General features: G+C 73.1%; 53 protein-coding genes (2 of these 53 only partly in view). 32 read left to right on the top strand and 21 right to left on the bottom strand.

Annotated elements, in window-relative coordinates:
* The 3 genes in view from ACWCSU_RS36325 to ACWCSU_RS36315 are tightly spaced (at most 33 nt apart) and all read left to right on the top strand, a layout consistent with a single transcriptional unit that may run on beyond the window.
* Nucleotides 1-337, top strand: the 3' end of a protein-coding gene (locus tag ACWCSU_RS36325; protein WP_357706947.1) for an FKBP-type peptidyl-prolyl cis-trans isomerase. Its footprint begins 566 nt before the window's first position; the window shows 337 of its 903 coding nt (coding positions 567-903); its start codon lies off the left edge, out of view; it ends in the stop codon at nt 335-337.
* 19 nt (nt 338-356) lie between these two features.
* Complete coding sequence (locus tag ACWCSU_RS36320) at nt 357-1,004, top strand: helix-turn-helix transcriptional regulator (RefSeq protein ID WP_357706946.1); 648 nt, start codon at nt 357-359, stop codon at nt 1,002-1,004.
* 33 nt (nt 1,005-1,037) lie between these two features.
* Nucleotides 1,038-1,517, top strand: coding sequence for a DUF3291 domain-containing protein (locus ACWCSU_RS36315; protein WP_357706945.1), 480 nt, complete (start codon nt 1,038-1,040; stop codon nt 1,515-1,517).
* On the opposite strand, the gene ACWCSU_RS36310 is transcribed toward ACWCSU_RS36315, so the two are convergent.
* Nucleotides 1,463-2,530 (bottom strand): DUF3866 family protein, encoded by a 1,068-nt coding sequence (locus ACWCSU_RS36310; RefSeq protein WP_449941212.1) that lies wholly within the window; start codon nt 2,528-2,530, stop codon nt 1,463-1,465. The two genes, ACWCSU_RS36315 and ACWCSU_RS36310, sit on opposite strands and share 55 nt — an antisense overlap.
* Nucleotides 2,531-2,568: 38 nt before the next feature.
* Between ACWCSU_RS36310 and ACWCSU_RS36305 the strand changes: the two genes are divergently transcribed.
* From ACWCSU_RS36305 to ACWCSU_RS36260, 10 genes are all read left to right on the top strand, one after another.
* Complete coding sequence (locus tag ACWCSU_RS36305; RefSeq protein ID WP_357706943.1) at nt 2,569-3,531, top strand: helix-turn-helix transcriptional regulator; 963 nt, start codon at nt 2,569-2,571, stop codon at nt 3,529-3,531.
* Nucleotides 3,528-4,496, top strand: a complete 969-nt coding sequence (locus ACWCSU_RS36300) for a helix-turn-helix transcriptional regulator (protein ID WP_357706942.1) — start codon at nt 3,528-3,530, stop codon at nt 4,494-4,496. Before ACWCSU_RS36305 ends, ACWCSU_RS36300 begins: the two co-directional genes overlap by 4 nt.
* The gene (locus tag ACWCSU_RS36295) at nt 4,493-4,711 is read left to right on the top strand and encodes a hypothetical protein (protein ID WP_357706941.1); all 219 of its coding nucleotides are present in this window, start codon (nt 4,493-4,495) and stop codon (nt 4,709-4,711) included. Before ACWCSU_RS36300 ends, ACWCSU_RS36295 begins: the two co-directional genes overlap by 4 nt.
* Nucleotides 4,712-4,724: 13 nt before the next feature.
* On the top strand, nt 4,725-5,084 hold the full coding sequence (gene tatA / locus ACWCSU_RS36290; protein ID WP_357706940.1) for a Sec-independent protein translocase subunit TatA: 360 nt from the start codon (nt 4,725-4,727) through the stop codon (nt 5,082-5,084).
* 34 nt (nt 5,085-5,118) lie between these two features.
* On the top strand, nt 5,119-5,988 hold the full coding sequence (gene tatC / locus ACWCSU_RS36285; RefSeq protein WP_357706939.1) for a twin-arginine translocase subunit TatC: 870 nt from the start codon (nt 5,119-5,121) through the stop codon (nt 5,986-5,988).
* 16 nt (nt 5,989-6,004) lie between these two features.
* Entirely contained in the window at nt 6,005-6,892 is an 888-nt protein-coding gene (locus ACWCSU_RS36280; RefSeq protein WP_357706938.1) for a diacylglycerol/lipid kinase family protein, read from the top strand.
* A gap of 79 nt (nt 6,893-6,971) precedes the next feature.
* The gene (locus tag ACWCSU_RS36275; RefSeq protein ID WP_449941207.1) at nt 6,972-9,698 is read left to right on the top strand and encodes a DEAD/DEAH box helicase; all 2,727 of its coding nucleotides are present in this window, start codon (nt 6,972-6,974) and stop codon (nt 9,696-9,698) included.
* Nucleotides 9,699-10,289: 591 nt separating this feature from the next.
* On the top strand, nt 10,290-11,939 hold the full coding sequence (locus tag ACWCSU_RS36270) for an ABC transporter ATP-binding protein (protein WP_449941205.1): 1,650 nt from the start codon (nt 10,290-10,292) through the stop codon (nt 11,937-11,939).
* Between the two features lie 194 nt (nt 11,940-12,133).
* Nucleotides 12,134-12,703, top strand: a complete 570-nt coding sequence (locus ACWCSU_RS36265; RefSeq protein WP_449941202.1) for a TetR/AcrR family transcriptional regulator — start codon at nt 12,134-12,136, stop codon at nt 12,701-12,703.
* A 146-nt stretch (nt 12,704-12,849) separates the two neighbouring features.
* A complete protein-coding gene (locus tag ACWCSU_RS36260; RefSeq protein WP_352331507.1) occupies nt 12,850-13,020 on the top strand; it encodes a hypothetical protein in 171 nt (56 codons plus the stop codon).
* A gap of 77 nt (nt 13,021-13,097) precedes the next feature.
* Here the strand turns inward: ACWCSU_RS36260 and ACWCSU_RS36255 are convergent, their stop codons facing one another.
* Together ACWCSU_RS36255 and ACWCSU_RS36250 are read right to left on the bottom strand one after the other, a co-directional pair.
* Entirely contained in the window at nt 13,098-14,513 is a 1,416-nt protein-coding gene (locus ACWCSU_RS36255; RefSeq protein WP_449941322.1) for an RNB domain-containing ribonuclease, read from the bottom strand.
* A gap of 36 nt (nt 14,514-14,549) precedes the next feature.
* A complete protein-coding gene (locus ACWCSU_RS36250; RefSeq protein WP_449941200.1) occupies nt 14,550-14,882 on the bottom strand; it encodes an STAS domain-containing protein in 333 nt (110 codons plus the stop codon).
* A 263-nt stretch (nt 14,883-15,145) separates the two neighbouring features.
* Here ACWCSU_RS36250 and ACWCSU_RS36245 point away from each other — a divergent pair, with 263 nt between their 5' ends.
* Entirely contained in the window at nt 15,146-17,266 is a 2,121-nt protein-coding gene (locus tag ACWCSU_RS36245; RefSeq protein WP_449941198.1) for an alpha-galactosidase, read from the top strand.
* Between the two features lie 21 nt (nt 17,267-17,287).
* Here ACWCSU_RS36245 and ACWCSU_RS36240 read toward each other — a convergent pair whose 3' ends face one another.
* The 5 genes from ACWCSU_RS36240 to ACWCSU_RS36220 form a co-directional block, all read right to left on the bottom strand.
* Nucleotides 17,288-17,908: a hypothetical protein gene (locus ACWCSU_RS36240; protein WP_449941195.1), complete on the bottom strand. Its 621-nt coding sequence runs from the start codon at nt 17,906-17,908 to the stop codon at nt 17,288-17,290.
* Nucleotides 17,895-19,454: a VWA domain-containing protein gene (locus ACWCSU_RS36235; RefSeq protein WP_449941193.1), complete on the bottom strand. Its 1,560-nt coding sequence runs from the start codon at nt 19,452-19,454 to the stop codon at nt 17,895-17,897. The genes ACWCSU_RS36240 and ACWCSU_RS36235 overlap by 14 nt, the downstream gene beginning before the upstream one ends.
* Nucleotides 19,451-20,590 (bottom strand): toxic anion resistance protein, encoded by a 1,140-nt coding sequence (locus tag ACWCSU_RS36230; RefSeq protein WP_357706927.1) that lies wholly within the window; start codon nt 20,588-20,590, stop codon nt 19,451-19,453. Before ACWCSU_RS36230 ends, ACWCSU_RS36235 begins: the two co-directional genes overlap by 4 nt.
* Nucleotides 20,591-20,631: 41 nt before the next feature.
* Complete coding sequence (locus ACWCSU_RS36225) at nt 20,632-21,711, bottom strand: hypothetical protein (protein WP_449941189.1); 1,080 nt, start codon at nt 21,709-21,711, stop codon at nt 20,632-20,634.
* 225 nt (nt 21,712-21,936) lie between these two features.
* Complete coding sequence (locus ACWCSU_RS36220; protein WP_449941187.1) at nt 21,937-22,335, bottom strand: hypothetical protein; 399 nt, start codon at nt 22,333-22,335, stop codon at nt 21,937-21,939.
* A 167-nt stretch (nt 22,336-22,502) separates the two neighbouring features.
* Between ACWCSU_RS36220 and ACWCSU_RS36215 the strand changes: the two genes are divergently transcribed.
* From ACWCSU_RS36215 to ACWCSU_RS36205, 3 genes are all read left to right on the top strand, one after another.
* Nucleotides 22,503-24,209 carry an FUSC family protein gene (locus ACWCSU_RS36215; protein WP_449941184.1) on the top strand — a complete coding sequence of 569 codons (1,707 nt, stop codon included), beginning with the start codon at nt 22,503-22,505 and terminating at the stop codon, nt 24,207-24,209.
* 83 nt (nt 24,210-24,292) lie between these two features.
* Nucleotides 24,293-24,796 carry a MarR family winged helix-turn-helix transcriptional regulator gene (locus ACWCSU_RS36210; RefSeq protein ID WP_357706922.1) on the top strand — a complete coding sequence of 168 codons (504 nt, stop codon included), beginning with the start codon at nt 24,293-24,295 and terminating at the stop codon, nt 24,794-24,796.
* A gap of 162 nt (nt 24,797-24,958) precedes the next feature.
* Entirely contained in the window at nt 24,959-25,606 is a 648-nt protein-coding gene (locus ACWCSU_RS36205) for a DedA family protein (protein WP_364095685.1), read from the top strand.
* On the opposite strand, the gene ACWCSU_RS36200 is transcribed toward ACWCSU_RS36205, so the two are convergent.
* The 4 genes from ACWCSU_RS36200 to ACWCSU_RS36185 form a co-directional block, all read right to left on the bottom strand.
* Nucleotides 25,550-26,290 (bottom strand): GntR family transcriptional regulator, encoded by a 741-nt coding sequence (locus tag ACWCSU_RS36200; RefSeq protein ID WP_357706919.1) that lies wholly within the window; start codon nt 26,288-26,290, stop codon nt 25,550-25,552. The genes ACWCSU_RS36205 and ACWCSU_RS36200 overlap by 57 nt on opposite strands.
* A gap of 10 nt (nt 26,291-26,300) precedes the next feature.
* Nucleotides 26,301-27,014 (bottom strand): HAD family hydrolase, encoded by a 714-nt coding sequence (locus ACWCSU_RS36195; RefSeq protein ID WP_449941180.1) that lies wholly within the window; start codon nt 27,012-27,014, stop codon nt 26,301-26,303.
* Entirely contained in the window at nt 27,011-27,736 is a 726-nt protein-coding gene (locus ACWCSU_RS36190; RefSeq protein WP_357706917.1) for a hypothetical protein, read from the bottom strand. The genes ACWCSU_RS36195 and ACWCSU_RS36190 overlap by 4 nt, the downstream gene beginning before the upstream one ends.
* A 110-nt stretch (nt 27,737-27,846) precedes the next feature.
* Nucleotides 27,847-28,500: a GntR family transcriptional regulator gene (locus tag ACWCSU_RS36185; RefSeq protein WP_364095692.1), complete on the bottom strand. Its 654-nt coding sequence runs from the start codon at nt 28,498-28,500 to the stop codon at nt 27,847-27,849.
* Between the two features lie 61 nt (nt 28,501-28,561).
* Between ACWCSU_RS36185 and ACWCSU_RS36180 the strand changes: the two genes are divergently transcribed.
* Both ACWCSU_RS36180 and ACWCSU_RS36175 read left to right on the top strand, forming a co-directional pair.
* A complete protein-coding gene (locus ACWCSU_RS36180) occupies nt 28,562-29,749 on the top strand; it encodes a CaiB/BaiF CoA transferase family protein (RefSeq protein ID WP_449941176.1) in 1,188 nt (395 codons plus the stop codon).
* Nucleotides 29,746-30,552 carry an HpcH/HpaI aldolase/citrate lyase family protein gene (locus tag ACWCSU_RS36175; protein ID WP_449941174.1) on the top strand — a complete coding sequence of 269 codons (807 nt, stop codon included), beginning with the start codon at nt 29,746-29,748 and terminating at the stop codon, nt 30,550-30,552. The genes ACWCSU_RS36180 and ACWCSU_RS36175 overlap by 4 nt, the downstream gene beginning before the upstream one ends.
* Here ACWCSU_RS36175 and ACWCSU_RS36170 read toward each other — a convergent pair.
* The gene (locus ACWCSU_RS36170) at nt 30,549-31,187 is read right to left on the bottom strand and encodes a TetR/AcrR family transcriptional regulator (protein ID WP_357706912.1); all 639 of its coding nucleotides are present in this window, start codon (nt 31,185-31,187) and stop codon (nt 30,549-30,551) included. The genes ACWCSU_RS36175 and ACWCSU_RS36170 overlap by 4 nt on opposite strands.
* 129 nt (nt 31,188-31,316) lie before the next feature.
* On the opposite strand from ACWCSU_RS36170, the gene ACWCSU_RS36165 reads away from it, so the two are divergent.
* The 9 genes from ACWCSU_RS36165 (at nt 31,317) to ACWCSU_RS36125 (ending at nt 40,629) form a co-directional block, all read left to right on the top strand.
* Nucleotides 31,317-32,297, top strand: a complete 981-nt coding sequence (locus ACWCSU_RS36165) for a sugar ABC transporter substrate-binding protein (protein ID WP_449941171.1) — start codon at nt 31,317-31,319, stop codon at nt 32,295-32,297.
* A gap of 60 nt (nt 32,298-32,357) precedes the next feature.
* On the top strand, nt 32,358-33,398 hold the full coding sequence (locus tag ACWCSU_RS36160) for an ABC transporter permease (protein WP_364095702.1): 1,041 nt from the start codon (nt 32,358-32,360) through the stop codon (nt 33,396-33,398).
* Nucleotides 33,395-34,150, top strand: coding sequence for an ATP-binding cassette domain-containing protein (locus ACWCSU_RS36155; protein ID WP_449941167.1), 756 nt, complete (start codon nt 33,395-33,397; stop codon nt 34,148-34,150). The genes ACWCSU_RS36160 and ACWCSU_RS36155 overlap by 4 nt, the downstream gene beginning before the upstream one ends.
* 107 nt (nt 34,151-34,257) lie before the next feature.
* Nucleotides 34,258-35,217, top strand: coding sequence for an alpha/beta hydrolase (locus ACWCSU_RS36150; protein ID WP_357706906.1), 960 nt, complete (start codon nt 34,258-34,260; stop codon nt 35,215-35,217).
* An 85-nt stretch (nt 35,218-35,302) separates the two neighbouring features.
* The gene (locus ACWCSU_RS36145; protein WP_357706905.1) at nt 35,303-35,671 is read left to right on the top strand and encodes a nuclear transport factor 2 family protein; all 369 of its coding nucleotides are present in this window, start codon (nt 35,303-35,305) and stop codon (nt 35,669-35,671) included.
* Nucleotides 35,672-35,817: 146 nt separating this feature from the next.
* The gene (locus tag ACWCSU_RS36140) at nt 35,818-37,137 is read left to right on the top strand and encodes an MFS transporter (protein WP_449941164.1); all 1,320 of its coding nucleotides are present in this window, start codon (nt 35,818-35,820) and stop codon (nt 37,135-37,137) included.
* A complete protein-coding gene (locus ACWCSU_RS36135; protein WP_449941161.1) occupies nt 37,134-38,075 on the top strand; it encodes a hypothetical protein in 942 nt (313 codons plus the stop codon). Before ACWCSU_RS36140 ends, ACWCSU_RS36135 begins: the two co-directional genes overlap by 4 nt.
* The gene (locus ACWCSU_RS36130) at nt 38,072-39,127 is read left to right on the top strand and encodes a DUF917 domain-containing protein (RefSeq protein ID WP_449941158.1); all 1,056 of its coding nucleotides are present in this window, start codon (nt 38,072-38,074) and stop codon (nt 39,125-39,127) included. Before ACWCSU_RS36135 ends, ACWCSU_RS36130 begins: the two co-directional genes overlap by 4 nt.
* Complete coding sequence (locus ACWCSU_RS36125; protein ID WP_449941156.1) at nt 39,124-40,629, top strand: PucR family transcriptional regulator; 1,506 nt, start codon at nt 39,124-39,126, stop codon at nt 40,627-40,629. Before ACWCSU_RS36130 ends, ACWCSU_RS36125 begins: the two co-directional genes overlap by 4 nt.
* A 21-nt stretch (nt 40,630-40,650) precedes the next feature.
* On the opposite strand, the gene ACWCSU_RS36120 is transcribed toward ACWCSU_RS36125, so the two are convergent.
* The 3 genes from ACWCSU_RS36120 to ACWCSU_RS36110 form a co-directional block, all read right to left on the bottom strand.
* Entirely contained in the window at nt 40,651-41,871 is a 1,221-nt protein-coding gene (locus ACWCSU_RS36120; RefSeq protein ID WP_357706899.1) for a right-handed parallel beta-helix repeat-containing protein, read from the bottom strand.
* Nucleotides 41,872-41,995: 124 nt separating this feature from the next.
* Nucleotides 41,996-43,624 (bottom strand): hydantoinase B/oxoprolinase family protein, encoded by a 1,629-nt coding sequence (locus ACWCSU_RS36115; RefSeq protein WP_449941154.1) that lies wholly within the window; start codon nt 43,622-43,624, stop codon nt 41,996-41,998.
* The gene (locus ACWCSU_RS36110) at nt 43,621-45,648 is read right to left on the bottom strand and encodes a hydantoinase/oxoprolinase family protein (RefSeq protein ID WP_449941151.1); all 2,028 of its coding nucleotides are present in this window, start codon (nt 45,646-45,648) and stop codon (nt 43,621-43,623) included. The genes ACWCSU_RS36115 and ACWCSU_RS36110 overlap by 4 nt, the downstream gene beginning before the upstream one ends.
* A 129-nt stretch (nt 45,649-45,777) precedes the next feature.
* Between ACWCSU_RS36110 and ACWCSU_RS36105 the strand changes: the two genes are divergently transcribed.
* Nucleotides 45,778-46,398 (top strand): YigZ family protein, encoded by a 621-nt coding sequence (locus ACWCSU_RS36105; RefSeq protein WP_357706896.1) that lies wholly within the window; start codon nt 45,778-45,780, stop codon nt 46,396-46,398.
* A 6-nt stretch (nt 46,399-46,404) separates the two neighbouring features.
* Here the strand turns inward: ACWCSU_RS36105 and ACWCSU_RS36100 are convergent, their stop codons facing one another.
* A complete protein-coding gene (locus ACWCSU_RS36100; protein ID WP_357706895.1) occupies nt 46,405-47,640 on the bottom strand; it encodes an isochorismate synthase in 1,236 nt (411 codons plus the stop codon).
* A gap of 217 nt (nt 47,641-47,857) precedes the next feature.
* On the opposite strand from ACWCSU_RS36100, the gene ACWCSU_RS36095 reads away from it, so the two are divergent.
* The 3 genes from ACWCSU_RS36095 to ACWCSU_RS36085 all read left to right on the top strand — a co-directional run bounded on the left by ACWCSU_RS36095 (nt 47,858) and on the right by ACWCSU_RS36085 (nt 50,221).
* Entirely contained in the window at nt 47,858-48,688 is an 831-nt protein-coding gene (locus ACWCSU_RS36095) for an SGNH/GDSL hydrolase family protein (protein WP_364095730.1), read from the top strand.
* A gap of 107 nt (nt 48,689-48,795) precedes the next feature.
* Entirely contained in the window at nt 48,796-49,359 is a 564-nt protein-coding gene (locus ACWCSU_RS36090; RefSeq protein WP_357706892.1) for an RNA polymerase sigma factor, read from the top strand.
* Complete coding sequence (locus ACWCSU_RS36085) at nt 49,352-50,221, top strand: CU044_5270 family protein (protein ID WP_449941146.1); 870 nt, start codon at nt 49,352-49,354, stop codon at nt 50,219-50,221. Before ACWCSU_RS36090 ends, ACWCSU_RS36085 begins: the two co-directional genes overlap by 8 nt.
* 139 nt (nt 50,222-50,360) lie before the next feature.
* Here the strand turns inward: ACWCSU_RS36085 and ACWCSU_RS36080 are convergent, their stop codons facing one another.
* The 4 genes from ACWCSU_RS36080 to ACWCSU_RS36065 all read right to left on the bottom strand — a co-directional run.
* The gene (locus ACWCSU_RS36080; protein WP_449941144.1) at nt 50,361-53,546 is read right to left on the bottom strand and encodes a S8 family serine peptidase; all 3,186 of its coding nucleotides are present in this window, start codon (nt 53,544-53,546) and stop codon (nt 50,361-50,363) included.
* 90 nt (nt 53,547-53,636) lie between these two features.
* Nucleotides 53,637-54,350 carry an HNH endonuclease family protein gene (locus tag ACWCSU_RS36075; protein WP_357710959.1) on the bottom strand — a complete coding sequence of 238 codons (714 nt, stop codon included), beginning with the start codon at nt 54,348-54,350 and terminating at the stop codon, nt 53,637-53,639.
* Between the two features lie 173 nt (nt 54,351-54,523).
* A complete protein-coding gene (locus tag ACWCSU_RS36070) occupies nt 54,524-55,852 on the bottom strand; it encodes a glycosyltransferase family 4 protein (protein ID WP_449941141.1) in 1,329 nt (442 codons plus the stop codon).
* Between the two features lie 134 nt (nt 55,853-55,986).
* Nucleotides 55,987-56,397, bottom strand: the 3' end of a protein-coding gene (locus ACWCSU_RS36065; RefSeq protein WP_449941139.1) for a S41 family peptidase. Its footprint extends 2,700 nt past the window's final position; only the last 411 of its 3,111 coding nucleotides appear in the window; its start codon lies off the right edge, out of view; the stop codon is at nt 55,987-55,989.

Here is a 56,397-nt window from a genome sequence, read left to right as displayed (position 1 = left end):
GCCGCCGCGCGCCTTCGCCTCGAAGGTGCTCAGGCGGGGGAGCGGGCGTCCGGCGCAGGCCGGGCAGCTCCTGGTCACCCAGTACGAGGGCGCGGTCTGGGACCGGCGGCGGGTCTTCGACGGCACCTGGCCGACCGGCCTGCCGAAGGCGTTCAAGATCGGCGACGGCACCGTGATCAAGGGGTGGGACAAGGCGCTGGTCGGGGTGCCGGTCGGCAGCCGGGTGCTGATGATCGTGCCGCCCGCCTACGGCTACGGCGCGCCCGGCCACGCCGCGTACGGGATCAAGGGCTCCGACACCCTCGTCTTCGTCGTGGACGTCCTGGCCGCCTACTGAGGCTCCGTAGACTCCGGCTGTGAGCAGTGACGACGACCTGCAGGCGCTCGGCCTGCTGCACGACCCCGTGCGCCGCAGCCTGTACGAGGCCGTGACGGCCGGCGGCGGCGACGTCGGCCGGGGCGAGGCCGCCGAGGCCGCCGGCGTGTCCCGCACGCTGGCCGGCCACCACCTCGACAAGCTCGTCGAGGCCGGGCTGCTGGAGAGCGGCTTCCGCCCCCAGGACAGGAAGGGGCCCGGCAGCGGCCGCCCGGCCAAGGTCTACCGCAGGGCCAAGGGCGAGCGCACGGTCAGCCTGCCTCCGCGCGACTACGCGACGCCCGCCTCGGTGCTGGCCGACGTGGTGGAGCTGCTGGGCGCCGAGGAGCAGGCCGAGCAGGCGGCCCGCCGGGCGGGCGCGCGCCTCGCCAGGGGGCGGTCCGGTGAGCCCGTCGACCGTGTGCTGCGTGAGCGTGGCTACGAGCCCTACGACGAGGGCGGCGCGCTGCGGCTGCGCAACTGCCCCTTCCACCTGCTGTCCCAGGAGCAGCCGCTGCTGGTGTGCTCGATGAACCTGGCGCTGTGCCAGGGGCTGCTGGAGGGCATGGGTGAGGATCCGGGCAGGGCGCGGCTGGATCCGCGGCCGGGGGAGTGCTGCGTCTCCCTTTCTAAAACAAATGAAGATTGACATAGAAGCCGCGAGAGTGATGTGCTGAGCCCCATGCATCTGGCCCAGCTCAACGTCGCGCACCTGCGCGCGCCCATCGACGCCCCCGAACTCGCCGAGTTCGTCGCCCTGCTCGAACCCGTCAACGCCGTCGCCGACGAGGCCCCCGGCTTCGTGTGGCGGATGAAGGAGAGCGAGAGCGACCCCACCGCCACCGTCGTGCACGACTTCGGCGACCACCTGCTGATCAACTTCTCGGTGTGGGAGTCCCTGCAGACCCTGTGGGACTTCACCTACCGCAGCGTCCACCTGGGTGTGCTGCGCCGGCGCAGGGAGTGGTTCCTGCGCGTGGCCGAGCCGTACATGGTGATGTGGTGGGTGCCCGAGGGGCACATCCCCTCGCTGGCCGAGGGCATGCGGCGGCTGGAACGCCTCAGGACCGAGGGGCCGAGCCCCGAGGCGTTCACGTACAAGGACTCCTACGACAGCAGCGAGGCCGCCAGCCTGCCCGCCGCCGCCGAGGTCAGGAAGTAGGCCAGGTCCTCCTCCAGGCCCCTGCCCATGGTGGACAGATTCACGGGCGCGGCGCGCAGCGCCTCGTGCAGGCCGTCCACCGGCACCGGCACCAGCCGGTGCCGCGCCGCCAGCGGCCCGGCCTGCTCGCGCACCCGCTCGCCGAACGCGCCGGGCAGCTCCGGCACCGCCACGTCGGCCGGCGACAGCGCGACCCGCCCGTAGGCGGTCAGCGAGTGGTGGGAGAGGCCGACGTGCCGCTCGCGGGCGTCGCCCTCGCTGACCCGCAGCGCCGCCACCGGACGGCCGCGCAGCACCCCGGCGGCGTTGACCGCCTCGCCCGCCGACACGCCCGAGAAGCCCCACCGGGTGCCCGTCCCCAGGTTGCCCGGCCCCTGCGCGACGACCGCCACGTCGGCCGCCAGCACGTGCCGGGCCGCCAGCAGCCCGGTGTGCACGGTCACCGTCTCGACGTCGCCGCCGAACGCCTGGCCCGTCGTGACCACCCCGGCCAGCCAGCCGACCTCGCGCAGGCGGGCCGCCGACATCGAGAACCAGGCGGGCAGCGCGCCGCCGTCCTGCATCACGTACGCCACCCGCAGGCCGGGGGCGCCGTCGTACAGGCCGGCCAGGATCGGGGCCAGCGCGGAATGCAGATCGGCCACGATCACCGGCATCCCGGCCAGGTCGTCGGCCTCGCTCAGGACGTCGTGGAACTCCGAATCCTGCTCGTCGGCGCCCAGCACCGTGGCCTGCAGCGGGGTGTAGCGGGCCTTCACCAGGTGCCCCGGACCCTCCGGATCTTGCGGCAAACGGTTCGGGACGGCCACCACCATGGCGTAACCTCCCGTACCGAGACCCATCGCGAGTGCGGTCGTGTTGAGCAGCACCTCGTCGCCGGGTTCCGGGCGGCCCACCAATGGGGGGTAGGCCAGTGCCCGGCACTCACCTTCGGGTACGGCGACGTCCAGCTCCACCGCTCCCGGCCACTCGCGTCGGATCCGGACAACCTCGCCCTTGCGCCATCTGATCACGGGGGCAGGGTAGCGTCGATGAAGGAGGAGTGAGGCAGATGTCGCGCCGTAAGACCGAGCGGTTGCTGAATCTGGTGATCTGCCTGCTCGCCACCCGGCGCCCGCTGTCGGCCGAGCAGATCCGCCAGGCGGTTCCCGGCTACGACCGCGATGGCGACGAGGCGTTCCAGCGCATGTTCGAACGCGACAAGAACGAGTTGCGCGAGATCGGCATCCCCATCGACGTCGTACGCGACCCGTGGGAGGACGAGCCGGGCTACCGCATCGATCCCCAGTCGTACGAGCTGCCGGAGATCACCCTGGAGGCCGACGAGGCCGCCGTGCTCGGCCTGGCGGCGCAGGTGTGGCAGCGGGCCAGCCTGGCCGAGGCCGCCTCGGGGGCGCTGCTGAAGCTGCGCGCCGCCGGCGTGGCCACCGACGAGCCGGTCGGCGGCCCGATCGGCGGCGGCGCCCTTGAGCTGCGCGTCGACACCCGCGACCCGGCCTTCCCCGCCCTGTGGGACGCCGTGCGCGACCGCCGCGTGGTGCGCTTCGACTACCGCGCCTCCGGCAGCGAGACCGTGCGCGCCCGCACCGTCGAGCCCTGGGGCGTGGTCAGCCGGCGCGGGCGCTGGTACCTGGCCGGGTTCGACCGCGACCGCGCCGCGCCGCGCGCCTTCCGCCTCAGCCGCATCACCGGCCCGGTCGGCGCCGTCGGCCGCCCCGGCGTCGTGGAGGTGCCCCACGGCGTCGACCTGCGGGCCATGGTCGGCTTCCCCGAGGAGCCGGTGGACGAGCGCGTCGCCGTCATCCGGGTGCGCCGGGGCTGCTGCGAGGGCCTGCGCCAGCTCGCCAGGGCCGTGCGTCCGCGCGAGGACGGCTGGGACGAGGCCGAGCTGGCCTTCACCGACCCCGAACGCCTCGCGGGCTGGATGGCCAGCCTCGGCGCCGACGTCCAGGTGGTCGGGCCGCCGGACGCCCGCGAGGCCGTCATCCGCCGACTGAAGGGAACCCTGGCATGAGCGGTTCGGCCGACCGGCTGCCCCGGCTGCTGGCGCTGGTGCCGTACCTGATGTCCCATCCGGGGGCGCAGGTAGGCGAGGTCGCCGAGGTGTTCGGGCTGAGCGAGAAGCAGCTCATCGACGACCTGCAACTGGTGTGGATGTGCGGCCTGCCCGGCCACACCCCCGGCGACCTCATCGACGTCTCCTGGGACGGCGGCGAGATCATCATCGACAACGCCGAGACCATCGCCAGGCCGCTGCGCCTCGGCATCGACGAGGCCAGCGCGCTGCTGGTCGCGCTGCGCATGATGGCCGCCACCCCCGAGCTGGCCGACGTGGCCGCCGGCGACGCGCTGCCGCGCGTGGTGGCCAAGCTGGAGCGCGCCGCGGGCGAGGGCGCGGCCACCGTCAGCAGCCAGGTCGCCTTCGACGTCGAGGCCGCCCCCGACGCCCTCGGCCGGGTGCGCGAAGGGCTCACCGGCCGGCGCCGGCTGTCGCTGCGCTACTACGTGCCCGGGCGCGACGAGGTCACCCCGCGCGAGGTCGACCCGACCCGCGTCGTGGTCGTCGACGGCCGCACCTACCTGGAGGGCTGGTGCTACCGGGCCGAGGCGATGCGGCTGTTCCGGCTCGACCGGGTGCTCGGCGTCGACGTGCTCGACGTGCCGGCCGACCCGCCGGCGGAGGCCGAGCCGATCGACGTCACCCGGGGCGTCTTCCGTCCCTCGCCGACCGACGAGCTGGTCGAGCTGGAGGTCAGCGCCGCCGGGCGGTGGGTGGCCGAGTACTACCCGTGCGAGGAGGTCGCCGAGCTCGGTGAAGGACGGCTGAAGATCACGTTGCGGGCGCGTGACGAGGACTGGATCGTCAAGCTGGCGCTGCGGCTGGGCGACACCGGCCGGGTCGTCTCCCCGCCCCGGATGGCCGAGACCGTGCGCGAGGAGGCCGAGCGGGCCCTGGCCCTGTACGCTCAGCAGTCATGACGTGGATCTTCTGGGCCGCCGGGCTGGTCCTGGCCGGGCTGGCCGTGCTCGGCGTCGCGGGCGCGAGGGCCGCGGCCGCGGCACGTTCCCTGAAACGGGAGGTCGCCGCGGCGAAGGCGCGTCTGGAGCCCATGCAGGCCAGATTGACGCCCCGGGGAGATGAGACCACGGCCCCCGGGGGCGTACCATCGGGGCTGAAGACCGGCACTCGCTGATAAAGGACGTTTCATGTCGAACCTTGGAGTTCCCGAGCTCCTGATCATCGCAGGCGTGCTCGTCCTGCTGTTCGGTGCCAAGAAGCTGCCCGATGTGGCCAGAGGCGTCGGCAGGTCGCTGCGCATCTTCAAGTCGGAGACCGCCAAGCTCCGCGATGACGACGACGACACGCCCCACACCACGGTCCAGGCCCAGGCGGCTCCGGCCCCGGCCCCGGCGCAGCAGCCCGCGCCGCAGCCGATCACGCCCGCCCCGGCCCCCGCTCCCGCCCCGGCCCCCGCGCTGTCGGCCGAGGAGCAGGCCCGCCAGCTAGAGGAGCAGGCCGCCCGGCTGCGCGCCAGCGCCGCCGCCCAGGCCGACAAGCAAGGCTGACCCCCCTTCCTCCTCCCTCACCCCTGGACTGCGAATGGCGCTGCTCAAACGGTCGAGCGATTCCGGATCGGCCCCCGACCCCGAGGGCCGGATGCCGCTCATGGAGCACCTGCGCGAACTGCGCAACAGGTTGCTCATCGCGGTTCTCGCGGTGGTCGTGGGGATCGTCGTCGGCTGGATCCTGTTCGACCCGGTGTGGGAGGCGCTGCGCGCCCCCTACTGCGAGACGGTGCAGTCGCGCCAGCTCAACGGTCACTGCAGCCTGGTCTACAACGGCATCTTCCAGTCCTTCTTCATCACGCTGAAGGTCTCGGCGATGGTGGGCGTCGTGGTGGCCTCACCGGTCTGGCTCTACCAGATCTGGGCCTTCGTCACCCCTGCCCTCTACCGCAACGAGAAGCGCTACTCGATCGCCTTCCTCGGGCTGGCGGTCCCGCTGTTCGTGTTCGGCGCCGGCCTGGCCTACGTCATCATGGACACCAGCCTCGGCATCCTGCTGAGCTTCTCCCTTGAGGACACCGTCGCGACGATCTCGATCGACGAGTACCTCGACTACGTCCTGATCATGTTGTTGATCTTCGGCGTGTCGTTCGAGCTGCCGCTGCTGCTGGTCTTCCTCAACGTCATCGGCGTCCTGTCCCACGCGGCCGTCAAGAAGCACCGGCGTACGGTGATCTTCGCGATGTTCGTGTTCGGGGCGGTCATCACCCCCGGTGGCGACCCGCTCACCATGATGGCGCTGGCCGCGCCCATGATCATCCTGTACTTCCTCGCCGAGCTCTTCATGTACGCGCGGGAGCGCCGCAGGCCCGCGGGCGAGGACTTCTCGCACCTGTCCGACGACGAGGCCTCCCCGCTGGCGGACGTCCCGCCGGAGGCCGAGGATTCCGATGGCGCCCGATAGGCGATAGGTTCCGGGCGTGGCCCCCCAAATCGCCCTGCTCGTCAACCCCGCCGCGCGCGGCGGGCGCACCCTGCGACTGCTCGAACCCGTCGCCCGCCGGTTGCGGGCCGGCGGCGCCGAGCTGTCGGTGATCGTCGGCTCCGACGCCGCCGACGCGCTCGAACGTGCCTGCACCGCCGTCGCCGAGCGTCCCGACGCGCTGGTCGCCTTCGGCGGCGACGGGCTGGTCCATCTGGCCGTCCAGGCCGTGGCGGGCACCGACGTGCCGCTCGGCATCATCCCGGCCGGCACCGGCAACGACTTCGCCGCCGCCCTGGGCCTGGCCCACCGCGACCCGCTGGCCGCGGCCAGGACCGTGCTGCGGATGCGGGCCCGGCAGGTCGACGCGGCCCGCGTCCGGGCGGGGGAGTCGGAGGAGCTGTTCGCCGGGGTGCTGTGCTGCGGCTTCGACTCGCGCGTCAACGAGCGCGCCAACCGGCGCACCTGGCCGCCCGGCAAGGGCCGCTACCTGGTGGCGGTGGCCGAGGAGCTGCGCGCCTTCCGTCCGATCCCGTTCCGGGTCACGCTCGACGACGGCGAGGTGGTCGAGCAGGAGGCGATGATGGTCGCCGTGGCCAACACCCGCTCGTACGGGGCCGGCATGCGCGTGTGCCCCGACGCCTCGCCCGACGACGGCCTGCTCGACGTGATGATGGTTGGCGCGGTGTCCAAGGGCGAGTTCCTGCGCGTCTTCCCCGGCGTCTACCGGGGCACCCATGTGGGCCATCCGGCGGTGTCGGTGCGGCGGGCCCGCCGGGTCACGCTGGAGGCGTCCGACGTGGTGGCCTACGCCGACGGTGAGCGCGTGGGGCCGGTGCCGGTCACCTGCGAGATCCAGCCCGGCGCGCTCCGCGTGATCACTTGATCTACAACGTAAAGGCCGTTCGCCGTGGGCCGAGTCCGCCGGGACGGACCGGAATGGCGATTTCGGTAGGGTGACGGGTATGACAACGCCAGCGGAACGCTACGCGGCCTTCCGTCAGAAGCACGGGGACGACGGAGGGGCGCTGAGAACGTTCCGCGGCCTCTACGACTTCGAGCTCGACGACTTCCAGCTCGACGCCTGCCGGGCCCTGGAGGCCGGCGACGGCGTCCTGGTGGCCGCGCCCACCGGGTCGGGTAAGACGGTCGTCGGTGAGTTCGCCGTCCACCTGGCCCTGGAGCAGGGCCGCAAGTGCTTCTACACCACCCCCATCAAGGCGCTGTCCAACCAGAAGTACAACGACCTGGTCAAGCGCTACGGCACGGCCAAGGTCGGCCTGCTCACCGGCGACAACAGCGTCAACGGCGAGGCCCCGATCGTGGTCATGACCACCGAGGTGCTGCGCAACATGCTCTACGCCGGCTCGGCCACCCTGGCCGGGCTCGGCTTCGCCGTCATGGACGAGGTCCACTACCTGGCCGACCGCTTCCGCGGCGCGGTGTGGGAAGAGGTCATCATCCACCTGCCGGAGTCGGTGCGCCTGGTGGCGCTGTCGGCGACGGTCAGCAACGCCGAGGAGTTCGGCGAGTGGCTGGGCGAGGTGCGCGGCGACACCACGGTCATCGTCGACGAGCACCGGCCGGTGCCGCTGTGGCAGCACATGATGGTCGGCAACCGCATCTACGACATGTTCATGACCGACGACCTGACGCTGCGCATCAACCCCACGCTGATGCGGGTGACGCGCGACGCCGAGCGGCTCATGGCCGGGCGGCGCGGGCGCGGCGGCTACGGCAAGGTCCACCGTTCGCGGCCGCCCGACCGGGCCCAGGTGATCGAGAAGCTCGACTCCGAGGGGCTGCTCCCGGCGATCACGTTCATCTTCTCGCGCGCCGGCTGCCAGGCGGCCGTCCAGCAGTGCCTGCACGCCGGGATCCGGCTGACCACCGACCGCGAGCGCCACGAGATCAGGCAGCTCGTCGACGAGCGCACCGCGCACCTGCCCGACGAGGACCTGGCCGTGCTGGGCTACCTGGAGTGGCGCGACTGCCTGGAGCGCGGCCTGGCGGCCCACCACGCGGGCATGCTGCCGGCGTTCAAGGAGGTCGTCGAGGAGCTGTTCACCCGCGGCCTGGTCAAGGCCGTCTTCGCCACCGAGACGCTGGCGCTCGGCATCAACATGCCCGCCCGCAGCGTGGTGATCGAGAAGCTCGACAAGTGGAACGGCGAGACCCACGCCGACCTCACCCCGGGCGAGTACACCCAGCTCACCGGGCGGGCCGGGCGGCGCGGCATCGACGTCGAGGGCCACGCGGTCGTGCTGTGGCAGGTGGGCATGGACCCGCTGTCGGTGGCCGGGCTGGCCGGCACCCGCACCTACCCGCTGCGCTCCAGCTTCCAGCCGTCCTACAACATGGCCGTCAACCTGGTGGGCCAGTTCGGCCGCGAGCGCGCCCGCACGCTGCTGGAGGAGTCCTTCGCGCAGTTCCAGGCCGACCGGGCGGTCGTGGGCCTGGCCAAGCAGCTGCGCAAGCACGAGGAGGCCCTGGAGGGCTACCAGGAGGCCATGACGTGCCACCTGGGCGACTTCCCCGAGTACGCCGCGCTGCGCCGGCGCCTGTCGGACCGGGAGGCCGAGCTGTCCAAGCAGCGCGGCGCGGCCCGGCGCGCGGCCGCCGCGCGCTCGCTGGAGGCACTGCAGCCCGGCGACGTGATCCGGGTGCCGGGCGGGCGCAGGGCGGGCCTGGCGATCGTGCTCGACCCCGGCCGCAACCCGCGCGGCCAGGGCCCCAACCCGCTGGTGCTGACCATCGGCAAGCAGATCAAGAAGCTCGACCCGGCCGACTTCCCGGTGCCGGTCGAGCCGCTGGAGAAGCTGCGCATCCCCAAGAACTTCAACGGACGTTCGCCGAAGGAACGCGCCAACCTGGTCTCCACCCTGCTGGCCAAGATCGGCGACCGCGACCTCGGCAAGCCGGCCAGGGCGCGCGACCACTCGATCGAGGACGACGAGGTCAACGAGCTGCGCCGGCTCATCCGCCAGCACCCCTGCCACGGCTGCGACGAGCGGGAGGACCACGCCCGCTGGGCCGAGCGCTACTACAAGCTGCAGCGTGAGACCGAGGGGCTGCGCCGCCGCGTCGAGGGCCGCTCCCACGTCATCTCGCGCACCTTCGACCGCATCTGCTCGGTGCTGGAGCAGCTCGGCTACCTCGACGGCGAGACCGTCACCGACGAGGGCCGCCGCCTGGGCCGCCTCTACACCGAGCTCGACCTGCTGACCGCCGAGTGCCTGCGCGGCGGCCTGTGGGAGGAGCTCGAACCGGCCGAGCTGGCCGCGTGCGTGTCGGCTTTGGTGTTCGAGTCACGGCAGTCCGACGACGCGCGCCGTCCCAAGGTGCCCGCCGGGCGGGCCCAGGACGCGCTGTCGTCGATGATCCGGCTCTGGGGCGAGCTGGAGGGCATCGAGTCCGACCACGGGCTGTCCACGATCCGTGAGCCCGATCTGGGGTTCGCGTGGGCGGCCTTCCGGTGGACCAAGGGCCACAGCCTCGACGCGGTGCTGATGGAGGGCGTGGCCGGCAACGAGCTGGCGGCCGGCGACTTCGTACGGTGGATCAAGCAGTTGATGGACCTGCTCGGTCAGCTCGGGCACGCGGCCCCCGAGGGCAGCAAGATCAAGCAGACCGCGGGCAAGGCGATGGACGCCATGCGGCGCGGCGTGGTGGCCTACTCCTCGCTCACCTGAGCCTCTGCGCTCACCTGAATCCCCTCGCATCACCTGGGTGTGCGGGAATGTCCGCGAAGGGCGGGCGGATCCGGCCGGATCCGCCCGCCCTTCGGGTTTTCCGATTAGGTGAGAACCAGTTCTGAGTAGCATCTTTGAGCGTTCCGTGACCGCTATTAGCGGATTTGGCGATTTACGGCTCATTTAACGGGCCTTCGGAAGCGCCTTTGTGGCCGGGATTCACCGGTCAAGTCTCGTATTAACAGCCGAACTTCTGGTGATTTGCCGTGAATTCGTGGGTATCGTCCCATTTGTCGAATGGAACAGCCATACGGGGGAGGAAGATATGGCTAGCAACCAGCTGACCCAGGCCGGCTTCCAGGAGTCCTGGCGCTGCCGTAGGCGCCGGTGGGCCCGCCGCCGCTGCTGCAACTTCCGCAGGTGGTGGGGCTGGGGGTGGTAGAGCAACCCCGTGAGAGCCGGCGGCCCAGCCGCCGGCTCTCCCTTGCGCTCTCCGGCCGTGAACTCGCTCCCGCAGTGTCTATTCGCCGAACCTTTCGCGAGTTCTGGCCGGACACGAAAGGCCTGCGCCGGTTTTTCGCGTGTGGCGTGGTGTTCGCCGTCCTTGCAGCACTCTGTGAGGTCGCCGCGATCCGCCTGTTCGGGCACATCACCGACGACGTGCTCGCCACACGGGATCTGGACGCCTTCTGGGCGCCCGCCTTCACCTGGCTCGGGCTCGCCGCCTTCGCCGGGGTGACGTCCTTCGTCGGGACGTACGCCACGGCGTACGGCGCGGAAAGATTCCTGCTGGCCCTGCGCGACCGCGTGTTCGCGCACATCCAGACCCTGTCGCCGGACTTCTCGGAGAACCGGCGGCTCGGCGACCTGATGGCCCGGCTGACCGACGACATCCAGGCCATCGAGGAACTGATCGGCTCCGGCCTGGTCAAGCTGTTCACCACGGCGGCCAGCGCGATCTTCTTCGCCGGTGCCGCCTTCTTGATCCGCTGGGACCTCGCCCTCGTCACGATGGCGCTGATCCCGGCGTTCCTGGTCGTCTCGAAGCTGTTCGCGGCCAGGTTCAGGACGGCGGCGGCCCGCGAGCGGCTCAGCAACGGCGCCATGAACAGCGTGCTGGAGGAGGGCCTGGCCAACCAGGCACTCGTCCAGGCCTACAACCGGCAGGGGGCCGAGTCCGGGCGCCTGCACGGCGAGGGCCGGCGCTGGCTGCGCGCCAACCTGTCCCAGGCCTGGCTGTCGGGGCTCTACCAGCCCGTCGTCCAGGTCATCGAGACGGTCTGCCTGATCGTCGTCATCGGATTCGGCGCCTGGGAGATCGTCTCCGGACGGCTCACCCTGGGCGGCCTGCTCGCCTTCGCCGCCTACCTGGCGATGCTCTACCCGGCCGTGCAGAGCCTGGGGGAGCTCGCGCTGACGGTGTCGGAGGCGGCGGCGGGGTCCGACCGCGTGATCGAGGTCCTGCGCGCCAGGCCCCTCGTCACCGATCCCGAGGGAGCGGTGGCGTTGCCCGGCCGGGCCGAGGGACGGGTGGAGTTCGACGGCGTCGGCTTCACCTATCCGGGACGCACGCGGCCCGCCCTGCGCGACGTGTCGTTCACCGCCGGGCCCGGCGAGCTGATCGTCTGCACCGGGCCCAGCGGGAGCGGCAAGTCGACGATGGCCAAGCTGCTGCTGCGCTTCTACGACCCGGGACAGGGACGCGTCCTGCTCGACGGCCGCGACATCCGGGGCCTGACGCGGGAGTCACTGCGTGACAGCGTGGCGATCCTGCACCAGGAGACGTTGCTGTTCTCGGGGTCCGTACGCGACAACATCGCCTACGGCCGGCCGGGCGCCTCGCTCGACGAGGTGATCAGGGCGGCCGAGGCGGCCGGCGTGCACGACTTCGTCAAGCTGCTGCCCCAGGGGTACGACACCCCGGTCGGGCAGCGGGGCCGGCTGCTGTCGGGCGGCCAGCGGCAGCGGATCGGGATCGCCAGGGCCATCCTGCGCGACGCGCCCGTCCTGGTGCTCGACGAGCCCATGACCGGGCTGGACGACGCCACGGTCGCCCAGATCATGAAGCCGCTGCGGCGGCTGATGGCCGGGCGCACCACCATCCTCATCACGCACGACCTGCGTCACGTGCCGGAGGGCGCGCGGATCGTGGAGGTGGAGCCGGTGCCTCGCGAGGAGCGGATCCGGCTCAAGCGCGTCGGCTCGTTCGGCCTCCGACCGCGCCTGAGCACGCCGCCCTGACGGCCCGGTCCTGTCGGCCCGGTCCTGACGGCGACGTCCATGTGGAACGGTCCGACGGCACCGCGCCGAAGGTCCGCGCGGGGTCCCATGCGGCCGCCCCTCCTGGCTCCGGCCAGGGCGGGCGGCCGCGCCACGCCGGGCTACCGCCCGGTAGAATCGGAGCCCTCCCTCCGCTTGCCGAAGGCAGGTTCCCCGTGGGCGACGACCACCGCTCCGCCCGGCCGTTACGCGCCGACGCCCGCCGCAACCGCGAGCGGGTCCTGCAGATCGCGCAGGAGGCGCTGGCCGCCGACGGGCTGACCATCTCCCTCTACGAGATCGCCCGCCGTGCCGGGTTCGGGGTCGGTACCGTCCACCGGCACTTCCCCACCAAGGAGGCGCTGCTGGAGGCGGTGCTGCTGGGCCGGGCCGAACGCTTCGTGGCCGACGCCCGCGCGCTGGCCACCGCCGAGGACGCCGGGCGGGCCTTCTTCGGCTGGTTCCGCCGGGTCGCCGAGCAGGCGGCGGCCAACCGGGCGCTGTGCGATCTGCTGGAAGGCGGCGCGGGGCTCGGTTCGGTCCTGGAGGCCGACTTCGCCGACGCGCTCGGCCGGCTGCTGGCCCGCGCGCAGCGCGCTGGGGCCGTACGCCGGGAGCTGTCCGCCGACGACGTGCGTGACCTGCTGCGCGGAGCCCTGGCGGCCGAACGTCACGCGCGGGCCAGGGGCGCGGCCGGGCGGATGGCCGCGGTGGTCTGCGACGGCATGCGCGCCGGGACCGACTGACCGGCCGGTCAAGCTGGTGTCGTCATATGGCTACAGATCGTCACCCTCGGGGCAGTTTCCCGGCTGAAGCCGGCGGACATCCCCAAGGCGTAGGAAAGGGATTCCCGCGCGTCGCGCCGGGGTCCGGTCAGCTCGGGAGGTAGCCCGTGTTCGCTCTCATCGCCGCCCTGTTCTTCCTGCTCGCCCTGATCTTCGACATCGCCGGCACGGCCGTCGGCAACGTGCTCACCGCGGGCACGCTCACCACCGCCGGGCTGCTGTGCGTCGCCCTCCACCTGCTGGGGGTCGGCGCGGGATGGTCGCCGCTCAAGCGGTGAGCGCAGGGCCACCGGGGGCCGCGCGCGAGGTCGTCCGCGCGCGGCCCTCACCATGCCCGTGGGGTAGGCGGGCGGTCTCAGGCCAGGGTGAAGCGGACCTCGCGGGTGGCCGGGTCGGCCTGCGTCAGGCGTACGGTGACCCGCTCGCCCAGGGGCAGGACGCCGTCGCAGCGGGCGATCACGGCCGGGTCGACGAGCTGCACCTGGCCGCCGCCGCGGCGCTCGTCCACGTCGATCACCATCGCCTCGAACGACTGCCCGATCCGCTCCCGCAGCAGGAACGCCTCCACCAGGTCCACGCAGGCCCGGTCGACCGCCCCGGCGCGGCGGCCGGTCACCGACATGATGTCGGGCAGCAGCGGCAGCGCGGCCCGTACGCCGGAGGGCACCGGCTCGCCCGCCGCGACCGCCAGGCACACCTCGGTCGCGTACCGGTCCACCAGACGCCGCAGCGGAGCCGTGACGTGCGCGTACGGCGCCGCCACCGCCGCGTGCTCGGCCAGCTTGGGCGGCGCGCCGTCGAAGGCCGCGTACCCGGCGCCGCGCAGCAGCACCTTCGACTCCTGCAGGAACGCCGCCTGCTGCGGGTTCTTCGGGTCGAGGTCGTGCACGACCGCCCCGTAACCGGCGCCCTCGGGCCACGGCACGCCGAGCGCCTGCGCGACCCTGCGCACCTTGGCCAGGTCGTCCGGCTGCGGCGCGGGCAGCACGCGCAGGATGCCGACCTCGGCGTCCAGCATCATCGAGGCGGCGGCCATGCCGGTCAGCAGCGAGATCTGGGCGTTCCACGCCTCGGCGGGCAGCGGCACGCGGAACTCCAGCCGGTAGCCGCCGTCGCCGTCCCGGACGACCTCCTGCTCGGGCGTGGGCAGGGTGACGCCGCCGCGCGCCCGCTCCAGCCCCAGCCGCAGCGCGCCGATCTCGGCCAGCAGGCCCAGCGTGCCGTCGGCGGTGGCGGTGTCCACGGCCGCCTGCACGTAGGCGTAGTCGAGCCGCTCGCGGCTGCGCACCCGGGCGCGCTGCACGTCCGCGCCGACGATCCGGGCGTCGGCGTCGAGGTCGATCCGCCAGACCGCGGCCGGCCGGGTCGCGCCGGGCAGCAGGCTCGCCGCGCCCTCCGACAGCACCTTGGGATGCAGCGGCACCCTGCCCACCGGCAGGTAGACCGTCTCGCCCCTGGTACGGGCCTCGGCGTCGATCGGGCCGCCGGGCCGGACGAAGGCCCCGACGTCGGCGATGGCGTACCAGACGCGGTAGCCGTCGCGCAGCCGTTCCAGGTGCAGGGCCTGGTCCAGGTCCATCGAGCCCGGCGGGTCGATGGTCACGAACGGCACGTCGGTCAGGTCTTTGGCGTCCAGCCTGGGCACCTGAGCCACCCAGTCGGCCTCGTCGAGCACGTCCTGGGGGAACCCGGCGGGCAGCCGCTGCTCGCGCAGCACGCGGTCGAACCCGTCCTCCAGCCTGGCGGGGATCGGGCCAGGAACCTGAATCATCGACACGCCCACAACCTACTCAAGGCGGGCCTACCGTTACGACTGGGGCGTCAGGTGCGCGTCGAGGCCGGTGATGCGCAGCAGGCGCTCCATGTTGGGCGGGACGTTGGCCAGCCGCACCCTGGTGTGCCCGCGGGCGGCCTGGTTGTGCACGGAGACCAGGATGCCGAGCCCGGCCGCGTCGATGAAGGACAGGCCGCTCACCTCGATGACCACGGACATGTCCGGCCGGTGCGCCCGCCCGGCCTCCTCCAGCACGCCGAGCAGGTGGCCGCGGACGGCCTCGGTGGTGGCGATGTCGAGCTCTCCGGACAGGGAGACGGTCACGGTCGTGTCGTGGCGGCTGGTGGTCAGGTGAAGAGAATCCATGTCGGCTCCCCGCTGTTGGTCCGGGCGGGGGAAAGTGCTGCTGACTACGGGGACCCGCCCCTGGCCGAAGACGCCGGATGCCATGATGCGTCACGCAGCGCTACGGTCTGTTTCCGAAGAGGAGTGTACATGCCCTCCTGTCCGGGCTCGCGGAGCAGGCCCCTTTCTCTCCTCCGCCGCCCAGGGCCGGAAAGGCCGGGCAGCCCGTCACGGCGGGCCCTCGCCGCGCCAGCCGGGTAACGTCTCGTCTCACGTGATATTTCATGTGTTTTCTCGACCTTGAGGAGCGTGACGTGCCCCCCGTCATCCTTTCCGCGGCCGGCTCGGCCCTGGTGCTCGACGACTCCGGCCCCGGGCTGCCGCGGGTGCGGCATTTCGGCGCCGACCTCGGGGCGGTCACCGGCGCCGACCTGCTGCCCGCCCTGCTGTCGCTGACCCCCGCCCTGTCGCTGCTGCCCGGCCAGGACGAGTCCTGGTTCGGCCGGCCGGGGCTGTCCGGCGACCGGGCCGGCGAGCACTGGCCGGTGCGCTGGACGGCCGAGAACGTCGAGACGGCGGCCGAGCCGGGCGCCGGCGGCCGCGTCACCGTCGCCGCCGTGGACGCCGAGGCGGGGTTGCGGCTGCTCAGCGAGCTGGTCATGGACGCCTCCGGCGTCGTGACGATGCGGCACACGCTGACCAACACCGCCGCCTCACCGTACCGGCTGCAGGGGTTGGTCTGCGCGTTGCCGCTGCCCGCGCGGGCGAGGGAGCTGCTGGACTTCACCGGACGGTGGGCGCTGGAGAAGGTGCCGCAGCGCCGGGAGTTCGGGCAGGGAGTGTGGTCGCGGGAGAACCGCCGCGGACGTACCGGCCACGACGCGACCGGCCTGCTCGTCGCCGGCACGCCCGGCTTCGGCTTCCGCGCCGGCGAGGTGTGGGCCGTGCACGCCGGGTGGAGCGGCGGCCACGTCCACTACGCCGAACGGCTCGTCGAGGGCCAGGCCGTGCTGGCGGCCGGCGAACTGCTCGAACCCGGTGAGATCACCCTCACCCAGGACGAGAGCCACACCACCCCGTGGGTCTACTTCACCTGGTCCGGCAGCGGCCTGGACGAGGCGAGCGGCCGCCTGCACGACCACCTGCGCGCCGCCCGCCCGCTCCCGGTACGCCCGGTCACCCTCAACAACTGGGAGGCCACCTACTTCGACCACGGCCTCGACCGGCTGCGCGACCTGGCCGACAAGGCGGCCGCCGCGGGCGTCGAACGGTTCGTGCTCGACGACGGCTGGTTCCGCCACCGCCGCCACGACCGCGCCGGCCTCGGCGACTGGTACGTCGACGAGGACGTGTGGCCCGACGGCCTGCACCCGCTGGCCGAGCACGTACGCAAGCTGGGCCTGCAGTTCGGCCTGTGGTTCGAGCCCGAGATGGTCAACCCCGACTCCGACCTGGCCCGCGCCCACCCCGACTGGATGCTCGCCCGCGCCGCCCGGCCGCCCGTGCTCTGGCGCAACCAGCAGGTGCTCGACCTGGCCCGGCCCGAGGTCTACGACCACCTCCTCGACCGCCTCGACACGCTGACCCGCGAGTACGCGCTCGACTACATCAAGTGGGACCACAACCGCGACCTGGCCGAGCCCGTCCACGACGGGACGCCCGGCGTGCACGCGCAGACGGCGGCGGCCTACCGGCTGATCGACGAGCTGCGCCGCCGCCACCCCGGGCTGGAGATCGAGTCGTGCTCGTCGGGCGGCGCCCGCATCGACTACGGCGTCCTGGCCCGCACCGACCGCGTCTGGGCCTCCGACTGCAACGACGCCCTCGACCGGCAGGCCATCCAGCGCTGGACCGGGCTGCTGGTGCCGCCGGACCGCATGGGCTGCCACGTCGGCGCGCCCCACGACCACATCACCGGCCGCGCGCTGCCGCTGGCGTTCAGGGCGGCGACCGCGATGTTCGGCCACATGGGCGTGGAGTGGGACCTGACCTCGGCGAGCCCGGAGGAGCTGGCGGAGCTGGGCGTCTGGATCGCGCTGCACAAGCGGCTGCGGCCGGTGCTGCACGCGGGCCGGGTCGTGCGGGCCGACCACCCCGACCCGTCGGCGCTGCTGCACGGGGTCGTGCTGCCCGCGCGGGCCGTGTTCGCCTGCGTCCAGCTCACCAGCCGCGTCGCCGTCAGCCCCGAGCCGCTGCGGCTGCCCGGGCTCGACCCGGACGCCCTCTACGAGGTGCGCGCCGCGGGCCCGCTGCCGGAGGGCGCCGGGCTGCCGCAGTGGGTGTTCGCGCCGGCCCGGCTGCCGGGCGCGGCGCTGGCCGAGCTGGGCCTTCCCGGCCCCGCCCTGCGCCCGGCCTCCGCGCTGGTCTTCGAGCTCGAACGGGTGACCCCGGGAGCGCAGGGCTAGTTCGGGGCCCGGGATGGCGGGTCAGTCCAGGTCCAGGTCCGAGCCGCCGAACCGGTCGCGCAGGAAGCGGCCCTGGTCGCGCAGCGCCTGCTCGTCACCGCGGTGGACGGCGTCGGCGACCTCCCGCAGGCGGGCGTCCAGGAGGGCGAGCTGGGACAGCAGCTCCTCGTGGGCGCTGCGCTCCCGGCCGGCCCGCCGGGTCAGGGCGTACCCGCGCGGCAGGTTCGCGTACGCCTCCAGGCCGGCCGGCAGGTAGCCGCGGATCGTCCGGGACACCACGTGCAGCTCGTCGGGGGAGGCGGCCAGCTGCTCGGCCCGGCCCAGCACGCCCCTGACCACCTCGGCGATGCCCTCCACGGCCAGGTGCACGTCGGCGGGGAAGCGGCCCTCGATCCGGCGCAGCAGCGCGTCGAGGTCCGCTCGCAGCGCCGACGTCTCCATCTCGGCGTGCGAGACCCTCAGCCGCAGGCGCTCGGGCGGGGCCAGCAGGGCGCCCGCGCCGTACAGGGCCGCCACGACCACCGGCCAGAACGCGCCCGCCAGCCCCAGCAGGTGCGCGGCCAGGCCGAGCAGCGCCAGCAGGCAGCCCGCGATGTTCCTGGACGAGCCCAGGTAGCGCAGGACGCGCTCACTGATAGCCACGGATCTCCTTGAACGCGCCGCTCAGCGACGTCGAGCGGGCGTCGAACACGGCCCCGCCCGTCAGCGCCGCGATCCGGCGCATCTCCCCGTCGTCGCTCTCGCCGAACAGCACCACGAACGTGGGCGTGCGCCGCCGATCCTCCGGCAGCGCGCGGTAGCGGGACTCGAAGGCGGCGTAGTCCGAGCCGTCGGTGTTCTCGCCGTCGGTCATCAGCACGATCGAGCCGTAGTGGCCCGGCGGGACGGGACGGTCGTAGGCCGCGGCGAGGCTGTCGTAGATCGCGGTGCCCCCGTTGGCCCGCAAGCCCTCGGCGAACTCCTTGATGCGCGCCAGGGCGTCCGCCGGGTCGCGCTCGGGGACGGTGAACGGCACCGGCGTCCCCGGCCGGCCGTTGAACGGGATCATCGTCACCGACTCCCGGCCGCGAAAGCGCGAGAACGTGCCCGAGGCCGAGGTGTCGGCGCCGGTCAGCGCCACCAGCGCCTGCCGCAGCGCGTCGATCCGGTCGCCCCTCATCGAGCCGGAGGTGTCCAGCACGAACCGCGCCTCGGCGGGGACGCGCACCCGGTCGAGGTAGGTGGCGATCAGCTCGTCGGCCGTGCCGCGCCGGTTGGGGAAGGGCAGCTCGATGAGCTGGGCCGCGCCGGAGCGCGGATCGGGGGCCACGCCGGGCGTGATCGGCCGCCGGTGCGTGCCGGTCACGATCTCCCGCTGCACGGCCGGGGTGCGCAGCCAGGCCGCCAGCTTCCCGTACAGCCGCCGTTTGGGCTCGGCGGCCGAGGCGAGCAGCGTCAGCGGGTAGTCGGCGCTGACCACGCCGTCGTCGGGGTAGACCAGCGTGACCGGGTCGCGCAGGCCGAGCAGGACCGACTCGTAGTTGACCATGCCGTCCACGTCCGGGTCGCGGGTGTAGGCGTCGGCCAGCCAGCCCGACGAGCCGGCCGTCAGCCGCTGCGCCGAGAAGAAGTCCTTGAGCCGGGGCGTCACCGCGCGGGCCTGCTCGGCGCTGAGCGCGCCGTCGGCGCCGGAGAGCGCGGCGGCCACCCCGACCAGGGCCGAGAACCCCGAGTTGGACGAGGCCGGGTTCGTCATCCCGAAGCTGAACCGGCCCTGCCCGGCCGCCGCCGCGATGTCCGACCACGACACCCGGCCCTTGTCCCAGCCCAGCTCCCGCGCCTTGGCGGGCTTGAGGCCGAGCACCACCGGGGACACCATGATCTTGGTCTGCGTGGACAGCCTGGCCGGGGCGCCGTCGATGAGCGACAGGTAGCGGTTGGAGGAGAACCAGGTCGCGTCCAGCTCGCCGTCGGCCCGCCCGCCCGCGACCCGTTCGGCGCCGTCCAGCGTGCCGGTGTACGTCAGCCGCACCCGCACCCCGATCTCCGCGGCGGCCTTGCCGAGCAGCGGTTCGAGGTCCTTGATCTCGCTGCCGGCCAGCACCCTCAGCACCTCGGGGCCGTCGGCGGGCGGCCCGCCGTCGCCGGACCCGCAGGCGGTGGCCAGGAGCAGGACGGCCGCGAGTGCGTACCCCACGCCGCGCCTCACGCCGACTCCCGCGAACGCGCCAGGTACGTGCGGGCGTGCTCCAGCTCGGCGCCCAGGCTGTCCACCGTCGCCGCCATGTTGTCCACGGCCTTGGCGCGGAAGGCGTCGATCGTGTCCATCGTGGCGTACACGTTGTCGAACGCCTGCCGCAGCGTGTCCAGGTCCACGGTCGTCGAGGCGGCCTGGTTCTGGATCGCGCCCGCCTGCGTGCGCAACATCTCGCTGGTGGCCAGGATGAGGTCGCTCGTGGTGGCGTTCAGCGCGGTGATCTGGTCGAGCACCAGCTTCTGGTTCGCCAGCGCCTGCGCGACCGTCACCGCCGTGCGCAGCGCCGCCACCGTGGTCGTGGCCGCCCGGTCCACGCCCTTGCTGAGCTCCAGGTTGTTCTTGCGGACCAGGTCGAGCGCCAGGTAGCCCTGCGCGGAGACGGCGAGCTGGGTGAGCAGGTCCTGGTGCTTCTGGCGCACCGCGAACAGCGCGTCGGAGCGCAGCGCCGTGGCCCGCTCCTCGTCGGCCAGGGCGATGCGCTCCTCCAGGGCCGCGTCGATGGCCTTGGCCATGACCACGTACTCCTGGAGGCGGGTCATCGTCTCCCACAGGTTCGCCTTCTCGCCCTCGATGGCGGCGTTGTCGCGCAGCAGCTCGTCCTGGCCGGACCTCAGCGCCCGGATGATGTCGTCCAGGTGCCGCTGCGCCGAGTGGTACTTGGCGAAGTAGTCGCGCAGCCGGTCACCGAACGGGATCAGCCCGAGCAGCCTGCGCGTCCCGCCGGACGCCTGTTTGGGGTCCAGGTCCACCACCGTGCGGCGCAGCGCCACCAGGTCGGCGGCCACCCTGGCCTGGGCGTCGGCGCCCTCGCCGCGGGCCGCGTCCAGGGCCGCCACCGGACGCTTGAGCATGCGGTTGGCCGCCTGCGAGGCGGACCTGATCTCGGTGTCGCCCATCGAGGCGATGTCGTGCACCTTGCGGCCGAACTCCGGCGAGCGCGGGTCGAGGCCGCTCAGCTCGCCGGCGAAGTCCTGCGCCCTGGCGGCCAGCTCGGCCGCGCGCCCGTCGGGCAGGGGCAGCATGCCGGCCGCCGTCTCGACCGGCACCGGCTGGACCGGCGCGGGCGGCGTGAGCACCAGATCGGACACGTCGGAGTTCTCCTTGCTGAAAGGGGCCGGCAGGGGCGCGTTCACGGGCGGGAGGCGTCGATCGTGGTGATCAGCTTGTCCAGGCGCTCGTAGACGGGCGGCTCGACCACGTCCACCAGGTCGGCGACCGGCGCGCCCGCCGCGGCGGCCCGGTCGGCGAACGCCCGCGGGTCGGCGGTGCGGAAGCCGTGCGCCGCGGCCAGCGAACGCAGCTCGGGGTCGCCGGTCAGCAGCTCGCCGACACGGGCGCCGGGCGCCGACAGCGGGACCAGGGTGTGCTTGCTGAGCACCGTGGGGGAGGGGTAGACCAGCCGCATGTCGGGCCTGATCGCGCCGTCGCGGGCGAAGACGTGGGAGAGGTACTGCGCCTCGTACACCACGAGCATCGGCGTCTTGCCCGCGCCCAGGGCCAGATAGTCGTCGAAGGAGGCTTCGCTCGTGGTCTCGGAGAAGCCCTGGTCGAGGACGACGGGGGTGAGAACCGGGGCGATCCGGGCGATCTGCGCGTCGGAGATGATCACGTTCTCGCCGTTGGCGACGTAGCCGAGGGCCGCCAGGTACATGGCCGCACTGTTGGACGTACGGATGTCGGTGGTGGTGAGCAGCACCCGCTTGCGAGCCCGGTAGACATCGTTCCCCGGAATTTGATCCCAGCGTGTGCCTTTAGCCGTTAATTCCAGATATTTCTTTATATCGAGTAGTTGGGGGCCTTTGTTGGAATTGTTGAGCAGGCCCGCCTTGGCCAGCAGCTTCGTGATCGGCTCGAACGTGGCGACCGCCATCGGCGAGTAGAAAGGCGAGAACGTCGTCGTCGCGCCCCGGTCGCGCTTGATCTTCTCGGCGGCGGGGGCGCTGGAGGGGAAGGCGAAGGCGTACCGGCCGAGGTCCACGTCCGTGGCGATCTGGCGGGAGCCGGCGGTGTCCACCTCGACACGCAGGCCGTGCCGGGCGAAGGCGGCCCTGACCGCCGGGTCGTCGAAGAACGGCTTCTTCTCCGAGCCGATGACGCCGCGTACCACGGACGGTTCCGGCGCTTCGGGCCCGCGGTTCCCCAGGACGACCGCGACCACCGCCACCCCGGCCAGAACGGCGGCGAGGACGACGCCGATCCACCGCTTCATCGCACCCCATTTCGCCAAATATCCCCCATGAGAGGGATTATGGGAGTGCGGTTGTCGGGCGAGCGTCCCGGAAAGGCGACCTTACGGCAGAATTCACCCGCCGTTCACGAGAGCCCGCGCGGCGGTCCTGCCGTGACCGCCCGGCGGTGTTCCAGGCGGATGTTCACGGCGGTTTCCTCGGTGACGTTCTCGATGGTGTTCACGGCGGCGTACGCGGTGGTGTGCTCAGTGGGTGGCCGGGCGCCAGGGGGCGTCGGCGGGGGAGGGGCGCCAGGCGGCCCAGTCGATGCGCACGCGGTCGGGCCGGGCCGGGTCCACCTTCACCGGCAGCACCGCGCCCGGGACCACCAGGCCCATGGGGACGCGCGGCAGCGTCTGGCGGTGGGCGACCCGGTAGGCGGGGCCCTCGTCCGGCTGCACCACCAGGCCGAAGCTGACGACGGGCTGGTCGTTGACCGTCATGTGGGTGTCGGCCATCGACTCGACCACGGCCGGCGCGGGAATCCCGGTCGCCAGGAGCCGCTGCCCGTTCCTCGCCATGATCAGGAACGGCACGCCGACCGCGGCCGTGATCAGCGTCGTCCCGGCGATGATCGCCACAGCCAGCAGGGTTCCCGTGGTCACTGTGCTTCCCCAGTTCTGTCCTCCGCCCGGTGCGCGGGCGGCTCGTTCCGTCGGATTCCGAAGGAGTTTCTAGCCGGGACGGCTTGACCGCCGCTTGATCACCGGTTGCAGGATCCGCCGTCCACCTGGTTTATTTCACGGGTAAAACACCTGGTAAACTTTTAGGGATGTCCAGTGCCCTCCGATCCCCAGCCCTGCCGTCCCCGTCCCCGTCCCCGCCGTACGGGCGTCGTGCGCGCCTGCCCGTGCGCGCCGCGCTGCGCCTGGGGCCCGTCGGCGACATCTGGCACAAACCCGCTCTCAGTGCCGTCGCCGCCCTCGCCGTCCCGTTGGTCGCCCTCCTCTGGGCCGGGCGGCTCGACCTGGTGCCGTACGCCGCCGCGGGCTCGATGTGCGCCCTGTACGGGCACGGCCTGCCGTACGCGGCCCGTGCCAGGGCGCTGGCCTGGGTGGTGCTGGGCATGCTGTCCGGCACGGCGGTCGCGCTGGTCACCTCGTCACTCACCGACTCGGTCGCCGTCCGGGTGGCGGTGGCCGCCCTGCTGGCCGGGCTGCACAAGGCGGTCTGCGACGCCACCCGGATCGGGCCGCCGGGGAACGTGGTGCTCACCTTCGTCGCCGCCGGTGCGGTCTTCGTACCGCAGCAGCTGGGCGACGTACCCGCGCACGTGGGCCTCGGCGCGCTCGGCGGGCTCCTGGCCTGGACGGTCGGCATGGCCCCCGGCCTCCTGCGTCCCGACGGACCCGAACGCGTCGCCGTCGCCCGCGCCCTCGAATCCACCGCCCGCCTGCTCCGGGCCGTCCCCGAAACCGGTGACCTCCCCCGGGAGCGCGAGACCCACGAACGGCACCAGGCGCGCCATGCCGCCGCGGCGGCGGTCAACGCCGCCTGGCAGACGCTCCTGCGCTCCGGCGTACCCGCCCGGCGGCGCGAGACGCTGTCCCGGCTGCTGATCCGCGCGGAGTCGGCGGGCGCGGGCACCGCCGGGGAACCGATCGGCTGCGCCGACAAGCTGACCGGCTGGGCCCGCGACCTGCGTGAAGGCCGCCCGCTGCCGTCGCTGCGCGAGGTCGCGCCGCCCGTGGCCGAGCGGGCCGAACTCGCCGGCATTGCCGCCGAGCAGGGCGGCCGGGCCGGTGCCGCGCGGGTGGCCGCCGAGGTGGGAAGGCGGCGGCGTGCCGTGGCGATGGTGTTCGCCGAGGTGGGAAGGCGGTGGCGCGTGGTGGCGATGGTGTTCGCCGGGGCCGCCGCGGCCGGGTGGGGCTCGATGGCTCTGGGGGTGGGCAGGCCGTACTGGGCGGTGGTGACGGCGGCCGCCGTGTTCGCGGCCAACACGACACTCTCCTGGAGCCGCGCGCTCCAGCGCGTCGTCGGCAACCTGCTCGGGGTCGGGCTGTTCACCCTGGTGGCCCCCGTGACCCGGCTGGGGGCGGTGGCGCTCGTCGTGGCCGTCCTGGGGCTGCAGTTCGCCACGGAGGCGGCGATCACGCGCAACTACTGGCTGGGAAGCGTGTTCGTCACGCCGATGGCCATCCTCATGAGCGAGTTCGCCGGGACCCGGCCGGTGGCCGAGCTGGTGGCCGACCGGTGGCTGGACACGTGTGTCGGCGCGGCGGCCGGCCTGCTGGCGTGCGTGCTGGTCCCGGACAGGCGGGCGGCCCGGCGCGTACGGGCTGGGCTCCTGCGCCTGGAGCGCATCCTGGAGGAGCCGCCGGAACCGGACGAACGGGACCGGCTCCGCGCGGCGCTGGTGGAGGTCCGCGAGGCCGCCGACGTCGCGGCGGGCGAGTGGTGGAGCGGGGCGCTGCCCCACGAGCGCGTCGCCGCCGCCGAGCGCGCGGGCCACCGCAGGCTCGCCACCCTGTACGCGTGACCGCCCCGGCCGCGCCCGCCCGGCGGCCCCGGCGCGTACGATCGGAGCCACCGGAAGATCGTCACGAGGAGAGGAACGACCACGTGGAGGACGCCGTCGCGAAGGCGTTGCGGCAATGGCGGCAGGTCCTTCCCGACGCCGACCTGGACACGATCGCCGTCATCGGCAGGCTCAACCGGTGCGCCGCGCTCCTGCAGCAGGCCGCCGACGCCCCGCTCGGACGCGCCGGCGTGAGCCGCCCGGAGTACGACCTCCTGTGCGCCCTGCTCCGGGTCGGCGGCGAGCTGACGCCGGGCAGGCTGGCCCGCGAGACGTTCGCCTCGGGAGCCGCGGTGACCAAGCGGGTCAGGCGGCTGGAGGAGATCGGGCTCGTCGCCCGGCGGGTGGACGAACGCGACCGCCGCGTCGCCCACCTCTCACTGACCGAGCGCGGCAGGGAGCTGATCCTGCGCCTGCTGCCCGAGCAGCTCGACTACGAGACCGAGCTGCTGGCCGGGCTGCCCCGCGACCGCGAACGCCAGCTCGCCGACCTGCTGGCCGACCTGCTGCTCGTCCTGGAGGGCCGCCTCGGCGGCCTGCTCGGCTGACAGTGCCGGCCAAACCTAGGGCCTCGCCCCGGACAGGCCGAGCGCCTCGCTCCGGACGCCCATCCCGCCCGCCTGCCGCCTCCCAAGGGCCGGGGTGGCGCGGGCGTACGTTCCGGGTGGCGAACGGACGGAGGAGGCGGGGCGCGGGGTTAGGGTGGCCGCGTGCATATCGACGAATGGCTGCAAGCGATCCCCGCCGCCTGGTTGTGCGCGATGGTCGCGCTCGTGATCGGCCTGGAGAGCCTCGGCATCCCGCTGCCTGGCGAGATCGTGCTCGTCAGTGCCGCCATTCTGTCCGCCAAGGGCGTGGTGAGCCCGGTCGCGGTGGGCCTGTGCGCGAGCGCCGGGGCCATCGTGGGCGACTCGGCCGGTTACGCCATCGGGCGCAAGGGCGGCCGCCGGCTGTTCGACCGGCTGGGCCGGCGATTCCCCCGCCACTTCGGCCCCCGCCACGTCGCGAAGGCCGAGAACTACTTCCACCGGTACGGCGTCTGGGCCGTGTTCGTCGGCCGTTTCATCGCGCTGCTGCGCATCCTCGCCGGGCCGCTGGCGGGGGCGCTGCGCATGCCGTACTGGCGGTTCGCGGTGGCGAACGTGCTGGGCGGCATCGTGTGGGCGGGCGGCACCACCGCGGTGATCTACTATCTCGGGATGGTGGCCGAGAAGTGGCTGAAGGGCTTCTCGTGGGTCGGGCTCGGGGTGGCCGTGCTGTTCGGCATCGGCACCACGCTCTACCTCAAGCGCCGCGCGGCCTCAGCGCTCGATGAGGGTGACCTCAAGGGAGTAGTGCGAGGCCCGATAGACGTGTGAGCCGTGCTCGACGGCCCGGCCCTGGTCGTCGTACGTCGTCCGGACCATGGTGAGCAGCGGCGCGCCGCGGCGCTCGTCGAGCAGCTTGGCCTCGACCTGGCCGGCGGCGCGGGCCCCGATGCGCTGGTTGGCCACCCGCATGCGCACGCCCGCGCCGCGCAGCAGCTCGTACAGGCCGCGGCCCTCCAGATCGGCGGAGGAGAGCGGCGCCAGCCCCAGCGGGAGCCAGTTGTGCAGGACGGCGAGCGGCTCGCCGGCGGCGAAGCGCAGGCGTTCGAGGTAGAGGATCTCGGTGCCGGGCTCGACGCCCAGGATGGCCGCCTTGTCCTCCTCGACCGGCCGCGGCTCCAGCGCGAGCACCTGCGTGGCCGGCTCCTGGCCCGCGCGGCGCAGGTCGTCGTAGAGGCTGGTCAGCTCGACCGAGCGCTTGACCTGGCCGTGGACCACCTGCGTGCCGACGCCGCGCTTGCGCACCAGCAGGCCCTTGTCGACGAGGTATTGGATCGCCTGGCGGATCGTCGGCCTGGACAGGCCGAGCTTGTCGGCGAGCAGGATCTCGTTGTCCAGCCGGGAGCCGGGCGTCAGGTCGCCACGCCGGATCGCCTCGGCGATCTGCTCGGCCACCTGGAAGTAGAGCGGCACGGGGCTGGACCGGTCCAGGTCGATGGCCAGGTTCGGGGTCATGCCGATCAGCCTAACCGAGGTCAGAATGTCCAGACAAATGGCGGGAGGCGAGCAGCGCGGGCAGCTCGGTGAGCGAGGTGAGGCGGGGGAACCCCTCCGGCGCGGCCTCGGCGCCCAGCCGGTCGATCCACACCGAGGGCATGCCGGCCGCCGCCGGGCCGCGTACGTCGTTGTCGAGGTCGTCGCCCACCAGCAGCACCTCCTCGGGCGGCAGCCCGAGGGCCCGCGCCGCCGCGGCGTAGCAGGCGGGGGACGGCTTGAAGTGCCCGCCCAGGCCCTCGCCGGTCAGCACCGGGCCGACGTCGAGGCCGATCGCCCGCACCTTCGCCTCCTGCACGCCCCGCGACCCGTTGGACAGGACGCCGAGCGTGTAGCCCCGCAGCTCGGCCAGCGCCGGAGCCGCGTCGGGGTAGGCGGCCCAGCCGCGCCGGTAGTGCTCGGCGTAGGAGGCGAAGGCCGCCTCAAGATCGGCGGGCGCCTCGACGGCCAGCTCCCGGCATAGGGCGCGCACGCGACGGCGGCGCTGCTCCTCCCATGAGCACTCGCCCGCCTGCCAGGCGGTCAGGTGGGGGATCTCCAGCGCGGCCCACAGCGCCGCGACCTCGGGCAGGCGCGGATGGCCGGGGGCCAGCGCCGACGCCCACGCGGTGATCGCGGCGTCGGCCGCGCCGCGATGGTCGAGCAGGGTGCCGTCGAGGTCGAACAGAATGCCCTTGATGGTCACCCGGCGAGCATATCGGCGGCGACGCGGGCGGCCGTCTCGCGCGGGGGGTAGCCCAGGGTCAGGCCGCGCACCGAGCGCGGCGCGCCGGCGAAGCGCGCCTCGGCGTCCTCGCCCAGCACGTAGGCCAGGGCGGGGGACAGGCCGCGGTGCGACTCCAGCGCCGCCACCTCGGCCTCGGCGCGTTCGGCGGGCAGGGCCTCGCGGTAGTCGGCGATCAGGGAGTCGAGGTCGAAGAGCCGTTCGTAGGGCTCGGTGGTGCCCGCCACGACCCTGACGCCCGCGCCTTCGGCGCGCGCCCGGTAGACCAGGCCGGTGCCGCCGCTCTTGGCGAACCAGCGCAGCGCGTCCTCGGCGGGCAGGGTGAAGGTGCCGTACGGCTTGCGCCCGTACAGCAGGGCCTCGGCGACCCAGCGGTCGCACCAGCGCTCGTCGCGGTACGGCGTCGGCGCCCCGGGCTCGCAGCTCAGCCCCTGGGCCAGCACCGGGTTCCAGGCCGAGACCAGCGGGCTGCTGAAGCGCGGCATGCGGGGGCCCAGGCAGCGGCTCAGCGCGTAGCCGTACCAGACGGTGACGACCTCGGTGCGCCGCCTGGGACGCCTGCGCTCGTAGGCGCCGTTCATCACCTGGCCGTCGGGGTGGCGCCAGGGGCCGGGCTCGGTGCAGTCGTCCGCGGGGACGGAGGGGGTGCGGTAGTCGGGATTGAGCGTCCACGCGTCCGCCACAGCGTCGGCTCCTTCGGCGTCGGGGTCGCGGCAAGACCATCAGAGTGACTCATCGTGCAACACCCGTCACGGTGAATCAATGAACCGGGTGTGAACGATGATGTTTGTCATCAGTGGTCCTTGCGGTACTCCCCGGCCTGCCGGATGTGGTCGATCATGACGCGTTCGGCGGCGTCGGCGTCGCCCGCCTCCAGGGCGGCCAGCAGCTCCTCGTGGGCCCGCAGCTGCCGCCCGGCCCGCGCCGGGTCCAGCCACAACGACGCCTCGGCGGGCACCGGGACGCCGTTGCGCACCGACCTGGCGTGCGCGCCGAGGAAGGCCGGGCCGCCGATGTCCACGATGCTCAGGTGGAAGCGGCTGCTGCGCTCGGCCAGCCGGTCGTACCTGCCCTGCTCGGCGTCGGTGACCATCTCGCGGTGCAGGTCGCGCAGCCGGACGAGGTCGTCGGCGGTGATCCTGGCCGCCGCCAGCCGCGCGCCCAGGCCCTCGACGACCGCGCGCAGGCCGTAGTACTCGGCGAGCGCGTCGTCGCCCAGGTCGATGACGGTCGCGCCGTGATGGGCCTCGTAGCTGATCAGGCGGTCCTTCTCCAGGCGGCGCAGCGCCTCGCGCACCGGCGTGACCGAGACGCCGAGCCGCCGGGCGACGGCTCCGGCACGCAGGGCGGTGCCGCCGGGGATGCGGCCGCCGCGGATCTCGTCGAGCAGCACGCTGTAAACGTAGTCGGCCTTGCTCATGGGCGGCGTGGGCTCGCTGGCTGTCATGTCCCCAGTCTCTCGCACGGGCCGGTCGCGGCTATGACTTATTTCTTATAACTTACAAACTATGACAAGTCTCGCCGACCTGCGGGTCATCGACGCGGCGACGCTGTTCGCCGGTCCCTCCGCCGCGATGATGCTGGGCGACTTCGGCGCCGACGTCGTCAAGATCGAGCACCCGCGGCGCGGCGACCCCTCGCGCGGCCACGGCGCCTCGGTGGACGGCGTGGGCCTGTGGTGGAAGTCGTTGTCGCGCAACAAGCGCACCGCCGCCGTCGACCTCTCCCGCGCCGAGGGCCAGGAGATCCTGCGCCGCCTGGCCGAGCGCTCCGACGTGCTGATCGAGAACTTCCGTCCCGGCACGCTCGAACGCTGGAACCTGGCCCCCGAGGACCTGCTCAAGGTCAACCCCCGGCTGATCGTGGCCCGGATGACCGGGTTCGGGCAGGTCGGCCCGATGTCCGGGCAACCGGGGTTCGGGACGCTGGCCGAGGCCATGAGCGGGTTCGCGGCCATGACCGGCGAACCGGACGGCCCCCCGACCCTGCCGCCGCTGGCCCTGGCCGACGGCATCGCGGGCCTGGCCATGTCGTACGCGATCATGGTGGCCCTGCACGCCCGCGCGGCGACCGGCCGCGGGCAGGTCATCGACCTGGCCATCATCGAGCCCATCCTGGGCCTGCTCGGGCCGCAGATGACGGCGTACAAGGCGCTGGGGGTCGTGCCGCGGCGCACCGGCAACCGGTCCAGCAGCAACGCGCCGCGCAACACCTACCGCACCCGCGACGGCCGCTGGCTGGCGATCTCCACCAGCGCCCAGCCCATCGCCGAGCGCGTCGTCACCCTCGTCGGGCGGCCCGACCTGGTCGAGCAGCCCTGGTTCGCCAGCGGCCACGGCCGCGTCCAGCACGTGGACGAGCTGGACGAGGCGGTCGCCACCTGGATCGCCGCCCGCGACGCCGACGAGGTCATCGCCCGCTTCGAGGAGGCCCAGGCCGCCGTCGCCCCCATCTACGACGTCACCGACCTGGCGAGCGACCCGCAGTACGCCGCGCTCGGCACGTTCGTCGAGCTGCCGGACGAGGAGCTGGGCACGGTCACCCTGCAGAACGTGCTGTTCCGCCTGTCGGAGACGCCCGGCGAGATCCGCTGGCCCGGCCGCCCGCTCGGCCACGACACCGACGAGGTGCTGGGCGAGCTGGACTACCCGGCCGAGACCGTCGCGGCCCTGCGCGAGGCCGGGGTGATCGCGTGAACGCCCCCGTCACCTGGCTGTACGTGCCCGGCGACCGCCCCGGACGTTTCGCCAAGGCCGCCGCCTCGGGCGCCGACGTGATCATCATCGACCTGGAGGACGCGGTCGCGCCCGAGGCCAAGGACGCCGCCCGCGCCCACGCCGTCGCCTACCTGCGCGAGCCCAGGGAGGCCGGGCCGGCGGTGCACGTCCGGGTCAACGACGTGACGACCGCGCGCGGCCTGGACGACCTGGCGGCCGTGGGCGAGCTGGCCGACGCCGTACGGCTGCCCAAGGTCGAGTCGCCCGCCGCGCTGGACGCCCTCCCCGGCACGGCCCCCCTGTACGCGCTGCTGGAGTCGGCGGCCGGGATCGTCGAGGCCCGCGCCGTGGCCGCCCACCCGCGCGTGGCCGGCGTGGCGCTGGGCGAGCAGGACCTGGCCGCCGAGCTGTCCGTCACGGACGAGAACGCCATGAATCACCTCAGGCTGCAGGTCGTGCTCGCCGCCGCCGCCGCGGGCCTGCCGCCGGTTCCCATGTCGGTCTACCCCGACATCAAGGACGAGGACGGGCTGGTCGCCTCCTGCCGGGCCGGCCGCGCGTTCGGCCTGTTCGGCAGGACCGCCATCCATCCCGCCCAGCTCCCGGGGATCCGGCGGGCCTTCCGTCCCACCGAGGAGGAGACGGCCAGGGCCGCCGAGATCGTCGAGGCGGCCGAGCGGGCGGGCGCGGGGGCCGTCGCCCTGCCCGACGGCCGCTTCGTGGACGCCCCGATCGTCGCCAGGGCCCGCCGCGTGCTGGATCTGGCGCTCCGGCTGGGCTAGCGGTTCGGGTACCAGCGGACCGACAGCTCCTCGTCCTCCGGGGCCGGGCCGGGCAGGTCGCGGTGGGCGGGCGGCACCCGCAGCGAGTCCATCATCAGCGTCAGGTAGCGGTGGCGGAGCTGGGAGGTGCGCTCGCCGTCGCCGAGCTTGATCGAGGCGATCTGCTCGAACAGCAGCGCGATGTCGGCCACCGTGACGTCGGCCCGCAGCACGCCCGCCTCGACCGCCCGGTGGTGCAGCCGGGTGGCCAGGTCGCCGGCGTGGACGGCGTCGTGGTAGAGCTCCTCCGTCGGCTGGAAGGTGCCGGCCAGCTTGATCGTCAAGGAGTTGGTGTCGGCGTCCACGATGCCGCGCAGGTAGGCGGCGAACGCCTCCCAGGGGTCGCCCTGGTCGTCCATCGCCTGCTGGGCCACGGCGGCGTAGAGCTTCAGCCCGTCGCCGCACAGCTTCTGCAGCAACGCCTCCTTGCTGGGGTAGCGGCGGTAGAGCGCGCTGATCCCGACGCCCGCCTTCTCGGCCACGGCGGCTATGGGGGCGCCGGGGTCGGCGGTGAAGACCGCCCGGGCCGCCTGGAGGATCAGTTCGTCGTTGCGGGCGGCCTGAGCCTTGCGGCCGCTCATGGGTGCGCTGGTCATGCCTTCAGCATACGGGAACGAATGATTCCGTTCTACTATTCGCGTAGATCGAATGCTGGTCCGTATGTCTATACAAAGAGATCGCGGTGCGGTAGAACCAGGCTAGCCCGTTGGTCTTGGAGGTATCCGATGAGACGTACCCCGATCGTGCTGGCGCTGGCAGGCGTACTCGCCCTGACCGGCTGTTCCTCCTCCGGAGGGCAGGGCGCGCAGAGCGCCGCACCCGCCGCCGGCTCCGCCCCTGCGGCCGGCGGTGGCAACTTCGCCGTCATCACCCACGGCGGCGCCGGCGACGCCTTCTGGGACGTCGTCAAGAACGGCGCCGAGGCCGCCGGCAAGCAGTACGGCGTCAAGGTCACCTACCAGGGCGACGGCGACCCCGCCAAGCAGTCGCAGCTCATCGACCAGGCCGTCTCGGAGAAGGTGGACGGGCTCGTCGTGTCCATGGCCAACCCCGACGCGCTCAAGGAGGCCATCGGCAAGGCCGTCGCGGCCAAAATCCCGGTCGTGACCATCAACTCCGGGGCCGACTCCTCCAAGGCGTTCGGCGCCATCACCCACGTCGGCCAGTCCGAGGACGTCGCCGGGCGCGGCGCGGGCGAGCAGCTCAAGGCCGCGGGCGTCACCAAGCTGCTGTGCGTCGTGCACGAGGCCGGCAACGTCGGCCTCGACCAGCGCTGCAAGGGCGCCGAGCAGACCCTCGGCGGCACGGTCGAGCGCCTTCAGGTGGACGTCGCCAACCTGGCCGACGTCACCTCCAAGGTCACCGCCAAGCTGCAGTCGGACAAGCAGGTCAACGGCGTGCTCGCGCTCAACCCGGCGGTCGCCGTGGCGGCCAGGGACGCGATCAAGGACTCGGGGTCGCAGGCCAAGCTCGCCACCTTCGACCTGTCGGGCGACGTGGTCGCCGCGATCAAGGACGGCGAGATCCTGTTCGCCGTCGACCAGCAGCAGTACCTCCAGGGCTACCTGCCGATCACGTTCCTGAAGCTCTACAAGGACAACCTCAACACCGTCGGCGGCGGGCTGCCGGTCAACACCGGGCCGGGCTTCGTGACCAAGGACAACGCCGAGCAGGTGGCCAAGCTGGCCGAGGCGGGCACCCGATGAGCGGCCGCGAGGACGAGAAGAGCCGCCGATGAGCGGCCGCGAGGATGGGGAGGGTCGCCGATGACGGCCGCTCCCGCGCGGGCCGACGAGCGGGTCGCCCGGGTCGGCCTGGCCCGCCGCCTGATCGTCCGGCCCGAGCTCGGGGCCGTGGTGGGGCTGGTCGCGGTGTTCGCGTTCTTCGCCGCGCAGTCGGAGGTGTTCCGCTCGCCGGCCGGCATCGCCAACTGGCTCGACCCGGCCGCCACGCTCGGCATCATGGCGGTCGCGGTGGCGCTGCTCATGATCGGCGGCGAGTTCGACCTGTCGGCGGGCGTGCTGACCGGCACCAGCGGGCTGATCCTGGTCACGCTGGCCACCCGCTACGGGTTCGGCGTGTGGCCCGCCATGCTGGCCGGGCTGGTCGTGGCGCTGGCCGTCGGGTTCGCCAACGGCCTGGTGGTGACCCGGACGAAGCTGCCCAGCTTCATCGTGACGCTGGGCACGTTCCTCATGCTGCAGGGCGTCAACCTCGGCGTCACCAAGGCCATCACCGGGACCGTCCAGGTCGGCGGGCTGCGCAGGGCGCCGGGGTTCGACGGCGCCAGCGCGGTGCTCGCGGGCACGATCCAGATCGGCGGCACGTCCTTCCGGGTGGCGATCCTGTGGTGGATCGCGATCACCGCGCTGGCCACCTGGGTGCTCATGCGCTCCAGGCCGGGCAACTGGATCTTCGCGGTGGGCGGCGACGAGCAGGCCGCGCGGGCGGTCGGGGTGCCGGCGGCCCGGACGAAGATCGCGCTGTTCATGACGACGGCGGTCGCCGCCTGGCTGGTCGGCTCGATCCTGGCCCTGCGGTACACCTCCGTCCAGGCCAACATCGGCATCGGGCAGGAGTTCATCTACATCATCGCGGCCGTCATCGGCGGCTGCCTGCTGACCGGCGGGTACGGCTCCGCCGTCGGCGCCTCCATCGGCGCGGTGATCTTCGGCATGGCCGACAAGGGCATCGTGTTCCTGGGCTGGGACGCCGACTGGTTCAAGTTCTTCCTCGGGGCCATGCTGCTGCTGGCGACGCTGGCCAACCGGATGGTCCGGCGCTATGCCGAGGAGGTGCGGCGTTGATCCTGCAGACCCGGGACATCGGCAAGACGTTCGGCTCGGTGCTGGCCCTGCGCGGGGTGTCGATGGGCGTGGCGGAGGGCACGGTCACCTGCGTGCTGGGCGACAACGGCGCCGGCAAGTCCACGCTCATCAAGATCCTGTCCGGGGTGCACCAGCACGACACGGGGTCGTACCTGGTGGACGGGGCCGAGGTGCGCTTCTCCAGCCCGCGCGAGGCGCTCGACCGGGGGATCGCCACCGTCTACCAGGACCTGGCGATGATCCCGCTCATGTCGGTCTGGCGGAACTTCTTCCTCGGCTCCGAGCCCCGCAAGGGCCCGGCCTTCGACGTGGCCAGGGCCCGCCGGGTCGCGGCCGAGGAGCTGCGCGCGATGGGCATCGACATCCGGGACGTGGACCAGCCCGTCGGCACGCTGTCGGGCGGCGAGCGGCAGTCGGTGGCCATCGCCAGGGCCGTGCACTTCGGCGCGCGCGTCCTCATCCTGGACGAGCCTACCTCGGCGCTGGGCGTCAAGCAGGCCGGTGTGGTGCTGCGGTACATCGCCCGCGCCCGCGACCGGGGGCTCGGCGTGGTGTTCATCACCCACAACCCGCACCACGCCTACCCGGTCGGCGACCGGTTCCTGCTGCTCAACCGCGGGACCAGCATGGGCGAGTACGCCAAGGCCGACCTCGGCAAGGAGGAGCTGACCGCGCTGATGGCCGGCGGCGCGGAGCTGGAGGAGCTGGCTCACGAGCTACGGCGCGAATGAGAGCCGCTTGGGCGGAATTTGACGTAACCGGGCGATCGGATCGAGGTAGGCGCAGGCAGGAACCGGGTGGATGACACTGACAACCGAGGGCGGCCACCGTGACGACGATGATCAGCAAGCAGATCGTGCTGGAGAAGGCGGCGCAGGAGTTCGCCGACGCCAACGCCAAGCGTCCCTTCATCTACGAGCTGCCGCCCGAGCAGGGCCGCGAGGTGCTGGAGAAGCTGCAGTCCGACCCGGCCGTGCCCAGGCCGGAGGTGGACGAGGAGTGGATCCAGGTCCAGGGCGGCCCGACGGGCATCGTGCCGGTGCGGATCGTCAGGCCCAAGGGGGCCACGGGCACGCTGCCGGTCATCTTCTACATCCACGGCGCGGGCTGGGTGTTCGGCTCGGCGCACACGCATGACCGGCTCGTCCGCGAGCTGGCCGTACGGACCGGCGCCGCCGTCGTCTTCCCCGAGTACGACCGCGCGCCCGAGGCGAAGTACCCCACGCAGATCGAGCAGAACTACGCCGCCGCCCAGTGGGTGGCCCAGCACGGCGCGGAGAAGGGCCTCGACCCCTCCCGCATGGCCGTGGCCGGGGACTCGGTGGGCGGCAACATGTCGATCGTGCTGACGCTGATGGCCAAGGAACGCGGTGACGTGCGGCTGCTCGGCCAGGTGCTGTTCTACCCGGTCACGGACGCGAACTTCGACACCGAGTCCTACAAGCAGTTCGCCACGGGCTACTACCTCAACCGGGACGGCATGAAGTGGTTCTGGGACCAGTACACGACAGATCCGGCGCAGCGCGCGGAGAGCCACGCCTCGCCGCTGCGCGCGAGCGACCGGGAGCTGCGCGGCCTGCCGCCGGCCCTGGTGCTGAACGGCGAGGCCGACGTCCTGCGGGACGAGGGCGAGGCGTACGCGGCCCGGCTGCGGGAGGCGGGCAACGACGTCACCGCGGTCCAGCTCGCGGGGATGGTGCACGACTTCGCCATGGTGGACCTGCTGCGCGACACCAACGCCAACAAGGCCGCCATGGGCCTGGCGGTGGCCAAGCTGCGCGAGTGGCTCAATCCCTGATCTACACCGTAAAGACGCCGGCGTTCCGCGCTACCCATACGGTGAGAAAGAACCATATTTCACCAAGACAAGGGAGTACGGAAGCGTGGCACGCGACGCTGTCTGGGCCGTTATTACCGGCATGTACGACGCCTACGCACAAGGCGACAGGCAGGGCATCGACCGGCTCCTCCACCCGGAGGCCACGATCTGGGACTCCGCCGAGCCCGGCCTGATCACCAGCAGGCGGCAGCTCGACAGAGTGCGCGACGCGCGCCCGTCGGACGGCCCGGCGGAGACCTCCGTCCGGGCCATCGACGAGATCGTGGACGTGTGGGGCGACACCGCCCTGGCCAGGTACCTGCTGCAGGTGGACTTCGAGCACGGCGACCCCGAGCTCGTCCGGACGACGTGCGTGCTGCGCCTGGTGGACGGCGAGTGGAAGATCGTCCACGTGCACGAGAACACGCTCTGACGCAAGGGGTGGCCGCCGTCCGGCGGGCCTGGAAGTGCGCGGCGCACAGCCGGACCGGCCCCGGCCGGGCGTCGCGCACACCGAGGCGGAAGGGGGACGGCCCTATGGTGCGGCAATACTTCGCGCCCCCCTCCGAGGAGCCTTGCATGACCGCCACCGAAGCACCGACGCTCCCCATCGGGGCGGCGTTCGACCGGATGCCGTTCTCCCGCCGGCACGTGCTCATCGCGCTCGCGCTGTTCATCGCCTTCGTCATCGAGTCGTGGGAGCAGCTCGCGCTGGTCTACGTCTCCGGCGACCTCGGCCCGGCGTTCGGCATCGACGAGGCCGGGATCGGCGTCGTGCTGTCGGCGGTGGCGTTCGGCATGATCCCCGGCGTGCTGGTCTGGGGTCCGCTCGCCGACCGCATCGGGCGCAAGCCGACCGCGTTCTGGTCGCTGCTGGCCTACGGCGTGATCGCGTTCGCCTCGGCGTTCGCGCCGAACCTGGCGACGCTGGTCGCGCTGCGCGTCGGCTCCGGGCTCGCGCTGGCCGGCGTCTACACGATCACCTTCCCGCTCTTCCTGGAGCTGCTGCCCACCAGGCACCGGGGGCGGGCGGCGGTGTACCTGTCGATCGGCTGGCCCATCGGCATGCTGGCGGCCATCGCCGCCTCGGTGACGCTCGGCGGCCTCGGCTGGCACGTCGTGGTGATCGCCAGCGCGGCGGCCGGGCTGTGGGCGTTCGCGATCAGGGCGTGGGTGCCGGAGTCGCCGTACTGGCTGGCCGCGCGCGGGCGGCAGGAGGAGGCGCGGGCCGTGCTGCGCACCCTGGGCAGCCCCGACGCCGAGGCGACGTTCACCATGGCGGGCACGGCGGCGAGCGGCCGCGTGGGCAATCCGATGGACCTGCTGCGCGGCCGGCTGGCCCGGATCACCGTGCTCATGCTGGCGCTCAACTTCGTCTTCAACTGGGGCTACTGGGGGCTGCAGACCTGGCTGCCGACGTTGCTCCAGGCCAAGGGCCTGTCGTTGTCGGCCTCGCTGGGCTTCGCCGCGCTCAGCGCGCTGATGATGATCCCCGGTTACGTGAGCGCGTCGCTGCTGACCGGGCGGTTCGGCCGCAAGAAGGTCTTCCTGTTCTACGTCGTCGCGGCCGTGCTGGGCGGCCTGTGGTTCGCCACCGCGAGCAGCCTGCCGGGCCTGTACCTGGGCAACTTCGTCCTGTCGTTCTTCAGCCTGGGCGCGTGGGGCGTCTGGAACACCTGGAACGGCGAGTTCTACCCGACCGCCCTGCGCGGCACCGGCTACTCCTGGGCCACGGCGTCCCAGCTCGTGGCCACCACGGTCGCGCCGTCGGCCGTGGGCGCGCTGCTCGCCCACGCCACCGGCTTCACCGCGACGATGCTGGTGATCAACGCGTTCATGGTGGCCACGGCGCTGCTGGCGGTGCCGCTGCCCGAGACCGAAGGGCGCGAGCTGGAGTGATCCTCGGCGTCGCGCTGGACGGGCCGTCGCCGGCGGTGGTGGCCGTCGGCGACGGCGCGCCGCCGCCGGAGGCGGTACGCGCCTGCGTGGCGGTCGACCTCGACGGGATGCCGCGCGCGCCGGTGGCCGCGATCCGCGTCGGCGGCCCGTGCCCGCCGGTGTTGCGGCCGGTGGCCGAGCCGGGGGTGGCGACGATCGTGCGCGGCGGGCACAGCCTGACCGGCCGCCCGCTGGCGCCGCTGGACACCGGCGCGGTACGCGAGTTCGCCGCCGGCTGCGGCCTGATCGACTTCGCCGTGACGGCGACCGGGTCGCCGATGCTGGCCGACCACGAGCTGGCGGTGGCCGCGATCATCGCGGCGGAGGTGCCCGCGGCCCGGATCACGCTGTCGTACGAGTTCGGCCGCCCCGGCCTGCGGGAGCGCGAGGCGCACGCGATCAGGAACGCGGCGCTCGGCCCCGAGGCCGGCCGGATCGCCGACCGGGTGGCGCGGGAGCTGCCCGGGGTGCCGCTGTTCTTCGCCCGCTCGGGCAGCGGCCTGGTGTCGGCGCACTACTTCCGCCGCTACCCGCGGGCCTGCGACCGCGGCGGGACGACCAGCCTGCGCCGCGGCCGGGCCGCCCTGGCCACGGCGGACCGCCCGGCGCCGTTCGAGGTGATCGAGCCCGGCGGCGGGGGCGAGGACCTGCTGGCCGCCGCCTACGGGGCCGCGCTCGCCCGGCCCGAGGCCCAGGTGGAGCGCATCGTGCAGGCGCGCGGCCGGGCCGAGCTGGACCGGGCGCTGCAGGACGCCAGGGACGAGGCCCTGACCCGCGTGGTCAGCGCCGGCGCCGCCCCCGGCTTCGCCCGCATCGCCGAGACCATCGTCAACCCCCTGTCCTACCTGCCCGACGGCTTCTACCGGGTGCGCGTCACGGCGGAAGGCGCGACGCCGTGACCCGGCTCATCGGCCCCGACGAGCTGCGCCGCTTCTCGGCGGGGTCGCGGCTGTTCGCCACGGGCGCCGGCGAGTCCTCCTACAGCCTCACCTTCGCCTGGGCGGAGTCGGTGCTCGGCGACGGCGTCGAGCTGGCCGCCGCCGGCGAGCTGGACCCGGGGACGTTGTGCATGGTGGTCAGCCTGGCCGGGTCCACCACGGCGCTCGGCGAGCAACTGCCCGCGGGCGACGAGCCCGTACGGGCGGTGCGGGCGCTGGAGCGGCGGCTGGGGGAGCGGACCGGGGCCGTGGTGGCGCTCAACCTGGCGGCCGAGAACGCGCTGATCCCGCTGGTCGCCGCGGCGGCCCTGGGCGTGCCGCTGGTCGACGGCGACGGGACGGGACGGGTGTTCCCGCTGGTGGAGCAGACGACGTACACGCTGGGCGGGCTCAGCGCGACCCCGCTGGCGCTGGCCGGGGCGTCGGGGGAGCTGGTGCTGCTGGAGACGGCGGGCGGCCGGGTGGAGGAGCTGCTGCGTCCGGTCGTGCTGGCGGTGGGCGGGTGGGCGGTGGCCGCCTGCTACCCGATGGCGGCGCGGGACCTGGCCCGGGTGCTGGTGCCGGGCACGGTCAGCCTGCTGCTGGCGGCCGGGGCGCCCGGCGCGCCGCGCTCGGCGGCCGCCCCGTACGGGGTGCGCACGCTGTGCGCGGGCCGCATCCTGGCCGTCGAGGGCAGCACGGGGCACGGCGCCGACGTGGCCATGCCCTCGCTGCCCTCCAGCATCGTGGTGCAGGAGTCGGCCGGGCTGCGCAGGCTCGTCCGGCTGGAGGCGCACAACGAGATCGTGCTCGCCCTGGCCGACGGGGCCCCGGTGGCGATGGCGCCGGACCAGATCTGCATGATCGCGTCCGCCGACGGCCTGGTCGTGGACGTCGACAAGGCGGCGCCCGGCATGGAGGTGGAGGTCATGGTGGTCAAGGCCGCGCCGGTGTGGCACACGGGCCGGGGGCTCGCGCTGGGCGGGCTGCGGGCCTTCGGGATCCCGTTCGAGCAGCGGGCGGAGTCGCCGTGAGCGGGCTGCGCGAGCCGGGCTGGGAGGCGCCGGTCACGGTGGCGGAGCTGGTCAACACCGGCCCGCTGGCCGGGGCCCGGATGTACGGCAGCGGCGACAACCCCGTGCACCAGGTCCGCATCGTGGACGACCTGTCGGTGTTCGGCGCGGTGACGCCGCACACGGCGGTCGTGCTGATCGGGGCGGCGGCCGGCGGCGGCTGGGCGGTCGAGATGGCCATGCGCCGGGCCTGGGAGCAGGCGGCGGCCTGCGTGATCGCGCCGTCGGGCGGCCTGAGCGCCGGGTCGGGCGAGGTGCTGGCCGAACGGCTCGGCGTCACCCTGATCTTCGTGGACGAGGACCCGCTGATCGTCGCCGTCCGGGTCGCGTCGGCGGCCTCCCGTCCCGAGGCGGCGCGCACCCAGCTCGTGGCCCGCTGCGCGACCCGGCTGGCCGACGCGGGCCCGTCGGCGCGGCGGGTGCTCGGGGTGCTCAACGCCGAGCTGCCCGGCACGTCGGTGGCCTTCCTCGACCGGTACGGCCTGCACGTCGCCGGCCGCCAGAGTGCCGCCCGCGCGCCGGGCGACCACGAGCAGCCCCGGCCGTCGGGCTCCCGGTGGGCGGCCGAGGTCGAGGTGCCCGGCCAGGACGGCCCCGCGCTCGGCACGCTGGTGGCCGCCGGGACGTCGCGCTCGCCCGGCTGGCCCGCGGTGGTGCGGACCGTGCTGGGCCTGGCGGTGGCGCCGCTGGCGGCGTGGGCGGCCCAGGAACGCCTGCGCGCCTCACGTGACTTCGCCCTGCAGTCGGCGCTGGCCCGGCGGCTGCTCACCGAGGGACGGCCCGCCCACGAGCCGGCCGGGGACGGCGGCATCTGGCTGGAAGGGGCCCCGGCGGAGGCGGTGGCGCTGGGATGGGCGGTGCGCGGGGCCCTGACGGCCTACCACGTCCGGCCGGTGGGGGCGCTGGCCGACGACGGGCCACTCGTCCAGGCGCTGGTCACCGCGGCGCTGGGCCAGGTGCCGGTGCTGCGGCGCGGCGAGGGGTGGGCCGGCTGGTCGCCGGAGCCGCCCGGCGGGCTCGCCGAGCATCTGCGGCGCTGCGTGGAGAGCATGCCGTGGCCGTGCGCGGCCGGGGTGGGCGCCGCGGTGGAGGGGCTGGACGCGGTGGGGGAGTCGCTGCTCGGCGCCGAGGCGGCGGCGTTCGTGGCCGGCGCGGGCACGGTGGCCCGCGCCGACCGGATGGGACCGGCCGAGCTGCTCGGCGCGCTCCCGGCGGGGGTGCTGCGGGCGCCCGCGGCCGTCGTGCTCCAGCCGCTGCTGGCCGTCGACAAGGACGGCACGCTGCTGGTGACGCTGGCCGCCGTCCTGGACGAGGGCGGCGCCCTCAAGGCCGCCGAACGCCTGGGCGTGCACCGCAACACGGTCACCACCCGTCTGGAACGCATCAAGGCCGCCGGCTTCGACCTGGACGACGCCGCCACCCGGCTGGCGCTCCAGCTCGCCTGCCACGTGCTGCTGCGCTGAACCGGGGGGCGGCGCTTCGGGTCAGTAGCCCCTGGTGAGGTGCACGCCCGCGCCGACCTTGCGCCGCTTCCCGACGCCGTCGAGGAGGTTGCCCGAGGAGGCGATCGACATCGACTCGCCCTCACCCTTGGCCAGCAGGATGCCGGTCTCGCGCTTGGTGCCGTGGCCGACGACGGTGTTGCCGGTGATCGCGGCGTGGCCCGCGCCGTAGTTGACCTCGTTCAGCGCCAGGTAGACGAAGTCCACGCCGTCGGGGAGCGGGCCGGTCGCGGCGATCTTGCGCTCGGGCGGCGCCGCACCGCTCTGGCGGGCCTTGCGCAGTTCGGCCAGCGCGTTCGGGTGCGGCAGGAACTTGTGCACGCGGTTGCCGGTGATCGTGGTCGCGGCATCGCCCTGCAGGTCGCAGCGGATGCCGTAGTACGTCTGGCCCGCCGTGCCCTCGGAGCCGAAGTCCTCGATGTAGTTGTCCTGGATCGAGGTGCCGAAGCAGCGGTGGGCGTCGATGGCGTTCTTCGGCGTCCCGTACAGGTGCAGGCCGCTCATCGTCCAGCCGGCCGCGTTGTCGCTCTGGATGGCATTGGTGCCGCTGAAGCCGATCCAGGAGCGCTGGAGCGTCCAGTCGGTGACGGAGTTGCCCGGGTCGACGACGCGGATGCCGGCCTCGGCGGCGCCCTCGATGTAGACGTCGCTGATGACGCTGTTGACCATCGTGTTGCGCAGCGTCGTGCCGTTCCTGGACGGGTTGCTGATGCGGATGCCGTCGGACGGCGTGCCGTAGATGTCCACGTCGTAGACCCGGGTGTTCCACGAGCGCAGCAGCAGGCCGACCGTGCCGGTGTTGTGGTCGCGGTTGCCGTCGATGGTCAGCCGCTCGACGCGCACGCTCTCGCCGCTGAACTCGGTGTCCTCCAGCCAACCCTTGGAGGCCAGCACCGCGGGCAGGTTGGCGCCGTCGGCCTGCTTGAGCACCGTGCCGGCCTTGGCGTCGCCCCGGTAGGTGCGCCGGTCGGCCAGGCTGATCGTGGCGTCGATCAGGCACGGCCCCTTGATGACGATCTCGTCGCCGTCCTTGGAGGAGTCGATGGCCGCCTGGATCGCCGCGGCGTCGCCGGCGGCGTCGGAGCAGGCGGCCTCCACCCTGGCGGCCGAGGCGGGCGCGGCCGGCGTCAGCACGGCGACGCCGGCCAGGCCCGCGGCGAGCGCGGCGGAGCCGGCCAGAAGGCGCGTTCGTAACATGGTCATGGAAGTCCCCTCGTGAAGATGGTCATGGCGGGGACACAGCCTCCCCAGGCCGCGCGTGCCCCCGCGTTGTCGATCATCTTCACAGACCGGGGAACAATCCGTGCGATTTTCGGGCGAACGCGGATCAGTTCGTGATCATGCCCTCGGCCAGGTCGGCGGCCCGCGCCTGCGGGGAACGGCGATCGGCGGGGCCGTAGCCGCCGCCTCCGCCCGACTCGCAGCGCAGCACGTCACCGGCCGACACCGGCAGCGCGTTGACCTTGAGCATCTCGCGCTCGCCCGCCGTGCCCGGGTTGAGCGTCACCCGCGGGGGAGCGCCCGCCGCGCCGCCGGCCAGGCCCCACGCGGGCGTGACCGAGCGCTCGAACCACAGCGACAGCGAGGTGTCGCCGCAGAACTCGTACTCGCGCACCACGCCGTCGCCGCCGCGCCACTGCCCGGCGCCGCCGGTGCCCGGACGCAGCTCGTAGCGGCGCACCCGGACCGGGAACAGCGTCTCCAGCACCTCGATGGGCATGTCCCGCAGCGAGCCGTTGACGTTGTTGATCAGGCAGGACTCGCCGTCGCCGCCCTCCCACGCCCCCCAGCCGCCGACCGTGGCCTCCTGGGAGACGTACAGCTTGCCGGTGCGCGGGTCCGTCCCGGTGAACTGCACGATCATCGAGTCCCCGTACGAGGCCGCCGCCGCCTTGCCCGGCAGCACCGGGGCCAGCGCCTTGACCACCAGGTCGATGAGCAGCCCGAGATGGGAGTAGTAGTACTGGCACGCCGCCGGGGCCCGCGCGGCCAGCATCGAACCCGGCCGGGTCTCGACGCTCAGCGGACGGAACGAGCCCCCGTTCAGCGGCACGTCCCCCGACACCAGCAGCTTGTACCCCACCCGCACCGCCGCCACGGCCTGCGCGGCGCCGCAGTTGACCGGGCCGAGCGCCTGGTCGGCGCAGTCGGTCAGGTCCACGTGCATCGACTCGCCCGACACCGTGACCGTCACGTTCACCGGCAGCGGCGTGTCCAGGTCGATGCCGTCGTTGTCGAGGAAGCCGGACGCCTCGTACTCGCCGTCGGGGATGGCGGCGATGGCCTGGCGTTCCATGCGCTCGGTCTGGGCGAAGATCTGGTCCCGGGCGGCCATGACCGTCTCCAGGCCCCAGCGCGAGACGATCTCCCGCAGCCGCCGCTGCCCGGTCATCGCGCAGCTCACCTGGGCCCGCATGTCGCCGAGCGTGGCGTGCGGGAAGCGCACGTTCCCGGCGATCACCTCGTGCAGGTCGCGGCACGGCTGCCCGCCCGCGTACACCTTGACCGGGCCCAGCCGCAGGCCCTCCTGGAAGATCGACGTGGAGTTCATCGAGCCGCCGGGGTCCTTGGAGCCGACGTCCAGCCAGTGCGCCCGCGAGGCGGCGAACCCGGCCAGCTCGCCGTCGGCGAAGATCGGGCCGTAGACGGTGACGTCGTTGAGGTGGGTGCCGCCGACGTAGGAGTCGTTCAGCACCCACACGTCGCCCTCCTGCCACACCTCGCGGCCGTACAGGCGCTCGGTCTCGCGGGTGCACACCTCCAGGTTGCCCAGGAAGATCGGCAGCCCGGACGACTGCCCGAGCACGTTGTGGTCGCGGTCGAGCAGCGCCACCGCGCAGTCCTTGGCCTCGTAGATCACGGGCGTGTACGAGCTGCGGATCAGGGTGGTGTTCATGTCCTCGGCGGCCTGCAACAGGGCACACCGGATGATCTCGGTCGTCACTGGGTCGATCACTGGACGTCCACCTTCACGATGAGGAAGCCGTTGTCGTCGATGGCCGCCAGGCAGCCCGGCGGGATGACCGTGGTCGCGGTCTCCTCGACCACGATCGCGGGCCCGGCGAACGAGCCGGACAGGCCCGCCCGCCGCAGCACGGGCGTGCGGTGCGGCACGCCGTCGAAGATCACGTCCCGGACGCCCGCCGCCGTCTCCTCCGGCGCCTCGGCGGCCGTGGCGGCGGCGCGCGGGAACGAGCCGAACCCGGTGCTGCGCAGCATGACGAACTCGACCGGCGCCTCGGGGCTCGCGTGGCCGTACCGGCTGGTGTGGGCCTCGGCGTAGCGGGCCGCGATCGTGTCGAGGAAGCCCGGCTCGCCGGGTTCGGCGGCGTCGCGCAGCGGGATGGTGAGCGTGTAGTCCTGGCCCTCGTAGCGCAGGTCCACGGCGTGCTCGACCCTGCGCCGCTCCTCAGGGACGCCCTGCCCGGCCAGCGCGTCCAGCGCCTCCCGCTCCAAGGCGACCAGGTGCCGGGACATGCCGGGGCCGTCGAGCGCGTCCTGCGGCCGGAAGTAGGGCCGCGTCAGGTCCCGGCGCACGTCCGCCTCCAGCATCCCCCAGGCCGAGAACGCGCCCGGGAAGCGCGGGACGACGACCTCGGAAATGCCCAGCTCGCGGGCGATGAACACCGCGTGCATCGCCCCCGCGCCGCCGAAGGCGACCAGCGCGAACTCCCGCGGCTCGACCCCGTGCTCGATCGTCAGCGTGCGGATCGCCTGGGCCATCTTGGCGTTGGCCACGTCGCACACGCCCTCGGCCAGCCGCAGGGGGTCCAGGCCCAGTTCCTCGGCCAGCGTGACCACGGCCGCGCCGGCCGCCTCCTCGTCCAGCGTCATCAGCCCGCCCGCGAACCAGGCCGGGTCCACCCGGCCGAGCACCACGTTCGCGTCGGTCACGGTGGGCCGCGTGCCGCCCCGGCCGTAGCAGGCCGGGCCGGGTACGGCCCCGGCCGACTCGGGGCCGACGCGCAGCGCGCCCGCCTCGGCGTAGGCGATCGAGCCGCCGCCCGCGCCGATGGTGTGCAGGTTCACGACGGGCATGAGCACCGGGTAGCCCTCGATGCGGGCCTCGGCGCTGACGTCGGGACGCCCGTTCACCACGAGCGAGACGTCGAAGGAGGTGCCGCCCATGTCCACGCAGATCGCGTTCTCCCGGCCCAGCATGCGGGCCGCGGCGACCCCGCCCATCGTGCCGCCGACCGGCCCCGACAGCAGGGTCTGCAACGGCCGCCGCATCGCGTACGAGGCGTTGACCAGGCCGCCCGACGACTGCATCACGTGCACCGGCACCGGCAGGCCGCGCTCGGCGAAGCGCCGCTCGATCCTGGCCAGGTACCGGCGCACGACCGGCCCGGTGTAGGCCTCCAGCACCGCCGAGGAGGTGCGCTCGTACTCGCGCCACTCCCGGGCGACCTCGTGCGAGAGCACCACGAGCACGTCCTCGCCCAGCTCGGCCCGCAGGATCTCACCGGCCCGCAGCTCGTGCGCCGGGTCGGCGAAGGAGAACAGCAGGCACACGGCGACGGCGTCGAAGCCCTCCTCGCGGGCCCGCCGGGCGGCCAGCCGCACCGCCTCCTCGTCGAGGGGTTCGAGCTCGCGGCCCCGGAAGTCCAGGCGGCCGCCGGCCTCCATGACGTCCCGGGGCGGCACGAGCGGCGACGGCTTGCGGTAGCGCAGGTCGAACATGCGGTCGCGGTTGCCGCGGGCGATCCGGTAGACGTCCCCGGCGCCCCGGCTCGCCAGCAGCAGCACCCGCGCGCCCTTGCGCTCCAGCAGCGCGTTGAGGCCCTGGGTGGTGCCGTGCACGAAGAACGAGATGGCCGCGGGGTCGTCCACGACCCGGCCGAGCGCGGCGAACACGCCCTCGGCCAGGTCCCCCGGTGTGGTGGGCGCCTTCGAGGCGGTGACGGCCCCCGTGCGCTCGTCGTAGCAGACGACGTCGGTGAAGGTGCCGCCGATGTCCATGGCGACGCGATAGGTCATGCGCCGCACCGTATGCGCCGGACGGCGCATCGGTCGTGTGCGTCCCGCACAGCGGAGGGGCGCCTCCCGTGCATCCCGCTCAAACCCTGTCCAGTGAATCTACAACGTAAAGGAGGTAGCCTGGCGGACGTGTCCCAGCCGTACCTCACCCTCGCGGCCGGCGTCGAGCACGAGACCGAGGTGCGCCGCTCCCGGTTCGTCTGCGCGCTGGCCCCCGCCCGTACCGTCGAGGAGGCCGCCGCCTTCATCGCCGGCCGCCGTCGCGAGCACGCCGGCGCCACCCACAACTGCACGGCGTACGTGATCGGGCAGCGGCTGCAGAAGGGCGACGACGACGGCGAGCCCGGCGGCACGGCGGGCACGCCGATGGTCCAGGCGCTGGTCGGCCGGGGGTTCAACGACGTGGTCGCGGTGGTCACGCGCTATTTCGGCGGCGTGCTGCTGGGCGCGGGCGGGCTGGTGCGCGCCTACGGCGGAGCGGTGACCGAGACGCTCGACCTGGTGCAGCCGGTGCGGATGGTCCCGGCCAGGCTGGTCAGCGTCTCGGTGGCCCACGACCAGGCGGGCCGGGTGGAGAACGACCTGCGCGCCTCCCGCTTCGCGCTGCGCGAGGTGACCTACGCGGCCGGGGTGACGTTCGCGGTGGCGGTGGGGGAGGACGAGGTGGCGGCGTTCGCCGAGTGGGTGGCCGCGCTGACGGCCGGCCGGGCGCGCGTCGAGGTGGGCGAGGGCGTGCACGTGCCGGGCTGAGGCCGTTCAGCCCTCCAGCGCGTACTGCATGACGCGGAACTTGGCCTGGGCCTCGGCCAGTTCGGCGGCCGGGTCGGAGTCGCCCATGATGCCGCCGCCGGCGAACAGCCGGGCGCGGTTGCCCTCGATCAGCCCCGAGCGCAGGGCGATGCCCCATTCGCCGTCGCCGTGGGCGTCGATCCAGCCGACGGGGCCCGCGTAGCCGGCGCGGTCCATGCCCTCCAGCTCGCGGATGACCTTGATGGCGGTGTCGGTCGGGGTGCCGCCGACGGCGGCGGTGGGGTGCATGGCGGCCACCACGTCGAGCACGGACGCGCCGTCGGCCAGCCGCCCGGTGACGTGGCTGGCCAGGTGCTGGACGTTGGGCAGCACGAGGAGCTCGGGCTCGTCGGGGGTGTCGAGCGAGGCGCAGAGCGGGGCGAGGGTCTGGCGCACGGAGGCGATGGCGCACTCGTGCTCGTGGCGGTCCTTCGGGGAGGCGAACAGCGCGGCGCCGCGGGCGACGTCGTCGGCCGGGCCGGTGCCGCGGGCGGTGGTGCCGGCCAGGACGAGGGATTCGATCTCCTGTCCGGTGCGGCGGATGAGCAGCTCGGGGGTGGCGCCGACGAGCCCGGCCACGGAGAAGGTGTAGCACTCGGGGTAGCGCCGGGCCAGCCGGGTCAGCAGCAGGCGCACGTCGATGGGGTGCTCGGCGGTGGCGAGCAGGTCGCGGGCGAGCACGACCTTCTCCAGCTCGCCGTCGCGGATGCGGCGGGCGGCCCGGGCGACGACGTGCTCCCATTGGGGCGCGGTGAGGCTGCCGTCGCCGTAGCTGATGCGGCCGGGCTCGCGGATGGGGCTGAACGTCTCCAGCGGGGCCTCGCCGACGGTGGTGAGCCAGGCCCGGCCGCCGCGGCGGGCCAGCACGGCGCGGGGGACGACGAGCACCGACCCGGGGGCGTCCTCGTCGAAGGTGAAGCTGCCGAAGGCCACGGGACCGGAGCCGGAGCCGGGGGAGCGCCCGGCGTCGTCGGCGGGCGCGTCGCCGAGGACGGTGCGCAGCCACTCGCGGGCCCAGGCGAAGCGGCCGGGGCCCGGCGGCACGGCGACGCGGGCGGCCTGACCCCATCCCACCAGGCCCTCGCCGTTCCTGATCCAGGCGTAGGGCGCCGTCTTCGGGAGGGATGCCAGCAGGTCACCGGGGTCGCCGACGGGGGTGGTGCGAACCGGTAGCGGGCGGGTTGTTCCGAGCGCGACACTCACTCAACACACTCTATGCGGGAACTGAACACGTTCGACTCGGACCCCCGTGAATGCGGTGTTACTACCCGCGAACCAGGAAAAAACCGGATCTTGACCTGGGATGTGGGCAACCTGCCCGCGTACAGGCTGTCAAGCGGTGATAGGAAGACGGTCCTGAAATGGCAGACCTCGCCTTGAGGACATGGTGCCGCCTTGATCGACTCCCTACCTTGGGGCCATGATCGGTCGCCTTTCCCCCGTCGTCACCGCCCTCCTCGTCCTGGCCGCCGCAGGGCCCGCGCAGGCCGTCGCCGCAGCTCAGCCCGTCCCTGAGACGATGGCGGCGCTGGGCGACTCGATCTCCACGGGCTTCAACTCCTGCGGCTGGTACGTCTCCTGCGCGGCCCGTTCGTGGGCGGCGGGCGACAACGCGGCGGTGGACAGCCATTACCTGCGGCTGCGGAGCCTGGCTGGAACGCTCCATCGCGAGAACTTCGCCGTGCCGGGTTCGACGAGCGCCGATCTGCTCGGCCAGGTGAACAAGGCGATCGAGGCGAAGGCCGATTATGTGACGATCCTCATAGGCGCCCAGGACGCCTGCAAGCGCACCGAGCGGGAGATGACGCCGGTCGCGCTCTACCGCCGGCGGATGGACGCCGCGTTGTCGGCCTTGCGCGCCGGCATGCCGCAGGCCAGGGTGTTCATCGCCAGCGTCCCCGACCTGCGGCGGTTGTGGCAGGTCGGCAAGGGCAACCCGCTGGCCCGTACGTTCTGGACCATCGGGAAGGTCTGCCAGACCATGCTGGCCGACCCGGCCTCGATGAGGAAGGCCGACGTCGAGCGCCGGGCGCGGGTGCGGGCGCGGGTGATGGCCTACAACCAGGAGGCGGCGCAGGCGTGCCAGGCCATGGGGCCGGCCTGCGACACCGACGAGGGCGCGATCTTCTCCTTCCCGTTCACGCTCGGCCACGTCAGCAAGTGGGACTTCTTCCACCCCAACCTCGCCGGTCAGAAGGCGCTGGCCGAGCAGACGTTCGAGCACGGGTTCACCTGGGAGGACCCCCGCTAGCCGCAGCCGTGGGTCGGCGGTCGGGAAGAAAGACCGCGTGCGCCGCGAAGGGTGGGTGAATGTAATGATCACCCACCGGAAGGCACACTCATGACAAAGACCGGCACATGACCGCCCACGTGGGCGAGCAGGTGGCCGACGCCGACCTCGTCGCCGGCTACCGGCGGAACCCTGAGCTGTTCACCGCCGTGTACGACCGGTATTTCCATGACGTCTACCGGTACGTGGCGGGACGCCTGGGCAGCCAGGTGGCCGAGGACATCGCGGCGGAGACGTTCCTGCTGGCGTTCGACCGGCGTGACCGGTTCAACCCGGAAATAGGTGGTCTGCGGCCCTGGCTGCTCGGCTTCGCCACCAACCTGGTGGCCAGGCACCGCCACAAGGAGGCCCGCCGCTACAAGGCGCTGGCCCGGCTGGACCCCGCGCCGGTCGTGGAGGGGCACGAGAACCGGGTCGTCACGTCCGCGACCGCGCAGCCGTACCTGGCGAAGGCGCTCGCCTCGCTGAACGGCGGCGAGCGTGACGTGCTGCTGCTCCTGGCGCTGGGCCAGCTCAGCTACAACGAGATCGCCCAGGCGCTCGGCATTTCCCTCGGCACCGTGGGGTCGCGGCTCAGCCGGGCCCGCGCCAAGATCCAGGCCCTCACCGACAAGGAGACCACCCATGGATGACCTGGAAGAGATCGCCACCTTGCTGGACGAGCCGGAGCCGTCCGCCGGGGCGGTCGCGCGCGGCAGGGAGCGCCTGGAGCGAAGGGTGCTGGCGGGCCGGGCACGCCGGCGTGCCGGCTGGTTCGTCCCGGGTGTCGCCCTGGCCGCCGCCGGTGCCGTCGCGGCGGTCGTGTTCGCCACGGGGGCGCCCACGAACGGCGGCGCACCGGTCACGGGCAAGGAGGTCCTGCTCATGGCCGCCGTCCACGCGGAACGTACGCCCCAGGGCTCCGGGACGTACTGGCACGTCACGCGTCGGTGGCTCGCGTCGGACGCCCCGCCGCCGATAGAGAGCTGGACCAGGCGCGACGGCAAGCGCTGGACCAGGGCCGTGCCGGGGGATCACGCCGGCGCCGTCATCCAGGCGCCGGACTCGAAGACGCTCAGGCTCAAGGGCGCCAAGGTGAGCTTCGAGGAGCTCGAAGCGCTGCCGACGGACCCGGAGGCGCTGAAGGCGTGGATCGTCGCGCGCGAAGGCCGAGAGACGGACATGTCCGCGTCCGAGATCCGCGGCGATCCCACCCTCACCCTGCTCGCGCTGATCACCGACCTGCCGACGCCCGCGGCGGTCCGCTCGGCCGCGTTCCGCGCGCTCGCCGCGACACCGGGGGTGGTGAACATGGGCGCGGTCGAAGGCGGCCAGCGTCTGAGCCTTCCGGACCCCGACGACGGCACGGACATCGAACTGGTCATCGATCCCGAGAAGGCCCGGGTGGTCCGCGCCAACCTCATCCTCGTCGACGACGGCGACTTGGCGTTCAGCGCCGAGTTCATCTCCGTGACCACCGAGTGGACGGACCAGCTTCCTGCGGTGAAGAGCTGAAGCGGGATCCCATGAGCCCCGCGGGTGATCGCGACCGCTGACGGGCCTCCTCACCCGCACTCGTCCGCCCCCGGGCCGCAAGGCCCGGGGGCGGACGAGTCGTGATTCGCCGGGAGCCTCAGCTCACCGGCCGTACGGGTCAGCCCACGGCGTAGGCGCGGGTCACGGTCTGGGTGACGCCGTCGCCCGCCTTGTCGGTGACGGTCGCGCGCAGCGAGACGTACCCCGCGGTGGCCGGGTTGTCCAGCCGTGCCGTCCAGCCCGATCGGCTCGCCCGGACGGGCACCGGTCGCCACGTCCTGCCGTCGTCGGCGGACGCCTCCAGCTTGATCGAGGAGACCGCCGCCCGGCCGGCGCCGGGAGCGCGCTCGACCCGGATCGGGATGGTGGTCCGTGATCCCGGCTTGGCGCGGTTGTCGTCATCGAGGTCCTGCGGCGTGTAGCGCACGGCCATCAGCGGCAGGGGCTCGGGCTTCGCCGTACGGGCGGAGCGGAAGGTCCAGACGGCGTCGACCGCAGTGGACAGCTTCGCCTCCGGCCGCCGGGAGGAGGCGGTCAGCGCGTAGGCGGTGTCGGCCTGCGGCAACGTGGCGGTGAGCGTGCACTCCTCGCTGCGGTAGGGGAGGCAGCCGGCGATGCCGGTCGTGGCGATCTCCTTTCCGTTCCCGGTCAGGGTGAGGGTGCCGGTCGCGGCCGCGTCCATGCCGGTACGCCCGGCGGTTCCGCTGCTGTACAGCCCGTCGGCGGGGAAGGCCAGGGTGTCGCCGGCCCGGCTGCCGCCGGAGACGGCGAACGAGGGGCCGGTCACCGCGGCGTTCCAGACCTGGGTGAAGTTCCTGTCGCGCACCGGGCCGGTGCCCTGCTCGATCAGGCCGCCCGTGCTGAACTCGTCGTTCCACGCGAAACCCGGGGTGAGGTACCGCGTCAGGCGGCTCGGCAGCGGCATGTCCTCCCACATGCTCAATCCCGGCGAGAGGACGCCGCCGGGCAGCACCGGCCCCGTGTTCAGCAGGCCGGTGGCACCCGGGACGGTCGAGCGGTACGTCTCGGTCGCCTTGACCATGTCCCGCGTCCGCGCGGCGTACCCGGGGTTGTCGGGGAAGCCGTCCGTCCGCTGGTCGACGAGGTCGTAGCGGTACGGGCTGGGCGTCGTGTCCTTCTTGGTCCAGACGGTCTGGGCCAGGTAGGTGAGCCCCGGCTGCCGCACCGGGACGAAGTAGAAGCCGCCGGAGTAGCCGAACGCGATCATCGCGGTTGTCCAGGGCCCGTTGACCACGGAGAGGGAGAGCGCGGGATCGGGGACGGCCGTGGGGTCGTCGACCGTGAACGTGATCCGCTTCGCCTTGCTCCCGTCGACCGTCAGCGACACGTCGGCGTCGTCGATCTCGAACGGCTGGTGCGCGAGCGTCAAGCTGCGTTCCGCCTTCCCCCAGATCTCGCTGTAGAGGTTCCAGCGTCCCTTCGGCAGCCTGATCGTGGCCGTGTCGCCGTGGAAGACGAGGCCGCGCTGCGCGCCGGTCGCCTGGTCGTAGACGAGGCTCTGTACGCCGTCGGCGGTCCCCCCGTCCCTGCCCTTGACGGTCACCGTGACGTCATGGGACTCCGGCTCCACGTAGGCCCCGGCCGGGGTGCGGACCACCGTGTCACCGGCCGTGGCGGTGACGATGCCCGGATAGTCGCCGGGGCCCTTGCCCTCGGCGTCGATGGTCACCGTGACCGACGCCTGCCCGCCCGCGGGCACCTCCAGCCGCTGCGGCGACAGCGTGAGCACGTCGGAGCCGTCCGCGAGGTCCAGGGTGACGGGCGCGGCCCCGGTGTTGCTGTAGGTGATCTTCCCGGTGGCCCGCCGCTCGCCGGGCCGGCCCCAGGGGAAGGCGGCCCACACGCCGGTGGGAGTGGCGATCACCTCCTGGGTCAGCGAGCGGAGCACGTCCACCCGCCCGGCGCCCTGCTGGTACGGCGTGGCACCGTCGGTCGGGCTGGCGCTGCCGACGAGCGCCGCCTTGAGCTGCTGCCCGGTCCAGTCGGGATGGCGCTGGGCGAGGATGGCCGCCGCTCCCGCCACGTGCGGGCTGGCCATCGACGTGCCGCTCATCGCCACGTGGGTTCCGTCGGCGGTGCCCGCCGCGGCGGCGGCCACGATGTCCACGCCGGGGGCGGTGAGGTCCGGCTTGACCGCATGGTCGCCGATACGCGGGCCCGTGCTGGAGAAGTCGGCCACCTGGTCGGAGCGGTCCACCGCGCCGACGGTCAGCGCGGCGTCGGCGCTGCCGGGGCTGCTCACGCTGCCCCCGCTCTGCTCGCCCTCGTTGCCCGCGGCCGCCACGAACAGGGTGCCCGTGGCTTGCGACAGGGTGTTGACCGCCTGCTCGATCGGGTCGAGGCCGGGTTCGTCGGGGCCGCCGAAACTCATGTTGACGATCTTGGCCTTGACCTCCGTGGCGGCCCACTCCATCCCGGCCAGGATCGCGGAGTCGCTGATGCGCTCACCCAGCTTGCCGAAGGCGATGCGGGCTCCCGGCGCCACGCCGCGGTACTTCTCGCCGGCGCCGGCGATGATCGAGGTGACGTGCGTGCCGTGTCCGACTCGATCGGTGATGTCAGGCTCGTCGGAGAAGTTCCGCGACTGGGTGACCACGTCCTTCAGGTCGGGATGCGTGGGGTCGTACCCGCTGTCGAGCACCGCGACCGTGACGCCCTGTCCGGTGAGACCCCGCTGCCACGCCTCGGTCGCGCCGATCTGCTTGGTGCTGCGATCCAGGGTGTACGAACGCCGGCCGTCCAGCCAGATCCTGCCCTTGCCCGCGGCCAGCGTGGACGCCCCGCCGAGCAGGCTCCGCCACGCCTCGCCGGCGCCCTTCTTGGCCACCCGCTGGGCCGTCATGTTCAGGCTGGTCAGTTGCCGGGTGGCCGCCGCGCCTCGCAGCGCGGGGGCCGTTCCCCGCGGCGACTGTGTGATCAGCGGGATGTCGGGCGTGTCCGCGTCGCCGTAGCGCCAGGCGAGCAACTGGGTGACATCGAACAGCCGCTCGTCCAGCACCCCCTGGGCGACCAGGGGCGCGGCGTCGGACGGGACGACGTACAGGTGCCCGTCGCGGTACCCGGAGGAGAAGTGCACCTCCCGGTCCGCGCCCGGCTCCACCCGGAAGCTCCTGCCCGTGACCACGACCCGGTCGCCGGTCAGCAGCGTCACACTGCCCGCCGTGCCGGAGCGCGGCTGCCCGGGCCCTTCCCGGCCCGCGTCGGCCGTGCCGGTTCCCGTCGTCGCGCTCACACTCAGCGTGCCTGCCAGGACCGCTGCCAGCAGTCCCTTGCCTAACGTCATTGATCCTCGCAAGAAGAGAAAACGATCGCTTTCCTCTCCTCTTCCGCGTAAGGCCGTTTCTTCTTCCATGGCCCCTGAAGCGGACCGGGGCTAGCGGCACTGGGCGAGCATGGCGTTCTTGTCGGCCCTGGTCACGGGCAGGTCGTACTTGAGCGCGACCTGGGCGAAGCGGGTGACGTACGCGCAGCGGACGCTGCGCTGGGGAGGCAGCCAGCCCGACGGGCCCGAGGCGTCCTTCTCCTCGTTGGCGCGGCCGTCCACGGGTAACAGGTTGAGCGGGTCGTTGGCGAAGTCGAGGCGTTTGGCCATCGGCCAGCGCGGCGCGCCCATGCGCCAGCCGTAGTTGAGCGGCACGACGTGGTCCACCTGCACCTCGTCGGCCTGGGCCTTGCGCCAGGAGATGAGCCGGCCGGTGTAGGGGTCGGTCAGCTTCATGGCGACCACCTCGCAGCTCGACCCGGCCCGGTACTCGACGCCGGTGCCGTCGCGGGCGAGCAGGTCGTCGCGGGTGCGGCAGCCGTTGCGGGCGTAGGGGACGCCGGTGGCGGTGTCGGCCCAGTTCTCGCCGTACCGGCTGCGGGCGTAGCCGGTGTTGGGGCCCCGGCTCTTGACGCGTAAACGGCCGATGAGGGCGCGCGCCCTGGCCCTGTCGCCGTCGGACAGGACGGGGGCGAGGCCGGGCAGCGTGCCGCTGGCGTTGCTGAGGGGGCTGGCGGCGGTGGCGGCGGGGCTCTTGGCGCTGCCGACGAAGGAGACGACGATGACCGCCCCGGCGAGCAACGCGATGACGTCCTTCGTGCCCAAGCAGCCCTCCGTGGATCCCGTGGGCGAAGTTGTCTAGAGAATTCCCGGCATTCCCGGATTTGACACGGGAAGGCTTCCCTCACTGATCGCCCCCGCGCCCGGGGCCATGTCCCGGGGGACGTCGCGGCCGAGCCGGTGGAGGTCACCGGCTCGGAGCTGTGACGCCCGCCCCGCTAGATCCGGGGCTCGGCCGGTTCGGCGGCTTCGTCGGCCGTGGCGACCTCGGCGGGTTCGGGCCGGGGCGGGCGCACGTACGTGCCGTTGCGGCGGGCCACCAGTTCGGCCAGCAGTGCGTCCCACTTCTGGCCCACGGCGTCCACGTCGTAGGTCCGCGCCGTCTCCAGCGCCCCCGCCGCCAGCGACCGGCGCAGCGGCTCGTCCTCGATGACCCGGATGATCGAGGTCGCCAGGTTGGCGTTGGTACGGGGCTTGACCAGCAGCCCGTCCACCTCGTCAGTGATCATCTCCTTGGGCCCGTGCGGGCTGTTGAAGCTGACGATGGCCAGCCCCTTGGCCATGGCCTCCAGGATCGTCATCGGGAAGCCCTCGTGCCGCGAGCTGAGCACGAAGATCGACGCCTTCTCCAGCTCGGCCCCCACGTCGCTGGTCGGCCCCGGCAGCTCCACCTTGCCCTCAAGCCCGGCCTCGACGATCTGCGCGGCCAGGTTCTCCTGCTGCGGCCCGGCGCCGAAGATGCGCAGCGTCCAGTCCGGATGCGCGGCGGCGACGGTCTCCCACGCGGTGATCAGCCGGTGGAAGCCCTTGAGCCTGGTCATCCGGCCCACGGCGACGACGACCTTGGCGTCCAGACGGGACACCCCGCCGGTCATCGGCGGGACGGCGTTGGGGATGCGGGCCAGCTTCTTCGGCTTCTTCGGCAGCGTGCTGCGGTAGTCGCGCAGGTCGGCCTTGGTGAGGGTGACCAGCGCGTCCATGCGGCGGTAACGCCACTTGATCAGCTTCTGGATCGGCTCGGCCTGGGTGCGCAGGGCCACGTGCTCCTGCCCGACGGTGATCACGCCCGGCTGCGCTAACTGCGCCATGGCCAGGTTGAGCCCGGGACGGGTGGCCATGAGCACGCCGCTGTCGAGCGAGCGGATGTAGCGGGCCAGCCGGTAGTCGGTCCACAGGGTGAAACGGTGGTAGGCCGTCTCCTCCGGAGGCATCAGCTTGCTCGGGAACTTCGACAACATCGCCCGCAGCGGGTCGGCGCTCGGCTTGAGCCGGTCGTCGAGGAAGCGCAGGCGCACCCGCGGGTCGAGCGGGAAGAACGGCTCCTCGGCCTCCTTCAGGATGCTGACGATCTCGACGTCGTGCTTGCCGGCCAGGTAGCCGGCCAGGTTGAACACCGTCCTGATCGTGCCGCCCATGCCGTTGGCGTGCAGGAGCAGGATCCGGATGCGGTCGGTCGACGGAGGTGGCGCGTTGCGTGCCTTGCGGCGGTTGTACCCCCGGTACAACCGGACCATCGCCGACTTCCCCCTGCGTGCCAGTGCGCGCACCTGGACGATCCCCCTTGTGCTCGGTTGCATTCGCGAACGCGCGGTCCCGGTCGCCGGGCCGCGTGCGAGCGGAGTGCACACGTCATCCCCTGTGCGCTTTCCCCGCCTATGATCTTTAGACGCCGAATGGGTTCCTAAGGTTGCATCCCCGGCCGATGCGACGGATCGGGCGTATGCGGCGAATGCTCGGCCAGCAGGCTCAGGGCGACGTCGATGGCCCGTTCGAGCTGCGTGTCCACGCCCCTGGCGTAGTCCTGCGGGGTGATGTCCACCTCGATGTCGGGGTCCGTGCCGTAGTTCTCCACCTGCCAGCCGACGTCGTCGAAGGCGAAGGAGAACTCCGGCTGCGTGGTGACGGTCCCGTCGGCGAGCCGGTGGCGCGGCCAGATGCCGATCACCCCGCCCCAGGTGCGCTTGCCGACCAGTGGGCCCAGCTTGAGCAGCTTGAAGGTGTGGCTGAAGATGTCGCCGTCCGAGCCCGCCCACTCGTTGGTGATGGCCACCAGCGGCCCGCGCGGCGACTCCGGCGGGTACGGCTCCGGATC

The organism is Nonomuraea sp. NPDC001699, assembly GCF_053596455.1.
Note: the sequence above shows the minus strand (reverse complement) of the source record. Positions and strands in the feature narration are given on the sequence as shown.

What these genes read in the sequence shown, in the direction of transcription:
- ACWCSU_RS36120 (WP_357706899.1), bottom strand. Translation starts at nt 41,871, where the DNA reads ATGACCATGTTACGAACGCGCCTTCTGGCCGGCTCCGCCGCGCTCGCC.
- ACWCSU_RS36085 (WP_449941146.1), top strand. Translation starts at nt 49,352, where the DNA reads ATGGATGACCTGGAAGAGATCGCCACCTTGCTGGACGAGCCGGAGCCG.
- ACWCSU_RS36250 (WP_449941200.1), bottom strand. Translation starts at nt 14,882, where the DNA reads ATGGATTCTCTTCACCTGACCACCAGCCGCCACGACACGACCGTGACC.
- ACWCSU_RS36315 (WP_357706945.1), top strand. Translation starts at nt 1,038, where the DNA reads ATGCATCTGGCCCAGCTCAACGTCGCGCACCTGCGCGCGCCCATCGAC.
- tatC (WP_357706939.1), top strand. Translation starts at nt 5,119, where the DNA reads ATGGCGCTGCTCAAACGGTCGAGCGATTCCGGATCGGCCCCCGACCCC.
- ACWCSU_RS36185 (WP_364095692.1), bottom strand. Translation starts at nt 28,500, where the DNA reads ATGACAGCCAGCGAGCCCACGCCGCCCATGAGCAAGGCCGACTACGTT.
- ACWCSU_RS36165 (WP_449941171.1), top strand. Translation starts at nt 31,317, where the DNA reads ATGAGACGTACCCCGATCGTGCTGGCGCTGGCAGGCGTACTCGCCCTG.
- ACWCSU_RS36200 (WP_357706919.1), bottom strand. Translation starts at nt 26,290, where the DNA reads ATGACCCCGAACCTGGCCATCGACCTGGACCGGTCCAGCCCCGTGCCG.
- ACWCSU_RS36160 (WP_364095702.1), top strand. Translation starts at nt 32,358, where the DNA reads ATGACGGCCGCTCCCGCGCGGGCCGACGAGCGGGTCGCCCGGGTCGGC.
- ACWCSU_RS36140 (WP_449941164.1), top strand. Translation starts at nt 35,818, where the DNA reads ATGACCGCCACCGAAGCACCGACGCTCCCCATCGGGGCGGCGTTCGAC.
- ACWCSU_RS36255 (WP_449941322.1), bottom strand. Translation starts at nt 14,513, where the DNA reads ATGATTCAGGTTCCTGGCCCGATCCCCGCCAGGCTGGAGGACGGGTTC.
- ACWCSU_RS36180 (WP_449941176.1), top strand. Translation starts at nt 28,562, where the DNA reads ATGACAAGTCTCGCCGACCTGCGGGTCATCGACGCGGCGACGCTGTTC.
- ACWCSU_RS36305 (WP_357706943.1), top strand. Translation starts at nt 2,569, where the DNA reads ATGTCGCGCCGTAAGACCGAGCGGTTGCTGAATCTGGTGATCTGCCTG.
- ACWCSU_RS36170 (WP_357706912.1), bottom strand. Translation starts at nt 31,187, where the DNA reads ATGACCAGCGCACCCATGAGCGGCCGCAAGGCTCAGGCCGCCCGCAAC.
- ACWCSU_RS36225 (WP_449941189.1), bottom strand. Translation starts at nt 21,711, where the DNA reads ATGAAGCGGTGGATCGGCGTCGTCCTCGCCGCCGTTCTGGCCGGGGTG.
- ACWCSU_RS36095 (WP_364095730.1), top strand. Translation starts at nt 47,858, where the DNA reads ATGATCGGTCGCCTTTCCCCCGTCGTCACCGCCCTCCTCGTCCTGGCC.
- tatA (WP_357706940.1), top strand. Translation starts at nt 4,725, where the DNA reads ATGTCGAACCTTGGAGTTCCCGAGCTCCTGATCATCGCAGGCGTGCTC.
- ACWCSU_RS36300 (WP_357706942.1), top strand. Translation starts at nt 3,528, where the DNA reads ATGAGCGGTTCGGCCGACCGGCTGCCCCGGCTGCTGGCGCTGGTGCCG.
- ACWCSU_RS36275 (WP_449941207.1), top strand. Translation starts at nt 6,972, where the DNA reads ATGACAACGCCAGCGGAACGCTACGCGGCCTTCCGTCAGAAGCACGGG.
- ACWCSU_RS36110 (WP_449941151.1), bottom strand. Translation starts at nt 45,648, where the DNA reads ATGACCTATCGCGTCGCCATGGACATCGGCGGCACCTTCACCGACGTC.
- ACWCSU_RS36150 (WP_357706906.1), top strand. Translation starts at nt 34,258, where the DNA reads ATGATCAGCAAGCAGATCGTGCTGGAGAAGGCGGCGCAGGAGTTCGCC.
- ACWCSU_RS36215 (WP_449941184.1), top strand. Translation starts at nt 22,503, where the DNA reads ATGTCCAGTGCCCTCCGATCCCCAGCCCTGCCGTCCCCGTCCCCGTCC.
- ACWCSU_RS36090 (WP_357706892.1), top strand. Translation starts at nt 48,796, where the DNA reads ATGACCGCCCACGTGGGCGAGCAGGTGGCCGACGCCGACCTCGTCGCC.
- ACWCSU_RS36295 (WP_357706941.1), top strand. Translation starts at nt 4,493, where the DNA reads ATGACGTGGATCTTCTGGGCCGCCGGGCTGGTCCTGGCCGGGCTGGCC.
- ACWCSU_RS36245 (WP_449941198.1), top strand. Translation starts at nt 15,146, where the DNA reads ATGTGTTTTCTCGACCTTGAGGAGCGTGACGTGCCCCCCGTCATCCTT.
- ACWCSU_RS36080 (WP_449941144.1), bottom strand. Translation starts at nt 53,546, where the DNA reads ATGACGTTAGGCAAGGGACTGCTGGCAGCGGTCCTGGCAGGCACGCTG.